The sequence below is a fragment of the Kitasatospora sp. NPDC056651 genome, from assembly GCF_042792155.1.
In the GTDB taxonomy this organism is placed as follows: Bacteria; Actinomycetota; Actinomycetes; order Streptomycetales; family Streptomycetaceae; genus Kitasatospora.
Genome location: NZ_JBHTWX010000054.1, coordinates 1 through 54,740, shown reverse-complemented (window position 1 = coordinate 54,740; position 54,740 = coordinate 1). Strand labels below are relative to the sequence as shown.

Sequence of the window (54,740 nt, the reverse complement as noted above, 5' to 3'; positions counted from 1 at the left end):
CGGCGCCCCGCCTCCTTCGCCCGCTGCCGGCCGTCTCCGGCCCATGCGTCGCCTGGGACGTGCCGGGGTGGTGCTCCTGGGGCGCGTGGGGGCCCCCGGCCGCCCGCAGCGGAGTGCGGGCGGCCGGGGAGGTTCGGGGGTGTCAGACGGACAGGCCGAACCGCGCCGGGTCGATCCCGGCGCCGGCCAGCTCCTCGGCGGTGAACAGCAGGGGCGCGCGGTCCGGACGCTTGCTGTCGCCGAGGGCGAACACGCCGGGCGCCTGCGGCACGGCGCCGAGGGTCACGCACGACTCGCCGTCGTCGCCCCCGCCCTGGTTGCCGCCGCACGCGCGGGTGAACTCGACCTGGGAGAGGTCGAGTTCGTACAGGTTGTGATCGGTCATCGCTGCACCTTCCGGTGTCGCTTCGGGGCGGCGAGGAGCGGCCCCGCTCCGCCCAGGACTTGGGCGGAAGAATGAGGGGAGGGGGGAAGGTCAGCGCCACAGATCGATACGGGTGGTGAGCTGGTCGGCCGGTACCTGGCGCGGGGGAGTGTCGGGCTCGAACAGCGGCCGGACCAGGGCTCGGCCGTTCTGGGCGCCGACGATTTCGACCAGGCGCCCGGTCGTCAGGTCCTTGCGGACCGGATTGTTGTTCACCAGCTCCATGAGTTCCGCGTGCGTCCGGCGGCGGCGCGGGGTCCTGGTCGGTTGCGCGGACTTCGCGGTGGACATCAAGGGGCTCCCCGGGCTCGTGGATCGATTCGGTGAGCCACCAAATTACAAGCGAGCCGGGCCTGTTCCGGCACGATTTCCTGTTGCCGAAAGAACTTGCCTCCGTGCACAGGAAGTCGGGCCGGCCGACTTCCTGTGCACGGAGGTCCAGCCGATGCGGGTGGCTGTTGGCCGGAAGTCCATTCATGTCGGGGCGCTATGAGGCGCCTTCCTGTTCTTCGAGAAATCCGTCTCGAATTCCTTCGATCAACCTCCGCATCGCAGTTCCGGAGACGGCGATGTCGGAGAACCCGTTGAACTTGCGGACGTACATCTCGACGTCACGAGGGTCGGTGACGGCCAGTTCGGCATGAACGGTCTCGACCGTGACCGTGCGGTCGTCGCGAATCACAAAGGAGTGCGCCGAGGTCTGGGTCTGCGGCGCAGTCAGCGGAACGATCCGGATATCGACATGTTCGAGGCGGGAAGCGGAGATGATGTGGTCCAGTTGCTCGGCCATCATGGCCGCTGGGACGAGGCGCCAGCGTAGAACGGGCTCTGTGATGAGGAACTGCAGCGTCTTGCCGACATCGTAGAGGGCCCGCTGCCTCGCAAGCCGACCTGAAACCGCTCCGGAGAGCTGCTTCTCGCTGAGGTCCTTCCTCTCGAATACGGCTCGCATGTATTCGGGAGTCTGAAGCAGGCCGGGCACCAAGGAGGGCTGAAAAACGCGAATGATTTCGGCCGATTCGTCCAGCGCTTTGATCTGCTGTTGCTTGCGGTGATAGCCCAGGCGTCGGACCAGGCGCCAGGCCGTTGCCTCCGTGGCCTCGGCCCTTGCGGCGGCCATGTACTCGACCTTGATTTCGCCGGGCACTCCCATGGCCGTGAGAATTCGTTCCACGTCCATGACGGTGGGTGAGATTTTTCCCGTTTCAATCTTGCTCAGCTTGCTCTGGGACATGACGGCGCCGCGAGCCACAGCTTTGGCTTCCATTCCGGAGGTCTTTCGGAGCTCCCGTAGCGCTGGCCCGAGTTGGGCCTTGTTCACTCGCGGGGATACTGGATGAATTGTCATGGACAGCCTTTCGAGCATGGTCTCAGCCCCCATGTCCTTTCCTCGCCCGGTCTACCGAATATGCTCCCGAGGGGGCTGGGTGCGGGCAAGAGGTTTGCGTTTCCGGTACTGGGAATCGGCCCGACGCCGGACATGTGTGCGGAGTTCGGGTTCCCGTGCTCTCCCGGCGGGCCCTTGCGGTGGCAAGGGCCCGCCGGAATGAATCGCCGCGTCAGGTCAGGGCTGCCGGGTGGTGATGGTGATGGTGATCGGGTGGGCGGTCCAGCCGGTCATCTCGCCGACGTAGAGGGTGGTGCTCCAGATGCCGCTGCTGGTGAGGCGGTTCGCGATGCTGTCGCCGCTGCCGGGGCCGATGAGGAGCCGGATGAAGTCGCGGTGGGCCTCGCGGACGGGGAGGTCGCGTACCCGCTCCCAGAGGACGGGGAGGGCATGGTCGACGCTCGGGAAGTCGGTGGGGTTCATGAGGCCGGCGATCCCGGCACGGACGGTGCTCACGCGGCGGCCGCCTCGGGGGAGATGTGGCACCAGACGAACTTGCCGAGGCCGCCCTCGCGCGGGCAGCAGCCCCACTGGGTCGCCAACTTCTGGACGAGGAACAGGCCTCGGCCGGTCTCGGAGGTGGGGGAGGCGTGGCCGGGCATGGGCTTCTCGCTGTCGGCGTCGTGGACTTCGATGCGGAGGGTGTTGTCCGGGGAGAGGTTGAAGCGGACGAGGATCAGGTGGTTGAGCGGGGAGCGGCAGTGCTCGACGGCGTTGGTGACGAGCTCGCTGACCAGCAACTCGCTGGTGAAGACGAGGAGTTCGCCGCAGGGATGCGGGCGGAGGAAGTCGTGGAGCGCCCAGCGGGCGGCGCGGGGGGAGTCGCGGCGCCGGGGCAACCAGCAGCTCCGCTCGGCGGGGGCGGGGGAGGGCGGAAGGTCTTCAGGCATGGCAGGGCCACCTCCGATTGTGCGGGGTGAAGACGGCTGAAGAAGGCAAGGGGATGCCCGGTGACTAGCCCGCCATGATCACGGTTTGTAGATCGGCGATCTACGGTGAGTAGCATGCTCCTGGGAACTTCCAAAGTGCAAGTCCCCACTTTGGAAGTGATCAAGAATTGTTGTCGTGGGCTGGGGGCGGCAGACTGGCAGCGCATAGACGCGGGGAGGTCACGCATGCCGGTGAACAGGAATCCGACGGTCCGACAGCGGCGGCTCGCTCGAACTCTCAAGGAGATGCGGCTTGCTGTGGGGTTGACGATCGCTCAATCAGCGAGGCAGCTGGTCTGCGCTGAAAGCAAGATCAGCCGGATCGAGGCCGCGCAGTCCGGGATCAGACTCGTAGATCTCAGGCTGCTGCTCGACCTCTACGGAGTGGCGGACCAAGCGACACGCAGCCAGTTGGAGGACTTGGCTCGGGATGGGCGTCTGCGCGGCTGGTGGGACAGGTATTCGGATACCTTGTCGCCGCTGTATGCGGACTACATCTCGTTGGAAGCCGATGCCTCGGACGCCTACAGCGTGGAGACCTTCCTGATCCCGGGCCTGTTGCAGACGGAGGACTACACCCGGGCTGTCGTGCGGGCGCAGATAGAGGACGCCAGTGTCGAACAGGTGGAGCAGCTGACGAAGGTCCGGCTGGAGCGCCGGTCGGTGCTGACGCGGGAATCCCCGCTACGGCTGTGGGTTGTGTTGTCGGAGTCGGCCTTGAAGCACCAGGTTGGTGGGAGGGCTGTGATGCAGGAGCAACTCGACTATCTGGTCGCCATGGCGGATCAGCCGAACATCAACATCCAGGTCTTGCCGGAGGAATCGGATGTTCACGCAGCGCTGTTCGGGCCACTGGTGATCCTCAGCTTCCCTGAGAGTACCGAGACGGATGTCGTGTACGTGGACAGCCTCCTCAGCACGCTCTACATCGAGGAGCCTGGCGAGGTCTTCAAGTACTCCAACCTGTTCCGCCGGGCGTTGGCCGAGTCTCTGCCGCGCAAGGAGTCGATCGCGCTCGTCGAGCGCATTGCGAAAGGAAAGTACAGCGATGAGTAGCGTCCCGCAGGGTGCGGCCGCTGCCGACCTCATCTGGCGAAAGTCGTCGTTCTCAGGCGCGCAAAGCAACTGTGTGGAGATCGCGACTGGCGTCACCGATGTAGTGCCGGTGCGTGACTCGAAGGACCCGGGTGGGCCGGCGTTGCTCTTCGCGGCTGATGCCTGGGTCTCGTTCCTCGCCGGGGTCAAGTCCGGGGAGTTTTCGGCCGACTGATCAGACAGAGGTGCCCCGCACGGGCTGTGGCCGTGCGGGGCACCTCTCAGTCTGTCCGTACGTCTTAGCCTAGAAGTCGTCGTCGAAGGACACCGAGCCCTCGACGGCCACCTGGTACGCCGACACGCGGCGCTCGAAGAAGTTGGTCAGCTCCTGGACGTTCTGGAGCTCCATGAACCCGAACGGGTTGGTGGACCCGTACCGGATCGGCAGGCCGAGCCGCGCGAGGCGCTGGTCGGCGACGGCCTCCAGGTACTGGCGCATCGACTCGGTGTTCATGCCGGCGAGACCGTCACCGCAGAGGTCCTTGGCGAACTGGAGCTCGGCCTCGACGGCCTCCTCCAGCATCTCGGTGACCTGCTTGGCCATCTCGTCGTCGAAGAGGTCGGGCTCCTCCTCGCGGACCGTGTCCACGACCGACATCGCGAAGTCCATGTGCATGGACTCGTCGCGGAACACCCAGTTGGTGCCGGTCGCGAGACCGTGCAGCAGGCCCCGGCTCCGGAACCAGTACACGTAGGCGAACGCGCCGTAGAAGAACAGGCCCTCGACGCACGCCGCGAAGCAGATCAGGTTGAGCAGGAACGCCCGCCTGTCCTCCTTCGTCTGGAGCGAGTCGATGTGGTCGACCGCGTTCATGTACTTGAAGCAGAACTGGGCCTTCTGGCGGATGGAGGGGATGTTCTCCACCGCGGCGAAGGCCGCGTTGCGGTCCTCCGGGTCGGGCAGGTAGGTGTCCAGCAGCGTCAGGTAGAACTGGACGTGCACGGCCTCCTCGAACAGCTGACGCGACAGGTACAGCCGCGCCTCCGGGGAGTTGATGTGCTTGTAGAGGCTCAGCACCACGTTGTTGGAGACGATCGAGTCACCCGTCGCGAAGAACGCGACCAGTCGCCCGATGAGGTGGCGCTCGCCCTCGCTGAGCTTCGCCAGGTCGGCGACGTCGGAGTGCAGGTCCACCTCCTCGACGGTCCAGGTGTTCTTGATGGCGTCCCGGTACCGGTCGTAGAACGACGGGTAGCGCATCGGGCGCAGGGTCAGCTCGAAGCCGGGGTCGAGCAGCATCTTCTGGCGGTCGTCGGACATTACTGGCAGGCCTCGCAGGACTCGGGGTTCTCCAGGGAGCAGGCGATGGCGGCTTCCTGCTCCGGGGTGAGGGAGGGGGTGTTCACCGGCACCGGGGCGGCGGCGCGGGCGGTGCCGGACGCGGCCTGGGCGATGCGGGTCGCCGGGCGCGAACGCAGGTAGTAGGTGGTCTTCAGACCGACCTTCCACGCGTAGGCGTACATCGAGCTGAGCTTGCCGATGGTCGGCGCCGCCATGAACAGGTTCAGGGACTGGCTCTGGTCCAGGTACGGCATGCGCGCCGCGGCCAGGTCGATCAGCGCGCGCTGCGGCAGCTCCCAGGCGGTGCGGTACAGCGAACGCACCCCTTCCGGCAGCCAGTTCAGGTCCTGGACGGAGCCGTTGGCGTCGCGCAGCGCGTCGCGGGTCTGCTGGTCCCAGACGCCGAGCTCCTTGAGCTCGCGCACCAGGTACGGGTTGACCTGGAGGAACTCGCCGGACAGCGTCTCGCGCTTGAACAGGTTGGACACCTGCGGCTCGATGCACTCGTACACGCCGGCGATGGACGCGATGGTCGCGGTCGGCGCGATGGCCAGCAGCAGCGAGTTGCGCAGGCCGGTGACGGCGATGCGGGCGCGCAGCGCGTCCCACTTCTCGCCCCACTGCGGCGCGGCCGTCGGGAAGTGGTCGATGTGCAGCTCGCCGCGGGCGGCGCGGGTCTCGCCGTACGCCTCGTGGCGGCCGAGCTGCTCGGCCAGGTCGGCGGAGCGCTCGTACGCGGTGAGCATGACGCGCTCGGCGATGAGCGTGGACAGTCGCGCGGCTTCGGCCGAGTCGAAGTCGATCCGCAGCTTGAAGAAGACGTCCTGGAGGCCCATCACGCCGAGGCCGACCGGCCGCCAGCGGGAGTTGGAGGTGCCGGCCTCGGTGGTCGGGTAGAAGTTGATGTCCACCACGCGGTCGAGGAAGGTGACGGCGGTGCGCACGGTGGCGTCCAGCCGCTCCCAGTCCATGGCGTTGACCAGGTCGTCGGCGGTGGCACCCGGGGCCACGTGGGCGCCGAGGTTGACCGAGCCCAGGTTGCAGACGGCGGTCTCGGAGTCGTCCGTGACCTCCAGGATCTCCGTGCACAGGTTGGAGGAGTGCACGGTGCGGCCCGGCAGCGCGGTCTGGTTGGCGGCGCGGTTGGAGGCGTCCTTGAAGGTCATCCAGCCGTTGCCGGTCTGTGCCAGGGTGCGCATCATGCGGGCGTACAGGGTCTGCGCCGGGATGGTGCGGACGGCCTTGCCGGCCAGCTCGGCCTTGCGGTAGGCCTCGTCGAAGTCGGCGCCCCACAGGTCGACCAGCTCGGGCACGTCGGCCGGGGAGAACAGCGACCAGTCCTCGTTGGCGTTGACCCGGCGCATGAACTCGTCCGGGATCCAGTGCGCCAGGTTGAGGTTGTGGGTGCGGCGGGCCTCTTCGCCGGTGTTGTCGCGGAGCTCCAGGAACTCCTCGATGTCGGCGTGCCAGGTCTCCAGGTAGACGCAGGCCGCGCCCTTGCGCCGGCCGCCCTGGTTGACGGCGGCGACCGAGGAGTCGAGGGTGCGCAGGAACGGCACGATGCCGTTGGACTTGCCGTTGGTGCCGCGGATCAGGCTGCCGCGCGAGCGGATGCGCGAGTAGGACAGGCCGATGCCGCCGGCGTGCTTGGAGAGGCGGGCGATCTGCGCGTAGCGGTTGTAGATCGAGTCCAGGTTGTCCAGCGGCGAGTCCAGCAGGTAGCAGCTGGACATCTGCGGGTGCCGGGTGCCGGAGTTGAAGAGCGTCGGCGAGGAGGTCAGGTACTCCAGGCGGCTCATCAGGCCGTACAGCTCGGCGACCTCGCGCACGGACTGCTCGGTGTCGCCGACCGCCAGGCCACAGGCGACGCGGAGCAGGAAGTGCTGCGGGGTCTCGATCACCTTGCGGGTGATCGGGTGGCGCAGCAGGTAGCGGGACTGCACGGTGCGCAGGCCGAAGTACTCGAAGCGGTCGTCGCCCGCGGTGTCGATCAGCGCGTCCAGGGCGGCGGCGTGCTTGGCGACGAAGTCCGCGGTGGTGTCGCCGATCAGGCCCTCGGCGTGGCCGACGGCGATCGAGGCGGAGAAGGAGACCGAGCCCTGGCTGTTCGCCTCGTCGACGATCTCCAGCGCGAGCAGGCGGGCGGCCAGCTTCGAGTACTGCGGGTCCTCGGCGATCATCGACGCGGCGGCGTCCACGGCCAGCCCGCGCAGCTCGGCGAAGTCCGAGCCGGCGTGGCGGCCGCGCAGCGCGGCGGCGGCGACGTGGCCGGGGTCGACCTCGGTGAGGTCGGTGCTGCGGTCGGTGAGCAGCCGCAGCAGGGCGCCGCCGGGGTCGGAGACCGTCGGGTCGGTGAAGGCGGTACCGGTGCCCTGGGCGGGCAGGGTGACTGAGGCGGCGGTGGTCAAGGCGCTCTCTCCTGGCGGCGATCGGCGGCGGTGATCGGGGGCCGCCGGGCCGATCGGGGCAGGGGAGCACGGCACGAACGCAAACGGCGTCGCGCGACGGTGACTCCCCGGCCCGCCCGCGAGGCCCGGAGGTGTACTGCTCGTGCTGGCGCGCGGCCTCTGCGGGAGGGCCGTGGCGCAGGCCGTCGGCAGGTACTCGGACTCGCGGTACGGCTGCTGGAGCCGTCCGCACACCGCTGCGGGGCAGTCCCGGATTCGCACCGGGTTCCCCTGCATCGACAGCAGAAGCGAGCATACATGTAGTGCCGCCAGCTTGCGGCGGCACCATATGTTGTGCCTGTCGTGTCGCGGGTGCGGATGGACCGGGTGGCCCGTCAGTGCTTGAGATAGACCTTGTACGTGCTCGAATCGCCGGTCGGGGAGGTGAACTGGGCCACCAGCCGGTAGTTGCCGGAGGCCGTCACGGCGTCGCTCAGGGCCCGGTCGGTGGCCTTCGGCGCGGTGCTGTCGAGGACGACCACGGTGAACCAGCCGTCCCGGATCGCGGCCACGCTGCCGTCGTCTCCGTGGTGCTGCACCCCGGCGGCGTCGCGGTACTCCGTGCCGGTGCGCGAGGAGATCCACTGCTCGGGCTTGGAGACGCCGCCGAGGTAGTACTCGGCGAGTCCGTCGACCTCGGTGAGGTAGCGGCCCTCGGGCTCGGTGTGGACCCGCAGGACGGCCAGCAGACGGCCGGAGTCGGGGCCGTTCTGGTAGCGCAGGGCGGACTGCTCCAGGCCGAGGGCGAGCAGCGCGACCCAGACCAGGATGCCCAGCTGGGGGTGGCGGAAGTGGGCGCCGACCAGTCGGGTCAGGCCGACCCCGGCGAGCGGGGCGGCCAGCAGCATGCCGTAGGCGAGGTGGCGGAACAGCGCGCCGGAGGTGCCGGTCCACACGTGGGCGGCGGGGACCAGCAGGGCGGTGACGGTCAGGACGGTGCCGAGCAGGGCGCGCTGGCCCCGGGTCGTGGGAACGGGGTCCTTCTCGGGCGCGTCGTGCTCGTTCATCTGCTCGCGGCGCGCGTAGGCGATGGTGCCGGCCACCGCGAGGACGGTGAACAGGCCGGCCCACTGGAGCGTGGAGAGCAGGATCGAGCCGGCCGAGCCGGCGGTGTTGCCCTGGGAGGGCGACCACCCGGCGAGCTTGCCGAGCGTGCCGCCCGGGAGCAGCAGGACGAGGGTGCCGGCGCCCGCCAGCAGCGCGCGCAGGGCGGCCGGGCCGGCCCGGTGGTACGGCCGGGCGCAGGCGAAGGCGAGGGCGACCAGGGCCGGGAGGGCGAAGGCCGCGGAGTAGGCGACGGCGCAGGCCAGGGCCGCGGGTGGGGCGGCGAGCAGGGCCAGGGCCGGATGGCGGCGGGCGGTGAACACCGTGGCCCAGGCCGCGAGCGCGACCAGGAGCACGGCGAGGGACTCGGGCGCGGCGTAGAAGCCGGTCACGACGGTGGACTGGAGGACGGCGTAGACGGCGATGGCGCAGATGGCCACCCGCTCGTTGAACAGGCGCCGGGTCAGCGAGTACAGCAGCACCGTGGTGATCAGCGCGAAGCCGAGGCTGAGCAGCCGGGTGCCCCAGATGCCGTTGGCGTCGGCGGCGGCGCCGGCCAGCGGCGGGTAGAGCCAGGGCGAGCCCTGCACTCGTTCGACCAGGTCGGTGGTGACCGTGGTGCCGTGCAGCAGGTGGTCGAGCTGTTGGCGGCCGGCGACCATGGTGGCGGCCTCGTCGGGGTGGGCGGCGGCCAGCAGGCGCAGTGAGAGCGCGGCCTGGACGGTCAGCACGGCGCCCAGCAGGCCGCGGGCGATCCAGCGCCGACGCGGGCTGGTGCCCGGGTCCCAGCCGATCGCCGGGACCTCCGGGATGGTGTACGGGGCCAGCGGTATGCCGTCGGGGTTGTCGACGGCGCCGGTCGTGCGGCGGGGCCCGGCCTCGTCCACGGCCTCGTCCACGGCGACGGCCGTGCGGCCCTGTCCGGCGAAGTCCTGCTCGGGCTCGGCCGACTGGGCCTGGGCGGCGCGGCGCCGGGCGGCCCGGCCCTGGGCGACGGGGCTCGGGGCGACGGGGTCCTGGGCGACGGGGCTCGGGGCGACCGGCTCCGGCTGGGGCTCGACGGGCTCCGGCCGGGCTTCGGCCATCGCGGCCTGGGCGGCACGGCGGCGGGCGGCCCGGCCCTGTTCGACGAAGTCCGGCCGGGGTGCGGTCGGCGGGTCGTACGCGGCGTGGCCCTGCTCGGCGAAGTCCGGCCGGGTTCCGGCCGCCGGCACGTGGGCGGCGCGGTCCTGCTCGGCGCGGCCCTGCCCGGCGAAGCCTTGTCCGGCGAAGTTCTGTCCGGTGAAGGCCTGCTCGGGCTCGACCTGCTCGGGCTCGGCCTGCTGGGCTTGGGCGGCGCGGCGGCGGGCCCGGCCCTGGGCGATGAGGTCCGGCTGCGGCTCGGCCACCGCGCCGTGGTCGGCGCGGCCGGGCGGGACGGGGGAGCCGGGCGGGACGGGGGAGAAGTCGGACTCAGTGCTCATCGGGGATTCCGGATGTCGAAGCCGTAACGGGGGTCGGACACGCGCTGCTTGAACGCCGCGAGGGTGTCCGGGACGGCCTCGACCCGCCAGTCCGCCCGCTTGACGATGTTGAACCAGACGAAGCCGACGATGTCGTCGTGCGCCTCCAGTCCGGAGAACAGCTGGTCGATGTCGGCGCGTTGGCGCTTGCCCTGCTCGGAGGCGGTCTCGCTGATGAAGAAGGGCTTCTTGCAGAAGGCGCGGATCTCGGTCATGGTCGGCCCGTACAGGGCCTCGAAGGTCTTCGGCCCGCTCTTGGTGAAGTAGCCGGTCATGCCGGCCCAGTCGACGTAGGTGTCGCCGGGGTAGTACGGCGCCAGGCGGGTGTTGGGCGCGGGGTCGGTGATGTTGGGGCTCCAGACCCAGATCACGTTGGTGGCGCCGGCCTGGTCGAAGATGTCGTGGACGTGGCGCCAGGCGGCCACGAAGTCCTCGGGGGTGGCGGCCTGACGGCCCCACGGGTACCAGTCGCCGTTCATCTCGTGGGCGATGCTGATGGCGATCGGCAGGTTGAACTTGGCGACGGACTTGGCGACGCCGCGCACGTAGTCGTCGGTGTCGCCGGCCGCGATCGAGGCGAGCGAGCGGTCGTGCGGCTCCCAGGCCATGAAGGGCAGCGCCCCGGCGTCGTGGATCCGGCGCGCGCCGGCGGTGTCGAAGCCGCCCTTCCAGTGGGAGTAGAACTCCAGGACGTTGGGCTGCTTGCCGATCGCGGAGCTGTAGGCGGGCAGCGCGTCCATCGTGGCGGGCACGTTGGGCAGCGCGGCGCCGAGGTACTTCTGACCGGGCTTGAGCAGCGGGGTGACGTCGTACGGGACGCCCTCCGGCAGGGCCTTGGGCGCGGCCGGCGCGGCGGGCGCGCCCGGTGCGGCGCCGGTGCCGGGGGCCGCGGCGGTGGTGGCGCCGGGTGCGGTGGCGGCCGGGGCGGCGAGCTCGTTCTGCATCGCGAAGCCGGGGTCCTCGGGGCCGCAGCCGGTGGCGAGCAGCAGGCCGGCGGCGGTCAGCAGCGGGAGCGCCAGCCGGGGACGGAGCCGGCCGGCCCGTCTGAGGGGGGCGGTCATGGCGATCACACTGCTTCCGTGGGGCGGGGCTGGACGAGGACCCGGCCGACGACGGTGGCGTAGAAGAGGCCGGAGGCGAGGACGAGGGCGAAGTTCAGCGGGCCCATGGTGAGCATCCGCCAGATGCTCAGCAGCACCCAGAGCAGGGCCGTTCCGCCGCCCCAGGCGATGACGCCGATCCAGAACCGGCGGGTCTTGTTCTTCTTGGCGCCGCTGGAGCCGGTCGGCTGCCAGGCCATCCGGCTGCCGCGCACGATGTCCCAGATGGCGAAGACGTGCGCCCAGCCGTACATCATGCGGGCGGCCCAGGCCTCCAGCCGGTAGGGGTTGCGGTGCCAGAGCGGGAAGATGACCGTCGCGTAGATCAGGCCGGGCAGCACCAGCGCGGTGTTCTCCCAGCGGATCAGGTCGGGGCGGGTGAGCAGCAGGACGATCGGGATCAGCGGCGAGACGATGGTGAACAGCGCGGTGTGGATGTAGTAGAAGAAGCCGGACATGTAGCAGGCGCGGGTGGCCGGCCGCAGCTTGGTCTGCCAGAACTTCTTGCTGCCGAGCAGGCTCATCGAGCCGGTGCACCAGCGGTACTGCTGGTTGAAGAAGCCGCCGACGTTGTCCGGGCAGACGCCGGTGGCCAGTGCCACGGGTATGTACTGGAGGTCCCAGCCGAGGCGGCGCAGGTCGAAGCCGGTGTGCACGTCCTCGGAGTGGCCGATCAGCGTGGTGCCGCCGTTCTGCTCCAGCGCCGCGCGCCGGTAGACCGCGCAGCTGCCGACGCAGATGGCGCCGTCGTTCTTCTGCCGGGAGACCTGGACGGTCCGGTAGAACAGCTCCTGGACGGCGCCGGCGCCGCGCTCGATCCAGTTCTGCGAGTCCAGGATGCGGAAGAACTGGGGGGACTGGACGATGCCGATGCTCGGGTCGGTCTCCATGTAGGGGAGCATCTCGTTCAGCAGGTCCGGCCGGGGCGCGAAGTCGGCGTCCAGGATGAGGATGTAGTCGCCGTCGGAGTTGCGGAAGCCGAACTGGAGGTTGCCGGCCTTCTTGAACCAGCCGAGCTTGTCGCGGGTGCCGTACACGAACCCGAAGTCGACGGCCATCTGGGCGAGTTGCGGGCTGTTGCTGTCGTCGAGGACGTACGGGGTGACGTCGCCCGGGTACTGGTCGCGCAGCCGGGCGACATGGGTCCAGGTGTTGTGCAGGACCTCGATCGGTTCGCCGGCGACCGGCAGGAAGACGTCGACGGTCGGATAGTGCTCGGGCTGCCAGGACTTGACCAGTGCCCGGTGGGCGGAGAGGTCGAAGGTCTCGTTGAACCCGTGCACCCAGCGGGAGATCAGGTAGTAGACGACGGTGAAGGCGAGCGGGGGTATGAAGAACAGGAACCAGGGCGTCGACTTCAGCAGGCCGATCTCACTGGTCACCATGCAGACGAAGCTGATGAGGGAGAAGCAGGTCAGCACCCACAGGTTGGTGCGGGCGTAGAGGTACTTCTCGGAGTTGTCCGGCGGTTGGGGGAGCAGGCCCCAGCGGGTGCGGGCGCCCGGGTCGCGCCGGTTCCGGCGCCGTGAGGCGGGTGGCCGGCCGCTACCCGCGAGGCGCGGGCCCTCGGTGACAGTCACGTGCTCTACTCCCCCGGAACCGTGTCGATTCTGAACCGTCCCCGTGCGGCGGCCGTTGTCGGCCGGGCAGAGGGGGGACGGCAGGATCGTACGGGACCGATCCCTTTCCGTTCGCTTTCCTCACCTGCGGTTCGCCGTTCGGAACCGATATCGAGTTCTGATCGTGATGTGAACGAGGTGTGGCAGAAGCGCTTGTGTACGGTAGTCCGCTCCACGGTCGAGGACGGTGCGGGGAAGAGTGATGATCATCGAGGACGGCACGGCCGGGCGCTTGGCGCGGGGGCTGAGGGCGGTCGCCGCGTTCGGCGCGGGCGCCGTACTGCTGGCCGGTTGCAGCGGCGACGTCCGGGCGGCGGACGAGCCGCCGGCCGCCACGGCGACGGCGCCCGCGCAGAGCCTCTGCTCGACCGCGCAGGAACCGTTCCCCAAGCTGGTGATGGACGGCGGCAGCAAGATCCTCGAACCGAACCCGTGGAACACCGCGGGCACGGTCTGCGTGGAGCCGGTCGGGTCGAGCGGGTTCACGTTCTCCCGGGCGGAGGACTTCGTCCCCAGGAACCCGCTGGCCCCGGGCGCCTACCCCAACGTCTCCACCGCCCCGGGCGCGAACGGACTGCCGGTGCCGGTGAGCGCGCTCGGCGACGCCACCGTCGACTGGGACGCCAACGGCAAGGTGAGCGGCTCCTTCAACCTCTCCTTCGACCTCTGGTACGGCTCCAGCCCGGGCAACTGCCTGCCGGGCGAGAGCGCCGAACTGATGATCTGGCTGGACGCCACCGACAACGTGAAGCCCGCCGGTGACAAGGTGGCGGACTCCCAGCCGTTCGGGGACGCGGCCTACCACGTGTACCAGGCGCCGATCACCAGCCCGCACAGCGTCATCAGCTACGTGCGCACGGCACCGACCCACACCACCCGCGGCCTCGACCTGCGGCTGTTCACCGCCGACGCGATGGCGCGCGGGTACGTCCCCAAGGGCTCCTACCTGTGCCGGGTGCAGGCCGGCTTCGAGGTCTGGAGCGGCGGCACCGGTCTGCGCAGCGAGTCCTTCGCCTTCCACAACCGGGTCGGCCTGCCGGCCGGCGAGGTCCCGGCGGGCGCGCCCGGGATCTGCCTGCGGCACGGCGGCGGCGGGGTGGCCGGCACCCCGGTGACCGTCGGGTCCTGCGGCGACCAGGCCGTCTCGACCGGCTGGACGGTGGGCAACGACGGGTCGCTGCGCGGGGGAGCGGCCTGCCTGGCGCCGGCCGCCGACCGCACCTCGGTGACGCTCGCCGACTGCACCGGCGGCCCGGCGCAGCGCTGGGTCACCGCCCCGGGGCAGCGGCTGAGGCACCCGGACACCGGGCTGTGCCTGGGCACCGCGGGCGGCGCGCTCGCGGACGGGACGGCGGTGCAGCTGCGGCCGTGCGCGGACACCGTCTCGCAGCGCTGGAAGCTGCCCTACAACGGGGCCGCGTGACCGGGGCCGGGTGAGCCGGCGTCGCACCCGGCGAAGGGCCGTCGTACTGACGATTCGTCCACGCACCCCCCATGGGCGTGTCGGGGCCGATGCCCTAGCATTCGGCCCATGAGCGATCGACCGGTACCGAGTGGCGAGCCGGGCCAGCCCGCCACGCCACCGCAGCAGGCACCGGCCGGGGGGGCCGCTCCGGCCACCGGTGTGCCACCGCAGTCCCCGAGCGGAGCCTTCGGGCCCGCGTCCGGCTACGGGCCGCCGCCCGCCGCAACCACGCAGCCCCCGCAGATGACGCCGCATCCGGTCCCGCAGCCGGTGCCGCCGGTGCCGCAGCCGGGCGGTGGGCCCGCCCCGGTGGTGCCGGGGCCGGTGCAGCCCGGCCCGGTGGCGCCGCAGCCCGGCCCGGTGGCGCCGCAGCAGCCGCAGCCGCCCGTCCAGCAGCCGCCCGGCCAACCGCTGCCGGGACAGCCGATGTCCGGTCAACCGCTGCCGGGACAGCCGTTGCCCGGCCGGCCGTTGATGCCGCATCCGGGACCGGCCGCCGGCCAGCAGCCGTTCCCGCCGGCCGGGCAGCAGCCCGTGGCGCACTGGCAGCAGCAGGGCGGCTTCCAGCCGCCGGCGCCCTCCGCCGGCCTGCCGGCGCCGACCTCCGCCACGCCCGACTGGGAGGCGCTGGCCGACCGGAACGAGCAGACCGCCAAGCGCGGCCGCCGGCGCAAGCTGATCGGCGGGGTGACCGCGGTCGTGGTGGTGGCCGCGGCCGGTGGCGGCGGGTTCTGGTACTACCAGCACTCCAAGAAGAAGGACGACGGCCCGACGACGCACGGCCCCGTCACGCCCGGGCCGCAGACCCCGGGCCCGACCAGCCCCGGTCCGTCCGGCCCGACGAGCCCGTCGGGCCAGGGGAGCACGCCGCCCGGCAAGGGCATCGACAGCCCGCCGACCGTCGGCTCGCTGCCCGCGAAGAAGGGCACGGCCGCGCTCAACCTGGGGGCCGACGCCAAGCAGGGGACGATGACCGGCTTCTCCGGGCAGGTCCTCAAACTGCCCAGCGGCCCCGACTCGTTCGCCTCGACGTCCGCCGCGGTCGTCGACGTCGGCAAGAGCTTCACCGTCTCCGCGCGGGTGCTGGTCGACGTGCCCAACGGCAACCGGAGCGCGATCAGCCAGGGCGACGGACAGTACTACTCGTACTCGATGGGCCGGGCGAGCAACAACGGGCACGACCAGTGGTACTTCAAGGTCCAGGTGCCGGGCGGCGGTTCGGCCATCGCCTGGTCCAAGGGCGACGCGACGGTCAACCAGTGGGTGCTGCTGACCGGGGTGTACGACGACCCGTCGGGCCAGCTCACCCTGTACGTCAACGGCGCCCCGCAGTCCTCGGCCAAGTCGGCCGGGGTGCAGCCGAGCGGCACCAACTCCCTCCAGGTGGGGCGGCTGAGCTCCAACTCGCAGTGGGCCGACCCCTGGCACGGCGCGGTCGCCGACATCCAGGTGTGGAGCCAGGTGCTGCCCGAGGCCGACATCGTCAAGATCGTGGCCGGCCCGAGCTCGCCGCCGTCCGTCGCCCCGACCGGAGCCTGGCTCGGCGGCTGACCCCCGCCGGGGCGGATCCCGCGGTCCGGTGCACACCGTCCGCGGGACCCGCCGCAGGGCCGACCGGCCCTGTCGAACGTCCGGCCGCCGCCCCCGGCAGTGTGGGGCGGCGGCCGTGGTGCACCCGGGACACACCCCCGCCAGGGGCGTGTCCGGGTGCGAAGTCCCCAGATGAGGAGCAGTACTGATGAGCGCGGACGGCCGCTGGATCCGGCCCGACTCCACCCGAAAGCCGGTCCTCGGCGGCGCCAGGCCGGGCGGGGTGGCCCTCGGCGAGCGTGACCGGACGGCCACCGGGCCGGGGCCGGGCCACACGGCCGCCGACCGGCGCCGCCGCAAGTCCGGCCCGCCCCCGGTGGAGCACCCGGCGCGGCCGGCGCTGCGGGCGGACTGGCTGCCGCTGCTGGCCGTCCTGCTGATCCAGGCGGCGCTGTCGTACCACCTGATCCTCAGCAACACCGCCTTCATCGACGAGGGCACCTACATCTACGCCGGGTACCAGGAGATCGCCCACCTGCGGCACGGCAACCCGGTGTCGGACTACGAGTCCTTCTTCTCCGGATCGCCGCTGATCTACCCGGTGGTGGTGGCCGTCGCGGACTTCCTCGGCGGGCTGAACGGCGCCCGGCTGCTGAGCCTGGCGTTCATGCTCTCCGCCACCGTGGCCGTGCACCTGGCCACCCGGCGGCTGCACGGCTCGCTCGCGGCGTTCTGCGCGGCGGCGGCCTTCGCCGCGCTCGGCCCCACCCAGTTCCTCGGCGGCCTGGCCACCTACGACGCGATGGCGCTGGCGATCCTCGCCTGGGCCGGGTACTGCGCGGTGCGGCTGACCACCGGCGGCGGGTACCCGAGCCTGGTCGCCTCCGGAATGCTGCTGGCCCTGGCCGGCGCCACCAAGTACGCCGCGCTGCTCTGGGTGCCGGTGGTGGCGGGCATCGCGGTGCTGGCCGGGCCGCGCGGGTCGCTGCGCACCTGGGAGGCCTGGCGGCGCGGGCTGCTGGTGCTGCTCGCCTTCGTGGTGACGATCGGCGCGGCGGCGCTGGCGGCCGGACAGAAGAGCATCGACGGCTTCAACCACACCACCCTGAAGCGCAACCCGGGCCACGACTCGTACTCCTACGTGGCCTCGGAGGCCGCCCGCTGGGTCGGCCCGTTGCTGCTGGTCGCGCTGGCCGGGGTGCTGGTGCAGCTGGTGCGGGCGCGGCGGCGCGGCGGCGCGGCCTGGCCCGAGTTCTGGCTGGCGCTGCTCCTGCTGCTCGCCGGGCTGATGGCGCCGGTGAACCAGATCCGCATCCACACCTGGCTGTCGCTGCAGAAGCACGTCGACTTCGGTGCCTGGTTCTCCTGCGTCGTGGTGGGCCTGGTGCTGGCCCGCGCGGTGCTGTGGCTGAGGGAGCGGCTGCACCTGGTGGCCGGCGTGGTGGCCGCGGCCCTGGTGGTCGGCCCGCTGGCCTGGGCGGGCACCGCCCAGGGCCGGGAGATGTACGGGGAGTGGTCGAACTCCAAGGAGTTCGTCGCCGCGCTGGAGCCGTACGTCGTCAAGGGCGAGGACCGCTACCTGGTCGAGAACTACAACGTCCCGGCGTACTACCTGCGCGAGCAGAGCAACTGGCAGCAGTGGCACGACCTGGTGGCCGTCTTCCGGCGCGATCCGGACACCGGCCAGATGCAGAGCGGGGTGCCCGCGATCCAGGCCGGCATCCAGGCCCACGAGTGGAAGGTCGTGGTCCTGGACTTCACCCAGACCGGGGCCATCGACAAGGAGATCCAGCCGACGCTGAAGGCCGCCGGGTACCGGGTGGTCACCGTCGTGACGAGCGGCAAGCACGGCCGGTACACCGTCTACGTGGCGCCGGGGTACGACAAGAAGCCCCGCTAGAACGCCATGGTGTAGACCATCAGGCGCATCCCCGGTATCGGCTCCCAGTCGCGCTCGGGGGTGCGCCGGAAACCCGTCCGCTCGTAGACGCGGTGGGCGGTGGTCATCGTCGGCTGGGTGGAGAACGCCATGCCGGCCAGTCCGAGTTCGCGGCTGCGGGCGACGGAGGCGCGCACCAGCGCCTCGCCGACGCCGCGGCCGCGGGAGGCGGCGGCGGTGGCGAGCATCCGGATCTCGCCCTCCCGGGGGTCGGCGATGTCGGCCCACTCGGTGCCGCCGACCGCGAAGGTCACGCAGCCGAGGACCCCGGCTCCGGCCGCGTCGACGGCGACCAGCAGTTCGGCCTCCCGGGCCCGTCGTTCGGCGTCGCGCAGCAGCTCGACGTAGCCGCTGTCGGGGGAGGTGAAGCCGTCGCCGACGAAGGCGTCGACGGTGATCCGGCCGGCGTCGGCGAGGTCCTCGGGGAGGGCCTTGCGGATGAGGAAGTCCATCGGGCCAGTGTGCCGGACCGGCCGGCGGGGCGGTCCTCCGGGGTCGAACGGACCGGCGGTCAGTCCGCCGCGGCCGTCAGGTGTCCGACGCCGTTCCAGCCGTCCGGCCGCAGCCGCCCGTCCTGGGCCCGCCAGAGGCTGGTGGAGCAGTTGTGCACCGGCCCGAGCGCGGTGAGCTGCTCCTCGCTGAGGCGGTCCAGCGCGTAGCGGAGCATCAGCACCGTGCAGTCGTGGGCGACCAGCAGGACGGGCCGGCCGGACTCCTCCTCGCACAGGTCCCGCAGCAGGCTGCGCACCCGCAGCGCGACGTCGGCCCAGGACTCGCCGCCGGGCGGGCGGTAGTACAGCTCGCCCATCTTGCGCCGCCGGGCCGCCTCCTCCGGGTGCTTGGCCTCGATCGCGGCCTTGGGCAGCATCTCCAGGACGCCGAGTTCGCGGTCGCGCAGCCGCTCGTCGTAGCGGACGGCCAGGGTGACCGGGACGGCGCCGAGCCCGGCGGCCTGGGCGAGCGCGATCCGGGCGGTCTCGACGGTGCGGACGTACGGCGAGCACCAGACGCTGCGCGGGCGGTCGGCGCTGGGCAGCGCGGCCCACCAGTGGCCGAGCGCCTGGGCCTGCCGCCGGCCCTGCAGCGACAGCGGGATGTCGGCGTCGCGGCAGCTGATCGGGACGCTCAGCGCGCCGGCGGCCTCGGCGAGCTGGAACTCGACGTTGGCGGTGGACTCGCCGTGCCGGGTGGCGATCAGCACCGACGGCAGCCGGCCGGACACCGCCTGGCGGTGTCCGCTGACGTGGTGCACGTGCGGGTTCTGGGCGGTGACGTGCTGCTGGTGCGGGCCCTGGGCGGGCTGGTGCTGGTGCTGGGTGGACTGGTGCTGGGTGGACTGGTGCTGGCCGTTGAGGGTGGTGCCGAGTTCTGCCATGGCCGCGAGCTCCCCGTGGTCGATCAGGTTCCGGCCGGATGCCGGTCCGGTCTGGTGGTGCCCGGCGTGCACGCCTGTTCATACATATGATCGCGCCGCCTTCTCCAGTGTTCACGGAGAAGGCGGCGCGATCACAGGGCGCGTACCGCGTGAATCAGTGCGCCGCTACAGGCTCCGGCGCGTTCTCCAGCTCTTCGTCGCCGGTCTCGGCGCTGTAGTCGGACGGCTTGGTCTCGTCCGGGCCGACCGGCGCCTTGACCGCCCGCAGCACCAGGGTGAGCGCCACCGCGACGACCAGGTTGAGCGCGAAGGCGGTCAGGCCGATGTAGCCGATCTCGCCGATGCCGGGGATCTCGGCCGCGTTGCCGCCGAAGTGCTTGGTGGCCGGGCTGGCGATCCCGTACGCCTTCCAGGTGCCGTAGGCCATGCCGGCCGCCCACCCGGCGAACAGCGCCCAGTGGTGGAACCAGCGGGTGAACAGGCCGCCGACGATCGCCACGAAGGTCTGCAGGATCCACAGGCCGCCCAGCAGCTGGAGGTTGATCGCGGCCTGCTTGTCCATGCCGAGAACGAAGACCAGCGCGCCGACCTTCACCAGCAGCGAGACCAGCTTGGCGATCCGGGTCTCGTCGGCGGGGGTGGCGGCGGGCCTGAGCCAGTCCTTGTAGACGTTGCGGGTGAACAGGTTGGCCGCCGCGATGGACATGATGGCGGCCGGCACCAGGGCGCCGATGCCGATCGCGGCGAAGGCCACGCCGGTGAACCAGTCCGGGAACATGTCCGCGAACAGCTGGGGCACCGACAGCTGGGCGTTGAAGCCCTTGACGCCCTTGCCGACGCCCGCCGCGATCGCCATGAAGCCGAGCAGCGCCAGCAGGCCCAGCATCAGCGAGTAGGCGGGCATGATCGCCATGTTGCGGCGCACGGTGTTGCGGGACTTGGAGGCCAGCACACCGGTCACCGAGTGCGGGTACATGAACAGCGCCATCGCCGAGCCGAGGCCGAGCGTGGCGTACGTCCACTGCTTGTTCTCCGGGAGGGTCAGCGAGCCGGCCTTGGCCTCCTTGAAGTGCTGCGCGGCCGAGTCGAAGATGTGCCCGTAGCCGCCCAGCCGGATCGGGATGTAGATCACCGCGACGATGATCACGATGTAGACCAGGGCGTCCTTGACGAAGGCGATCAGCGCCGGGGCGCGCAGGCCCGAGGAGTAGGTGTAGGCGGCCAGCACGCCGAAGGCGATGAACAGCGGCAGGTCCTTGACGAACCAGTTGGCGTTCTCCCCGCCGCCGACGCCCAGCACGTCCAGCACGGCCTGGATGCCGACCAGCTGCAGGGCGATGTACGGCATGGTGGCCAGGATGCCGGTGAGCGCGACCACCAGCGACAGCGGCCGCGAGCCGTACCGGCCGCGCACGAAGTCGGCCGGGGTCACGTAGCCGTGCACCCGGGAGACCGACCAGAGCCGGGGCAGGAAGAGGAAGACCAGCGGGTAGGCGATGATCGTGTACGGCACCGCGAAGAAGCCCGCCGCGCCGGTCGCGTACACGGCCGCGGGGACGGCGACGAAGGTGTACGCGGTGTAGAGGTCGCCGCCGAGCAGGAACCAGGTCACCCAGGTCCCGAAGCTGCGGCCGCCCAGGCCCCACTCGTCCAGGTGCGCGGCGTCGCCCGCGCGGCGCCAGCGCGAGGCGAGGAAGCCCATCACGGTGACCAGGCCGAAGAACAGCACGAAGACCACGAGGGCCGGCACGTTGACGTCCTTCATCGCGCACCGCCCTTCCGGGCCGCCTTGCGGGCCTTCTCGTCCCGGTTGATCAGCAGGTAGGCGGCGACCGTGAAGACGGCCGACACCGGCACCCAGAGCAGCTGGTACCAGTAGAAGAAGGGCGTCCCGGCCGCTTCGGGTTCGGTCTTGTCGTACGAGGACACCCAGAGCATCGCGACGATCGGCACGAGCAGGGCGAGGCCGGCCAGCACCCGCTCGGGCGTGACGGCCGGGACGGCGGCGCCGGCCGGTTCGGGCCCGGCGGCGTCGACGGTGGGGGGATCAGAGGGCATCTTCGGCTCCGCTCCGGAGGGGTTCCCCGTCGGCGCCGCAGCCCGTCCGGCGCCGGGGCGCCGGACGGACCCGCCGAGCAGCACCATCGGTGATCGGCAGTCAGGTCATTACGGCTGCGCAATCTAGGGCATGGGGTGATCCATGTCACCGGAATTGACGGAACTTCCCATCACTCGGACGCAACCGGCCGATGTCCGCCGTCGCGGGGCGGAAATGCGGTGCCGCGACGGCCGGAATGGACGCCGTCGTCGCAGGGTGTGAGAGCGGCGTCGCGGAATGCGAAAAGGCACCGGAGCGCGGGTCGCGCGCGCCGGTGCCCGAAGTGCGGTGGGGGAGTGCGGCTACTCCGGACGCTTCAAGCGGGTGATGAACTTGTAGCGGTCGCCGCGGTAGATCGAGCGGACCCACTCGACCGGATCGCCCTCGGCGTCGAAGGAGTGCCGGGAGAGCTGGAGCATCGGCAGGCCGAGGTCGGAGCCGAGCAGGCCGGCCTCGCGCGGGTTGGCCAGGGTGGTCTCGATGGTCTCCTCGGCCTCGGCCACGGTGACCCCGTACACCTCGCGCAGCGCGGCGTACAGCGAGGTGTGCTTGGCGAGGTTGCGGCGCAGGGCGGGGAAGCGCTTGGCGGAGAGGTGGGCGACCTCGATGGCCATCGGGTCGCCGTTGGCCAGCCGCAGCCGCTCGATCCGCAGCACCCGGCCGCCGGGCTTGATGTCCAGCAGCGGGGCGAGCCGCTCGTCGGCGGTGATGTAGCCGATCTCGACGAGCCGGGAGGCGGGCTCCAGGCCCTGGGCCCGCATGTCCTCGGTGTAGGAGGTCAGCTGGAGGGCCTGGGCGACCTTGGGCTTGGCGACGAAGGTGCCCTTGCCCTGGATGCGCTCCAGCCGGCCCTCGACCACCAGCTCCTGGAGGGCCTGGCGGACGGTGGTGCGCGAGGTGTCGAACTGGGCGGCCAGCGCGCGCTCGGGCGGCACCGGGGTGCCGGCGGGCTGGGTCTCGGTGAGCTGCAGCAGGTGCCGCTTCAGGCCGTAGTACTTGGGGACGCGCGCGGTCGGATCGGTGCCGGCCTGCGTCGGGAGGTTGTTCACCTCGGGGTCGTTGACCTGGGCGGTGGATCCCCCGTCGCTGCTCATCGGACCTGTTCTCCCGCTTCTCGCGGGGCCTTCACCGGCCCCGCCACATCGTTAACGGCTCACATCGTTGCATGTATGGCTACGGAACGAATACCTCATCACGCGATGAACGATGTGCGGTGTCGTCTTGATAACGGGTGGTGGAGATCGGCCGAACAGCCGTTGACAGGCCCATTGGTCTAGGCCAAGCTCCAGGCATCTGGTCTACACCACTAGACCGGTAACTATGAATCCCCCCACCCGTTCGATGGGGTCCGCGGCACCTTATCCCCCGCTTTGTGAGGGTCTGCCGCTGCCGCCCGACGGGGGCAACCCAGGCATCCCTCAGGAGGATGGCGTGAAGCGTCAGCTCATCGCGGCGGTCGGCGTCGCAGCAATGGTCGTCGGCCTGGCGGCCTGCAGCTCGGACGGCAAGAAGAGCGAGGACAAGTCGGGCTCGACCTCCGCCTCGGCTGCCGACAAGTACAAGGGCAAGACGCTGAAGGTCTGGACCATGACCGGCTCGGCCCCGAAGGGCTGGACCGACGCGGTCAAGACCGAGTTCGAGACCACCTACCCGGGCTCGAAGGTCGAGTTCACCGCCCAGGAGTGGGGCGGCATCGGTGCCAAGGTCACCACCGCCCTGTCCGAGGGCTCGGTCGACGTCCTGGAGGTCGGCAACACCCAGACCGCCGGCTACGCCGCCTCGGGTGGCCTGCTGGACATCACCAAGGACAAGGCCGCCTTCGGTGGCGACGCCTGGCCGGCCAACCAGAACGAGTCCGCCGTTCTGGACGGCAAGCAGTACGCCGCCCCGTGGTACGTCACCAACCGCGTGGTCGCCTACAACAAGGACCTGTGGGCCAAGGCCGGCCTGACCGGCGCGCCGAAGACCCTGGAGGACTTCTACGGCGACCTGGAGAAGCTGAAGACCACCGAGGGCGTCGCCGACCCGATCTACATGCCGGGTCAGGAGTGGTACGTCTACTTCGGTCTGCTCAGCAGCGAGGGTGGCAAGATCGCCAAGAAGGACGGCGACAAGTGGGTCGGCGGCCTGGGCTCGCCGGAGAGCCAGAAGGCCTTCGAGACCTACAAGAAGCTCCAGAGCTACTCGGTGACCGGTCCGAAGGACAAGGACGAGGCCACCCCGCAGCAGAAGGACGTCTTCGGCAAGGGCAACGTCGGCGCCATGATCGGCCTCGGCTGGGAGCTCCCGGACGAGAAGGCGGCCCTGGCCAAGGACAAGATCGGCTTCTTCCCGCTCCCGGGCAAGACCGCCGACAAGCCCTCCGGCGTGTTCCTCGGTGGTTCCAACCTCGCGATCGCCTCGCAGAGCAAGAACACCGACATGGCCAAGGACTTCCTGAAGGTCGCCCTCAACGACAAGAACGAGGGTCTGTTCGCCGCCGCCGGCATCACCACCAACAAGCCGGCCCTGGACGCCGCGATCACCGGTGACTTCGCCCTGGCCGCCAAGGCCGCCGCGGCCGCCGGCTCGATCACCCCGAACACCCCGAACTGGGCCAGCGTCGAGGACAACCCGAACCCGGTCAAGGAGTTCCTGACCGCTGTCCTCCAGGGCGGCGACTTCGCCTCCACGGCCGCGAAGTACGACGACATCATCGCGAAGAAGCTCAACCAGAAGCAGTAACAGCACTGAGCGGCGTCGCTCACCGGCCCCCGGCGGGGGGTCGGTGGGCGGCGCCTGTCCGTCGTGGCCGGTTGTGAGGAAGTGAGAACGATGGCTGTGCATTCGCAGCGGGTGCAGACGCAGTCCCCGGAGCCAGGGAAGGCTGCTGTGGCTTTTGAGAAGGGCGGCGGCTCGAAGGACGGCTCGAAGGGCACCGCGCCGAAGGGCTCCAGATCCGGGGGCGGCCCCAGCCTGGGCACACGCCTCGCACCGTACCTGCTGCTGCTGCCGGCCACCCTGGCGACCCTGGCCCTGCTGGGCTGGCCGCTGATCAAGACGGTTCTGCTGTCGTTCCAGAACCTCAACCGGCGCCAGCTCGTGATGCACCTGACCGAGTGGAACGGCTTCGACAACTACAAGGAGCAGCTGACCGACCCGGAGTTCTGGGCGGTCACCGGCCGTAGCGTCGTCTTCACCCTGATCAACGTGGTGCTGATCATGGTCAGCGGAACCCTGGTCGGCCTGCTGCTGAACCAGCTCGGCAAGAAGATGCGGCTGGTGCTCCAGATCGCGCTGCTGCTGGCCTGGGCCATGCCGGTGGTCGCCGCGACCACCGTCTACACCTGGCTGTTCGACTCCCAGTGGGGCGTCGTCAACTGGATCCTGGACCAGCTGGGCTGGCACTCGATGCACGGCTACAACTGGCTCAGCAACGAGTACTCGACGTTCTTCATCGTCATCCTGCTGATCGTCTGGATGTCGATCCCGTTCGTGGCGTTCAACATGTACGCCGGTCTGACGACCATCCCCAAGGAGCTCTACGAGGCCGCCCGGATGGACGGGGCCGGCGCGCTCAAGATCTTCACCGCGGTGATCTTCCCCAACCTGAAGCCCTTCTTCCTGGCCACGACCTTCCTCCAGATCATCTGGGTGTTCAAGTCCTTCACCCAGGTCTACGCGATCAACGCGGGTGGCCCCGAGAGCCTGACCAGGACCCTGCCGGTGCACGCCTTCCTGGAGGGCTCCTCCGGTCAGCACTACGGCATCGGCGCCGCGATCGCGGTGCTCACCATCCTGATGCTGGGCGCGCTGATGGCGTTCTACTTCCGCATCATGATCAAGCAGGAGGACGAGCTGTGAGGCGCTCTCTCTTCGGACGTACCTGGCTGAACGTGACCGCGGCCGTCCTCGTCGTCTTCTTCGTCTTCCCCGTCTACTGGATGTTCGCGACGTCGTTCAAGCAGAACACCGACATCCTCAGTTCGACGCCGGTGTTCGTCCCGCTCAACCCGACCTTCGAGCACTTCACCACCGCGGTCAACGCCCCCAACTTCTGGACGTACGCCGTCAACAGCATCGCCGTCACGGTCGGCGCGGTGCTGTGCTCGCTGGTGATCGCGACCCTGGCGGCCTTCGCCATCGCCCGGATGAAGTTCCGCGGCCGCAAGTCCTTCGTGCTGGTCGTGATGGTGTCCCAGATGGCGCCGTGGGAGGTCATGACCATCGCGGTCTACATCATCTCCCGCGACAACGACATGCTGAACAGCCTGGTGCCGCTGACCTTCTTCTACATGATGATGGTCCTCCCCTTCACCATCTGGACGCTGCGCAGCTTCATCGCCGCGGTGCCGAAGGAGCTGGAGGAGTCGGCCATGGTGGACGGCTGCACCCGCACCCAGGCCTTCGTGAAGGTGATCTTCCCGCTGCTGGCCCCGGGTCTGATGTCGACCTCGCTGTTCGGCTTCATCACCGCGTGGAACGAGTTCCCGCTCGTCCTGATCCTCAACAAGGAGGAGGGCAAGACCCTGCCGCTGTGGCTGTCGTCCTTCAGGACGGCCTTCGGCGACGACTGGGGCGCCACCATGGCCGCCTCCACGCTGTTCGCCATCCCCGTGCTGATCCTTTTCGTCTTCCTCCAGCGCAAGGCGGTCGGCGGTCTGACCGACGGCGCCGTGAAGGGCTGAGCCACCGTGAGCATTCTCGTTCCCACCGTCGCGGACAGCGACCAGCTGCACCGTGACGCGCTGACCGTCCTCCAGCCCGGCTTCGTCGGCACCGAGCCGCCGGAGTGGCTGCGCCGCCACCTCGCCGCGGGCCTCGGCTCGGTCGCGCTGTTCGACCGCAACGTGGTCGACCTCGACCAGCTCTCGGCGCTCACCGGGGCGCTGCGGGCGGAGAACCCCGACCTGCTGATCGCCATCGACGAGGAGAGCGGCGACGTCACCCGGCTGGAGGCGGGCTCCGGCTCGTCCTGGCCGGGCAACCTCGCGCTCGGCGCGATCGACGACCCGGCACTGACCCGGGACGTCGCCCGCGAGCTGGGCCGGGCGCTGGCCGCGGCCGGCGTCAACTACAACTGGGCGCCCACCGCGGACGTCAACTCCAACCCGCGCAACCCGGTCATCGGCGTCCGCTCCTTCGGCGCCGACCCCGAGCTGTGCGCCCGGCACACCGCCGCCTGGGTCGAGGGCCTCCAGTCGGCCGGCGTGGCCGCCTGCTCCAAGCACTTCCCCGGCCACGGCGACACCGCGGTGGACTCGCACCACGGCCTGCCGGTCATCGACGTCGACCTGGACGTGCTGCGGTCCCGCGACCTGATCCCGTTCCAGGCCGCGATCGCGGCCGGCACCAAGGCCGTGATGACCGCCCACATCATGGTCCCGGCGCTGGACCCGAAGCTGCCGGCCACCCTGAGCCCGGCGGTGCTGCGCGACCTGCTGCGCGCCGCCCCGGCCGACGGCGGCCTGGGCTACCAGGGCCTGATCGTCAGCGACGCGATCGAGATGGGGGCCATCGCCGACACCTTCGGGATGGGCGAGGGCACCGTGCTGGCCCTGGCGGCCGGCGCGGACGCGATCTGCGTCGGCGGCGGGCTCGCCGACGAGGAGACCGTGCTGATGCTGCGCGACGCCATCGTGGCGGGCGTGCGCTCCGGCCGGCTCGCCGAGGAGCGGCTGGCGGACGCCGCCGACCGGGTCCGGGCGCTGGGCAGCTGGGGCCGGATCGCGGCCCAGGGCGAGCGGATCGAGCCGGACCTGGCGGTCGGCCTGCGGGCCGCGCGCCGGGCGCTCAAGGTGGTCCGGGCGCCGGGTCTGGCGGTGCCGCCGGTGAGCGAGCGCCCGTTCGTGGCCTCGTTCTCGGACGAGCCGAACATCGCCGTCGGCGACGTCACCCCGTGGGGCGTGGCCGGCATGCTGGCCGACCGCTTCCCCGGCACCCGCACCCGTGAGGTGTCGGCGGCCGAGGCCGCGCCGGAGCTGCTGGACGCCCTGGTCGGCGAGCTGCTGGCCGGCGCCGAGGGCCGCCGTCTGGTCCTGGTGGTCCGGGACGCGCACCGGCACCCGTGGATGTCCGCCGCGCTGGGCCGCCTGGTGGCCGCCCGGCCGGACGCCGCCGTGGTCGAGATGGGCCTGCCCCAGTCCGAGCCGGCCGGCGCGCTGTACATCGCCACCCACGGCGCCGCCCGGGTCTGCGGACTGGCGGCCGTGGAGGTCCTCACCGGACAGCCGGGAGCGGTCGGCTGAACCGAAGAACGAGACGTCGCCGGCCCGCTCCGGAGGACGTCGGCCGACGGGCCCGTCATGCGCATGTCGCATGGCGGGCCCGTTCTGTTTCCCCCGTGTTCGGCCGGTGGATTCCCCGGGTGACCGTGCTCTCTCAAGTGGGCCTTAAATCCACCTTAAGATCTACTTACGGTGACGGAACGGCGACTGGCGGCCACGCGGTACAACAGCTCTGCAACGGCACCCGTAACTAAGGCTTTTGGCCGTTGACACCACCTATGGTCTAGGCCAGAGTCCAGTCATCCGGTCCGAGATCAAACCTCCCCGGATGTGGTATCGGCCCCACCCGAAGCTCTTCGCCGCCCCCAGTCCGGACTTTCCTGCCGCGGGCGCCAATCACGCTGCCGGCGGGCAACACGGCTCTACACCCTCGGAGGACGGCGTGAAGAAGCGTCAGCTCATCCCCACGCTCGGGACCCTGGCACTGGCGGTCGCCCTGACGGCCTGTTCCTCGTCCGCGAAGCCCGCGGCCGACAGCGGCGGCGGTGCCGCCGACTCGAAGGCCGCCGGTGGCACCGTCACCGTCTGGCTGATGGACGACGCGCAGAAGAACTGGCCCGACCTGGTCCAGCGGGTCAACGACGAGTTCGCGGCGAAGTACCCGAACGTCACCCTCAAGCTGGTGTACCAGGGTTGGGCCGACAAGGTGGGCAAGCTCGACAAGGCCATCGCCGACGGCAACGCCCCCGACGTGGTCGAACTGGGCAACACCGAGACCATGAAGTACGTGCTCTCCGGTGCGCTGGCCCCGGTGGACCGCACCACCTTCGACAACTCCGACAGCTGGATCAGGGCGCTCGCCAACACCTGTACGTACCAGGACAAGCTGTGGTGCGTGCCCTACTACGCCGGCTCCCGGGTCGCCATCTACAACTCGACGGCCTTCCAGCAGGCCACCGGCAGCGCCGACTTCCCGAAGACCGAGGCGGACCTGCTGGCCGCGCTGGACAAGATCGCGGACCGGAACAAGGCCGACCGGACCTACTCCCCGCTCTACCTGCCCGGCCCGTACTGGTACGCCGCGATGAGCTACGTGGCCGCGTACGGCGGCAGCATCGCCAAGTTCGACAGCGCCGGCAACTGGCACGGCACCCTGCACGACGCCAAGTCGCAGCAGGGCATCAGCCACTTCGTCGACCTCGTGCGCAAGTACAACAAGGGCGATCTGGCGGTCAACGAGCAGAACCAGTTCGAGTCGATGGCCCGCGGGCACGCCGCGTCCTTCTACGGCAACGGCTACGAGGCGGCCAGCGTCACCGCGCCGGTCACCGGCGACCCGAGCATCAAGGACGCCGTCAAGGTGGCCACCATGCCCGGCCCGGACGGCAAGCCGCTGCCGACCTTCATCGGCGGCTCCGACCTCGCCGTCACCGCCAAGTCCCAGCAGGTGGCGCTGGCCACCGACTGGATCCGGATGTTCACCAGCACCAAGTCCGAGCAGGCGCTGGCCGACAAGGACATCCTGCCGAACAACCTCACCCAGCTGAACCCGCTGAAGAACAAGCCGACCACGGCCGCCGCGGCCAACGCCGTCCCGGACGCCTGGTTCACCCCGCTGGCCCCCGGCTGGAACGCGGTCGAGAAGCAGAAGATCCTCCCGGACATGCTGACCTCGATCCTCAAGGGCAAGTCGGTGGACCAGGCCACCAAGGAGGCCGACGCCGCGATCGACCAGCTGATCAACAAGGCGGCCTGACCGTCCGTCGCGGCACGCCCCTCCCGCTTCCGCAGGGGCGTGCCGCAGGGCTGTGGTGCGGGGGCGTGCCAGGGGCGTGTGAGGGTCCGGACGGGCGTGCGGACGGAGGTGCCCGCCGGCTGGTGCGCCCGTAGGATTGCGGGACGAAGGACCGCAGCGAGTGTGCGGACTCGCCGCCGTGGAGGTCCCCGCCGGGCAGCCGCCCGTGCGGGGTCGAATCCGTCCCACCGGAGGCAGACCCTGATGTCCGACCCGCAGACCGTTCCCGTCCCCGGCCGGATCATGGCGGCGGAGATGGCCGAGCAGCCGGCCGTCCTCCAGCGCATCCTCGACGAGGGTGCCCCGAAGATCCGCGAGGTCGCCGCGCAGATCGCCGCCCGCGGCCCGCGCTTCGTCCTGCTCACCGCGCGCGGCACGTCCGACAACGCCGCGCTGTACGCCAAGTACCTGATCGAGATCCTGCTCGGCAAGCCGGCCGGCCTGACCTCGATGTCCACCACCACCGCGTACGGTGCCAAGCCGGACCTCACCGACGTCCTGGTGATCACCGTCAGCCAGTCCGGAGGCTCGCCCGACCTGGTGGCCTCCACCAAGGCCGCCCGCGAGGCCGGGGCCATCACCCTCGCGGTGACCAACAACGCCGCCTCGCCGCTGGCCGAGGTGTCCGAGTTCCACATCGACGTGCTGGCCGGCCCGGAGAAGGCGCTGCCGGCCACCAAGACCTACACCGCCGAGTTGCTGGCGCTCTACCTGCTGGTCGAGGGCCTGCGCGGGGGCGACGGCGAGGCCGCCAAGGAGCTGCCGGGCCTGGCCGCCGGGGTGCTGGCCCGCAAGGCCGAGGTGAAGGCGCTGGCCGAGCGCTACCGCTTCGCCCAGCGCCTGGTGATCACCTCGCGCGGCTACGGGTACCCGACCGCCCGCGAGGCGGCGCTCAAGCTGATGGAGACCACCTACATCCCGGCCACCCCGTTCTCCGGCGCCGACCTGCTGCACGGCCCGCTGGCGATGGTGGACAACGTCTCGCCGGTCATCGCGATCGTCCCGGACGGCAAGGGCGGCGAGGCCCTCCAGCCGGTGCTGGACCGGCTGCGCGGGCGCGGCGCGGACCTGGTGGTGGTCGGGCAGCAGGCGCAGGTGGACGACGCCTCGGCGGGCTTCGCGCTGCCCGCCGGGGTGCCCGAGGAGGTGCAGCCGATCCTGGAGATCCTGCCGCTGCAACTGCTGGCCCACGAGGTGACCATCGCCCGCGGCCAGGACCCGGACGCCCCGCGCGCCCTGGCCAAGGTCACCGAGACGCGCTAGGTCCTGTCCCGGGAAACGAGCCGGCCCCCGGTCCACAGCTTGTGGACCGGGGGCCGGTCCCTGAGCGGCTGATCATGGATCGGGGGCCGAAAACACTACGGGCCACGGCGCCGACACGGGACCCTCAACCCATGCGGCACCGTAGCCCGAAGCTGTCGTCGGGCACCGGGTTCGACCGAGAACTGTGCGGGGTCCTCGCTCGGCGGCGTCCGACCGAGGAGGGGCCGCGCGCGGTCAGGGCAGTTGCGCGGGGGGCCTCTCCTTGGTGCCCTTTCATTGTGGACTAGACCAATCTCGGTTGTCCAGGCCTCTCCGAAAATTGGTCTAAACAACTCAGGCGGGAGCCGGAGGGCCCGCCCGGCCCTCCGGCCAGGCCCCGCGCGGTCCGCCCGCCGGTCCGCCGTGCCCCGCCCGGACCGGCGGCGCTACCCTCGCCATGTGCCCTCGCTGAACGAACTCGTCCGCCGCCACACCACCCTGACCGGGGCCGACGTGGAATGGCTCCACATGCTGGTCTCGGAGTGGCAGCTGCTCTCCGACCTCTCCTTCGCCGACCTGGTGCTGTGGATCCCGACCTGGGACGGCATCCGCTACGTCTCGGTGGCGCAGATGCGACCCAACACCGGGCCCACCTCCTACCAGGACGACATGGTCGGCCACCTCGTCCCGCGCGGCCGCCGCCCGCTGCTGGACGCCGCCTTCGACGAGGGCCGGATCGTGCGCGAGGGCGATCCGGAGTGGCGCGAGGAGGTCCCGGTCCGGGTCGAGTCGATCCCGGTCCGGCGCGAGGGCAAGGTGCTCGGGGTGATCGCCCGCAACACCAACCTGCTGACCGTCCGCACCCCCAGCCGGCTGGAGCTCACCTACCTCCAGAGCGCCTCCGACCTGGCCCAGATGATCGCGGCCGGCTCCTTCCCCTTCCCCGGCGCCGAGCAGGCCGACATGGACGCCGCGCCCCGGGTCGGCGACGGCCTGATCCGGCTGGACGCGGACGGCGTCGTCACCTACGCCAGCCCCAACGCCCTCTCCGCCTACCACCGCCTCGGCCTCACCACCGACCTGGTCGGCAGCCACCTCGGCCGCGCCACCGCCGACCTCGCCCCACCGTCCCGCTCGGCCGTCCACGAGGCACTGGTGAAGGTGGCGAGCGGCTGGGCGCCCCGGCAGACCGAGGTGGAGGCCCAGGGGGGAGTGGTGACCCTGCGGGCGATCCCGCTCAAGCCCAAGGGCACCCTGACCGGTTCGCTGGTGCTCTGCCGGGACGTGACCGAGCTGCGGCGCCGCGATCGCGAGCTGATGACCAAGGACGCCACCATCCGGGAGATCCACCACCGGGTGAAGAACAACCTCCAGACCGTCGCGGCGCTGCTTCGGCTGCAGTCCCGCCGGATGGACTCGGAGTCCGGCCGGGCCGCGCTGGACGAGGCGGTGCGCCGGGTCGGCTCGATCGCGATCGTGCACGAGACGCTCTCCCAGGCCCTGGACGAGCAGGTGGCCTTCGACGAGATCGCCGACCGGGTGCTGACGATGGTCATGGAGCTGTCCCAGGACGGCCGGGTGGCCACCCGGCGCAGCGGCAGCTTCGGCATCCTGTCCGCCGAGGTGGCCACCCCGCTGTCGATGGTGCTGACCGAGCTGCTCCAGAACGCCCTGGAACACGCTTTCGGCCCGACGGCCTCGGGGAACCTGGAGGTGAGCGCGCTGCGCGGCCGGGCCCCGGCGACCGGGATGGGCTGGTCGGACAGCTGGAACGGCGGCGCCCGGCCGGAGGAGTACCTGCTGATCACGGTGCAGGACGACGGCCGCGGCATGCCGGAGGGGTTCGACCCGAAGACGGCGGGCAACCTCGGACTCCAGATCGTCCGGACGCTGGCCACCGGCGAACTGGGCGGCACCTTCGACATGGTGGCCGGCCCGAACGGCGGGACCAAGGTGATCCTGGAGATCCCGGTCCGCTGAGGCGTGGGTTGCGCGAAGGTGCGCGAAGGTGTGCGACGGGGGCGTGAGCCCGGCGAGAGCGCCGGGTGCACGCTCCGCGCGCCGGAGCGCGGAAACAGAAACGAGGCCCTGTCGACCGGGGGGGGGTGGGTCGACAGGGCCTCTCAACCCGTTCCGGCCGTCGGGGGGAGTCGGCCGGAACGGGGGCTCTGGGTGGTGCGACACTTCGCCGGTGCGTTGCACACGGTGAGCGCCACAGCTCCACAATATTGCTCTAAGTGAACAGTATCAAGTGGCTGGGCTGTCCGGTGTCGCAGAGCCTCGCGGGGCGGGGCCCTTTGTGCGGAAGGCTTCACCAGGAGGTGCAGGGAAGCCTTTGATCATGTGTCGATCGGTACGGCGGTTACTGCGGGTACTACGGCGTGTGATCGCTGCGCGATCAGGCGGTGCGGGCGCGGTTGCGGGCGGCGCGGCGCTTCATGGCGCGACGCTCGTCCTCGCTCATGCCGCCCCAGACGCCGGCGTCCTGGCCGGTCTCGAGAGCCCACTGGAGGCACTGCTCCATCACCGGACAGCGGCGGCACACGGCCTTGGCTTCCTCGATCTGCAGCAGAGCAGGACCGGTGTTCCCGATCGGGAAGAACAGCTCCGGGTCCTCTTCGCGGCAGACAGCGCGGTGGCGCCAGTCCATGGTCGTCCAACTCCTCCTGCCGCGGGGGGTGGCCCGATCGGCATAATCGAATGGCTTGTGAATGTGAACGCTTTCACGAATCCCGCAACAGCAAAAGAGACCAAAGGCCCACCGGGCCCGGGTGGTCTGTGCTGGGGGGGATTCGGCGATTCGAGGGACACCCCGCGGTCGGCGCTCCTGTGGTTCCGGAGTTGCCGTCGCTGCGATGTGTCCCGATCGCCATGTAGAGGTTCGCAAACCTCGGGCTCGGATACAACCCCCTTCGGGGAGGAATTTTGGATTCTTCGGTGTCGCCTAGCTCACAGCCAGTACTTCTATGGAGTGAAGGGGGCTTGTGCGTTCGAGAAGAAGGAGGAACCCCCCTTCCAGTCACACAATCACACGCAGTGCCCGCCGAACGCCTGTGAAACTGACGCGACTCCTGTCTCCAAGATGGTCGCCGTCGACCTGGAACGGGCTGGGTTCCTCCGAAACCAAGGTGAAGTGTCTGACGTCGTGATAGGAGACGACGTGCTTCCCGCCGGGACCGGCCGGAGGGGCGCTGTCGCTCGAAGACGCGTACGACCGCAGGATCTGACGGACCGTTCGAGCCGTGCCGAACGCCGTCATCCGGGTGATGCCGAAGACGTCCAGATCAGTGTCGAAGGAGGCGAGCGGTGAGGGGTAGACCGGACGGTTGCCGAGGAAGGTCCACGGCGAGGTGTTGCTGACTATCGACAGCACCAGGCCCGCAACCGGCGCCCGCCCCGGCAGGAGCAGGGAGACCGGGCCGGAACGGCGCTGCTCACGCTGGGTGAAGTAGTGCTTCAGGGCCTGGCCGACGTACAGGGCGTGGGTGGACTTGCGCCCGGCCCGGCGCTGCTCCTCGACCCGGCCCACCACCCCGGCGTCGAAGCCGAGGCCGGCGGTGAAGGTGAACCAGCGGTCCGGCAGGCCGTCGGTCATCGCCTTGCCGAGCCCGATCGGCCGCTCGCGGCCGTGCTCCAGCGCGTCCAGCAGCGCCCCGGTGGCCTCCACCGGATCGTTGGGCAGGCCCAGCGCGCGGGCGAACACATTGGTCGAACCGCCCGGCACCACGGCCAGTCGCGGGACCTTCTCGCCCGGGCCGTGCGCGAGCAGCCCGTTCACCACCTCGTTGACGGTGCCGTCGCCACCCAGCGCCACCACCAGGTCGACCGTGCCGTCCTCCGCCGCCTCGCGGGCCAGGTCGCGCGCGTGGCCCCGGTACTGGGTCTCGGCGACCTCCAGCTTCAGATCGCTGCGCAGCGCGTGGATCAGGACGTCCCTGGTCCGGCCACTGGTGGTGGTGGCCTTGTGGTTCACGACCAGGAGAGCGCGCATGGGGAAAGCCTACGGGTCGGTACGGACCGACCGGCGGCTACCCTGCTGGAGTGACCGCAGAAACCTCCGCTCCCGCCCCCTCGGCAGGCTCCGGCCGTCCGGCCTCCCTGACCCTGGGCGCCGCCCTCACCGCCCTGGAGGGCGCCGCGCTGGCCGTCGTCGGCGTCATGGACATGGTGTCCGCGCTCTCCGGCGAGGCCAAGCAGCTGGCCCTGAACGAGTTCGGCGGCGCGGTCATCGTGCTGCTCGGCGTGTTGCCGATCCTGGCCGCCCGCGCGCTGCTCAAGGAGCGCCGCTGGGGCCGCAGTCCGGCGGTGCTGACCAACTCGATCTGCCTGCCGGTCGCCTACTACATGTGCCAGATCGGCGGCGGGATGGTCGCGGTCGGCGTGCTGGTCGGCCTGCTCGGCCTGGTGGGCATCGGCTGCCTGCTGAACCCGAAGTCGACGGCGGCCCTGTACGCCCAGCCGGAGGGCTGAGCACACAGGGCCGCCGGACCTGAGCCACCGTCAGTCCTACTCCTCCACCAGGAGCTTCTCCCGCAGCTGCGCCAACGTCCGGGCGAGCAGTCGGGACACGTGCATCTGGGAGATCCCCACCTCGGCGGCGATCTGCGACTGGGTCATGTTCCGGAAGAACCGCAGCACCAGGATCTTCTGCTCCCGGGGCGGCAGTTGGGCCAGCAGCGGCTTGAGCGACTCGCGGTACTCGACGCCCTCCAGCGCCTCGTCGGTCGCGCCCAGGGTGTCCGCGACGGCCGGCGACTCGTCGTCGCTGTCCGGGACGTCCAGGGACAGCGTGGAGTACGCGTTGGCGGACTCCAGGCCCTCCAGGACGTCCTCCTCGGAGATCCCCAGGTGCTCGGCCAGTTCGTGCACCGTGGGGGAGCGGCCGTGCCGCTGGGAGAGTTCGCTGGTCGCCGTGGTGAGCGAGAGCCGCAGCTCCTGGAGCCGGCGCGGAACGCGCACCGCCCAGCCCTTGTCGCGGAAGTGCCGCTTGATCTCCCCGACGATGGTCGGCGTCGCGTAGGTGGAGAACTCGACCCCGCGCTCGTGGTCGAAGCGGTCCACCGACTTGATCAGCCCGATGGTGGCGACCTGGGTCAGGTCGTCCAGCGGCTCACCGCGGTTGCGGAAGCGCCGGGCCAGGTGCTCGACCAGCGGGATGTGCATCCGCACCAGCTGGTTGCGCAGCTCGACCCGCTCCGGGGAGCCCTCGGGCAGTGCGGACAGCCGGACGAACAGCGCGCGGGCGGCCTCCCGGTCCGGGGCGCCGGTGCGGTGCGAGCCCTGGGCGGGCACCGCGCCGTGCAGTTCGGCCTCGGGTGCCGGGTCCGCCTCGGCCGCCGGGTCCGCTGCGTTCGCTGCCTTCGTCTCGTCCGCGGGGTCCACCGGGCCCGCCGGGCTCACCGGGCCCGGCGGGGACGCGGAGGCGGGCGTCGGATCGGACGTCGGCTCGGTGGGGTGGCTCATCCGGTGGGCGTCCTTCGGGTGCGCTTCGTCGTTGGCGGCGAGGCCGGGAACGCTCGCCTGGGTCGGTACGGCAGGTCCCGCCGTCGCGAGGCCGGTACGGTCCAGATCACTCACGGCCATTCCCCCGTTCCGTTCCGGGAGCACCGGGGCCGGCGGCCCCGGAATCGTCTCGTTGGTCGTACCGCCCCGGGGGCGGTACCGGGAGCCGCCCGCCGGGCCCCGGAGCGGGGATCGGCGGACGGCCCTTGCGCGGGTGGTGCTGGGTGCTGCTCGCTGCCGGCCGGCCCGACTAGTGGGCCGGGGTCCCGCCGCGCTTCTTGTGCAGGCTGATCGACACGGTGTTGTCCTCGGCGACCGAGGAGTCGACCTCGCCGGCCAGCGCGGAGAGCACCGTCCAGGCGAAGGTGTCCCGTTCGGGAGCCTTGCCGTCGGTGGTCGGTGCGGCGACGGTCACCTTCAGCGAGTCGCCGACCAGCCGGAACTCGCAGGACAGTACGGAGCCGGGCACCGCCTGCTGGAGCAGGATGGCGCAGGCCTCGTCGACCGCGATCCGCAGGTCCTCGATCTCGTCGAGGGTGAAATCCAGCCGGGCCGCCAACCCGGCCGTCGCTGTTCGCAGCACGGAGAGGTAGGCGCCCGCTGCGGGCAGCCGGACCTCCACGAAGTCCTGAACACCGAGATCGCCGTCGATCTGGGACACCCTTGCCTCCTGGGTGGCGCGCTGTGCTTTCTTGGTACCCCGCTTGTTACCGCTTGCTACCCCCGGAGGGGCCCCGGTGCCGCGGATCCGCCATCGCTCTGCCTTCCGCACCCCGGTTCGGGAGTTACTCATGGTAAGGCATTGCGACGCAGGGTGGCAGACCCTTTCCCCGGCCCGTACGGGACCGTTCAGCGCTGTCCGGCGGCGGCCAGCGCCCCGTCGGTGAGACGGTAGACCGTCCACTCGTCCATCGACACCGCGCCGATCGACTTGTAGAAGTCGATCGAGGGCTGGTTCCAGTCCAGGACCGACCACTCGACCCGGGAGTAGCCGCGCTCGACGGCGATCCGGGCGAGCTCCAGCAGCAGCGCCTTGCCGTGGCCGCCGCCGCGGGCCTCCGGGCGGACGTACAGGTCCTCCAGGTAGATCCCGTGGGTGCCGCGCCAGGTCGAGAAGTTGCGGAACCAGAGCGCGAAGCCGACCGGCTCGCCGGTGGTCCCGTCCTCGGCGATCAGGCCGAACAGCGCCGGGCTCTCGCCGAACAGGGCGTCGTGCAGCTGGGCCTCGGTGGCCTTCGCCTCGTGCAGGGCCTTCTCGTAGTCCGCGAGTTCACGGATCATGGCGTGGATGACGGGGACGTCGCTGGCGACGGCGGTGCGGATCATGACTGTGAGCCTACTGCTCGGGACCGGTCTCGTCCCAGGCCTGGACGGAGGTCTGGTCGACGATCCGTCCGTCCCGCAGGTCGGCCATCGAGGACATCAACACCCGGACGCCGTCCGGGTAGCGACAGGATTCCAGGAAGGCGACGTGGTCGCCCTGGACCACCACCTGTTCCAGCTTGTGGGTCATCTCGCGGCCGTAGACGTCGTCCAGCATGGCGCCGATCTCCGCCCGCCCGTGCATCACCAGGGGGTGGCTGGGCTGGGTCTTGCGATCGACCATGCGCAGTTCGGCGTCCTCGGCGTAGAGCGCCAGGAGGGTTTCGGCGTCGCCGTGTTCGATGCCCTCGCGCAGTGCGCGGGCGTCGAAGGCGGCGGGGCCCGCCACGGTGGTCATGATCTCGCTCCTCCGGTCGGGTTCCGTCGGTCCGTACCTTGAGCGTACGCCCGGCCGTCCGGTCGGAGGAGCGCGGTCGGCGGTCGGTCAGCGGGCCGGCACGGTGCGCAGGTACTCGGCCAGCGCGCCGATCGCGGCCGGGTTGCGCGGGCTCTCCACCAGGTCGACGTAGTCCATGACGAAGATCCGGTCGTTCCTGACCGCGGCGACGTCGGCCAGCGGCGGGAAGGACTTGAGGAACCGGCGCTTCTCCTCGGCGCGGGGGGTCGCGTAGTCGTTGATCACGATCACCTCCGGATCGAGCCGCACCACGCTCTCCCAGCCGGCCGTGAACCAGGTGTCGGCCCGGTCGCCCATGATGTTGCCGCCGCCGGCCCGGGTGATGATCTCGTTCGCGGCGGCGAACTTCCCGGCGGTGTACGGCTTGTCCTGCCCGCTGTCGTACAGGAAGACGGACGGGTGGCGCTCGGGCCGCGGGACGGCGGCGATCCGCGCCTTGAAGTCGGCGATCAGCTTGTCGGAGCGGTCCTTGACGTCGAAGATCTCGCCGAGGTTGGCCAGGTCGGTGTAGAGCGCCTCCAGCGGGTCCATCACGCCGCGCTCGGCGCCCTTGCCGCTGCGGCAGGACTCGCTGAGCACGTACGAGTCGACCCCGAGCGCCTTGAACGCCTGCGGGGTGACGCCGGTGCCCTCGACGAAGCCGTAGTGCCAGCCGGCGAAGACCAGGTCGGCCTTGGCGTCCAGCGCGATCTCCTTGGTGAGCACCTTCTTGGAGAGCCAGGTGGTCTGCTGGTAGCCGTCCTTCCAGGCCACCGCGTCGATCTTCCCCTTGTCGTCGGGCATCACGTAGCCGGCCATCCGGTCGGCGAGGCCGAGCGAGAGCATCAGCTCGGTGATGTTGACGTCGTTGGTGACCACCCGGGCGGGCTTGTGGTCGAAGGTGAGCTTCTCGCCGCAGTTCTCCACCGTCACCGGGTAGTGGGCGGAGCCGGCGGCGGCCTCCTCGGGGGCGATCTCGGCGCCGCAGGCGGTGAGTCCGAGGGTGAGCAGGGCGGTGGCGGCAACGGCCTTGGTGCGCACGGTGGTTCCTTCGGGGGGCTGGTCAGGCGGAGGGGGCGAGGCGGTCGAACAGCAGCTGGAGGGCGCCGGTCTCCGGGTGCCGCACCGGGGTGGCGCGGACGCCGAACACCTCGGCCAGCAGGGCGGGCCGGAGCACCTCGTGGGGCGGGCCGGAGGCGACGATCCGGCCGGCCCGCAGCACGTACAGGAGGTCGCAGTGGCTCGCCGCCAGGTTGAGGTCGTGCAGCGCGGTGACCACCGTCGGTCCGGCCTCGCGGGCGAGGGCCAGCACCTCCAGCTGGTGCGCGATGTCGAGGTGGTTGGTGGGTTCGTCCAGCACCAGCAGCCGTGGCTCCTGGACCAGCGCGCGGGCGAACAGCACCCGCTGCTTCTCGCCGCCGGACAGGCTCAGGAAGCCCCGTTCGGCGAGGTGCCCGGCGCGGACCTTGCGCAGGGCCTCGGCGCAGCGCTCCTCGTCGCCGTCGGCCGGGGCGCCGAAGCCGCGGCGGTGCGGCAGCCGGCCCATGGCGACCACTTCGGCGACCGTGAAGTCGAACTCGGCGGAGTGCTCCTGGGTCAGCGCGGCCACCCGCCGGGCCGTCTCGCGGGCGGTGAGCGCGTGCAGGTCGTCGCCGGCCAGCCGGACCGCGCCGCCGGCCGGCTTGAGCACCCGGTAGACGCAGCGCAGCAGGGTCGACTTGCCGCTGCCGTTCGGTCCGACCAGTCCGACCACCCGGCCGGCGGCGGCGTCCAGGCTCACCTCGTGGACCAGCCGGGTGCCGGCCAGCTCCACCGAGACGGCGTCGACGGCGAGGTCCTCGCCCGGGCCCCGGGCCCCGGTCGGGTCGGTCATCCGGTTCATCCCGTTCAGCCGGTTCATCGGGCGGCTCCGAAGGCCTGGCCGCGGCGGCGCATCATCAGCAGGAAGGCGGGCACGCCGAGCACCGCGGTGAACACCCCGACGGGCAGTTCGGCGGGCGCCAGCAGGGTGCGCGAGGCGATGTCCACCCAGACCAGCAGCAGGGCCCCGGCGAGCGGTGCGATCACCAGCACCCGGCGGTGCCCGGCGCCGACCAGCATCCGCGCCAGGTGCGGCATCAGCAGCCCGACGAAGCCGATCGCCCCGCTGACCGCGACCACGGTGCCGGTCACGGCGGCGGTCACCACGAACAGCTCGCGGCGCAGCCGGTCCGGGTCCACGCCGAGCGAGGCGGAGGTCTCGTCGCCCATGGCGAGCGCGTCCAGCCGGCCGGCGGCGCAGCCCAGGTAGGCGAGGCCGGCCAGCACGGTGGCGGCGGCGATCGGCACCGAGCCCCAGGTGGCGCCGCCGAGGCTGCCGAGCAGCCACATCATGGCGTCCCGGGCGGCCTCGCCGCGGTCGGCGGCGAAGACCATCAGGGTGGTGGCGGCGGAGAAGCCGTAGGACAGGGCGGTGCCGGTGAGCACCAGGCGCAGCGGGGTGAGCCCGTACGCGGTGCGGGCGGCGAGGTAGACCAGGGTCATGGCGACGAGCGCGGAGCCGAAGGCGGAGGCGGAGATCGCCCAGACCCCGAGCGAGGCGAAGGCGCCGAACAGCAGGACGGCGTTGGCGCCGACGGCCGCGCCGGAGGAGATGCCGAGCACGAAGGGGTCGGCCAGGGAGTTGCGCACCAGGGCCTGGACGGCGGTCCCGCAGGCGGCCAGCCCGGCGCCGACCACCGCGGCCAGGACGGTGCGCGGCAGCCGGATCTCCCAGACGATCGCGTAGGCGGCGGCCTCGTCCGCGTCCAGCCGGCCGCCGGTGAGCCCGGCGCCGAGCAGCCGCAGGACGCGGGACAGGCCGATCCCGGAGGAGCCGAGGGCGACCCCGCAGACCAGCGAGAGCAGCAGCGCGGCGGCGAGGCCGGCGGCGAGCGGGGCGACGGGTATTCGACGGGTGGGCGGGCCGGCTGCACGGTTCACGGGTGCGCGGTTCACGGGTGGCGCCTTGCCTCGGGCCGTGGGTGCGCCGGGGCGGGCGCGGACCGCGGGGGTGCCGGGGCGCCGTTCCCCTCGCAGTCCGCGGCGAGTTGTCGGGAGGTCGAGCGGCCGGGGGCGATCGGGCTGGCACGGCCGTCCGGGCTGGTACGGGCCGTGCTCACCGTTGCGGGTCAGCGCCGGATTCACACCGGACTTCCCCCTCGGACGCCTTGGCAGCATAACAGCCGCTCAGGCCAAGCGACCCTTACCGAGGGCGGGTCGGACGTGAACGCACGACCGCCCCCGTCCGACGGTGCGGACGGGGGCGGCCGGGTGGCGACGCGTCAGGCTCAGGCCTGCTTGGTCTCCCAGAAGATCTTGTCGACCTCGGCGATCAGGTCCAGCAGGGCCTGGCCGGTGGCCGGGTCGGTGGACGCCTTGGCGGCCGAGGCGGCCTTCAGGGTGTCGTTGATCAGCTGGTGCAGCTGCGGGTACTTCTCGAAGTGCGGGGCCTTGAAGTAGTCGCTCCACAGCACCGAGATGTGGTGCTTGACGGCCTCGGCGCGCTGCTCCTTGATGATGATGGCGCGGGCGCGGAAGTGCGGGTCCTCGTTGGCCTGGTACTTCTCCTGGGTGGCCTTGACGGACTCGGCCTCCAGCTTGGCCTGCGCCGGGTCGTACACGCCGCAGGGCAGGTCGCAGTGGGCGTGGGCGGTGGCGCGCGGTGCAAACAGACGAGAGAACATGGGAGTCCTTCCTTAGATCGTCTTCCCGCGCCTGAGATTACCCTTCCGCCCTCCCGGTTTCGCGATCGGGCGGTGGGCCCAGGGCCAAAGGCGGACCCGGAACCGTGCCAATTCGGGCATCGAACAGATGACGGTCCGTACGGCAGACTGGGGGCGGGCCGATCGGAGGAGGAGTCGTGGCGCGGAGCACGCGACCGGAGGACGGTGAACCGGGTGGCGTGCTGCCGTTCGGGCTGGTCGACGTGGCGGGGCCGTCGATGGTGCCGACCCTGCGCGAGGGCGACCAGCTGCTGGTCCGCTACGGCGCACCGATCCGGCCGGGCGCGGTGGTGGTCTTCCGGCACCCCTTCCAGCAGGACCTGCTGGTGGTGAAGCGGGCCGCGGAGCGCCGGGCCAGGGGTTGGTGGCTGCTCTCCGACAACCGTCCGGTGGACAGCGACAGCCGCAGCTACGGTGCGGTCCCGGACGAGCTGGTGCTCGGCCGGGCGCTGCTGCGGCTGCGTCCGAGCCCGGCCTGGCTGGCGCCGGGCCGCCGGCTGGAACGGCTGCTGCTCACCCCGCGACTGGCCCGGGTGCCGGGCCTGGCCCGCCGGCTGGGCGCCTGGGTCGACGCGGCCGACACGCCGTAGGGCATCTCGACCCGGACAGGACCTGGGCGCGGGCTAGGCGCGGGCCGCGGCCTCCGCCTCCTGGCGCTTGCGGGCCCGGTAGGCGGCGACGTTGGCGCGGGTCGCGCAGCGGTCCGAGCAGTAGCGGCGGGAGCGGTTGGTCGAGGTGTCCAGGTAGGCGTTGCGGCAGGGCGCGGCCTGGCAGATGCCGAGCCGGTCGGCGCCGAGTTCGGTCAGGTGGACGGCCAGGCCCATGCAGGCGACCGCACTGAAGTGCGCGGTGGCGGTGGCGGAGTTGTCGGCCAGGTGCAGGTGCCAGCGGGGCCGTCCGGCGTCGTCCAGGTAGTCGTGCCCGGAGATCAGCGGGCTGACCGGGTACTCCATCAGCAGGCTGTTCAGCAGGTCGACGCCGCGGATCTCGTCCCCCTCGGCGGCGGCCTCGAAGACCCCGCGCAGCCTGGTGCGCACCGCCCGCAGCCGGGGCAGGTCGGACTCGTCGGCGAGCGCGGCGGCCCGCGAGGAGTCGGAGAACAGTCCGCGCACCGCCTCGACCGAGGTCAGCGTGTCGGTGCCGCGCTCGGGCTCCTCGGTGTTCACCAGCCGAACGGCGAGATCGGCGTACGCGGCGAGCTCCACAGGGGTCCTTCCAGGTTCGGTAACAGGCTGACAGCCTCCAGCCTATTACCTGGGCGGAGAAAACGTCGGGCCCGGCAGGTCAGGCCTGCCGGGCGCCGACGGTGGGGCTCTCAGAGCACCTTGGACAGGAAGGCCCTGGTGCGCTCGTGCTGGGGGTTGGTGAGCACCTCGCGGGGGGTGCCGGACTCGACCACCACGCCGCCGTCCATGAACACCAGCGCGTCGCCGACCTCGCGGGCGAAGCCCATCTCGTGGGTGACGACCACCATGGTCATGCCCTCCTCGGCGAGGCCGCGCATGACGTCGAGGACGTCGCCGACCAGCTCCGGGTCCAGCGCGGAGGTCGGCTCGTCGAAGAGCATCAGCTTGGGCTTCATGGCCAGCGCGCGGGCGATCGCCACGCGCTGCTGCTGGCCGCCGGAGAGCTGCGAGGGGTAGTTCTTCGCCTTGTCGGCGAGGCCCACCCGCTGGAGCAGGGCCATGCCGTGCTCGCGGGCCTCGGCCCTGCTCTCGCCCTTGACCTGGACCGGGGCCTCCATCACGTTCTCGATGGCGGTCATGTGCGGGAACAGGTTGAAGCGTTGGAAGACCATGCCGATGTCGCGCCGCTTGACGGCGACCTCGCGGTCCCTGAGCTCGTACAGCCGGTCGCCCCGCTGCTGGTAGCCGACCAGCTCGCCGTCCACCCAGAGGCGGCCGGCGTTGATCTTCTCCAGGTGGTTGATGCACCGCAGGAAGGTCGACTTGCCGGAGCCGGACGGGCCGATCAGGCAGAACACCTCGCGCTGCCTGACCTCCAGGTCGATGCCCTTGAGCACCTCGGTCAGCCCGTAGGACTTGTGCACGTTCTCGGCGCGGACCATGGGCTCGGCGGACGCGGCGGCGTCGGCGGGGGGCTTGGTCGGATCGGTCATGCGGGACCACCTCCGTCGTGCCCCGGGGCGGTGCGGGGGGACGTCCCGGGGGCGGCGGGCTTCCCGGCGAACAGGCCCCGGAGCCGCTGCAGCGGGGTGGGCGGGAGGGTGCGGTTGGAACCCCGGGCGTAGTAGCGCTCCAGGTAGTACTGGCCGATGGTCAGCACGGAGGTGAAGAAGAGGTACCAGAGGCTGACCACGATCAGCAGCGGGATGTTCTGGTAGTTGCGGGAGTAGATCACCTGGCCGGCCCGGAAGATCTCCTCCAGGGAGATCACCGAGACCAGCGAGGTGGTCTTGAGCATCGAGATGGTCTCGTTGCCGGTCGGCGGGATGATCACCCGCATGGCCTGCGGCAGGACGATCCGGCGCATCGCCTGGAACCGGCTCATGCCGAGCGCGTGCGCGGCCTCGGCCTGGCCCTCGTCCACCGACTGGATGCCGCCGCGGACGATCTCCGCCATGTAGGCGGCCTCGTTGAGGCCGAGGCCCAGCAGCGCGGCGACGAAGGTCGGGATCAGCACGTTGGTCTGCTGGGACCAGAACTCCGGTCCCCACGGGACACCGATCGACAGCTTGGCCCAGATCAGGCCGAGGAAGTTCCAGAACACCAGCTGCACCAGCACCGGGGTGCCGCGGAAGACCCAGATGTAGACCCAGGCGACGCCGGCCAGCAGCGGGTTGGGGGACAGGCGCATCACCGCGAGGACGATGCCGCCGACCACGCCCATGAGCATGGCGAGCACGGTCAGCTCCAGTGTGACCAGCAGGCCGTGCATGATGCTGGCGTGGAACAGGTACTGACCGACGATGTCCCACTTGAAAGCGGGGTTGGTGAAGAGGGCGCTCAGCAGCATCGCCGCGAGCAGGGCGATGACGACGGCGCCCGCCCAGCGTCCGGGGTGGCGGACGGGGACGGCCCGGATGGTGTCGGGCCGTCCCTTCTCCGCCGTCCCCTTGTCCAAAGAGTTCACGGTGTGGCCTCGGGGGAGAAGATGGAGCGTACGAGGGTCAGTGGCCGGCGGCGACGCTGTTGATCACCGACTTGTCGATGGCGCCGGCCTCGACGCCCCACTTGGTGAGGATCTGCTTGTAGGTGCCGTCGTCGATCAGCGACTGGACGGCGCCCTGGATGGCGGGGGTGAGCTTGGAGCCCTTGGCCAGGGCGACGCCGTAGGGGGCCACGCCGTAGGTCTCGCCGACCTTCTCCAGCTGGCCGCCGGACTGCTTGACCGCGTAGTCGACGACCTGGGAGTCGGCCATCATCGCCTGGTCGCGGCCGGAGACCACGGCGTTGGTGACGTCCGTCTGGAGGTCGAACTTGTCGCCCCCGTTCTGGATGCCCGGCTTGCCGGCCTTGACGCAGTCCGGGTCGCGGGTGTCGTTGATCTCGTCGGCCTGGGTGGTGCCGGTCTGGACGGCGACCTTCTTGCCGCAGAGGTCCTTCGGGTCGATCTTCTCCGGGTTGCCCTTCTTCACCGCGACGGCGCTGCCGGAGTTGAAGTAGGTGACCATGTCGACGACTTCCTCGCGCTCCTTCTTGTCCGTGAAGGAGGACATGCCGAGCTGGAACTTGTTCGACTGGATGCCGGGGAGGATCGCGGTGAAGCCGGAGTCCTGGACCTCGGCCTTCAGGCCGAGCTTGGCGGCGATGGCGTTGGCCAGGTCGACGTCCATGCCGATGACCTTGCCGCTGTCGTCCTTGAACTCGTCCGGCGCGTACGAGGCGTCCGCGCCGATCAGGAGCTTGCCGGCCGCCTTGACGTCGTCCGGGACGAGCGAGGCGAGCTTGGGGTCGGCCTTGACCTCGTTGACGGTCGCGGAGGCGTTGGGGGCGCCACTGCCTTCGTCCTTGCTGCTGCTGCTGCAAGCGGTCAGCGCGAGGGAGAACGAGGCGGCGACCAGGCCGGCCGCGAGGAGTCGGTTGCGCTGGGTACGGGCGCTCATGAGGGGGATCTCCATCCTGGGGGAGAGAGGTCGGGCGGAGCGCGCCGCGGGAGCGGCGCACCGGAAACGGCGAACCGGACGGTTCGGTACGTTCGTGTCGTCGTACGTCGTCGTACGTGCAGGCCGGGTCGTGCAGTTGCCCGGGCGCGTGGGACGCCGTCCGGGGTTTTACGAGGTACTGCTTCCGCCACCCTCCGCCGAGGTGGACGTCGACCGAACCGCCTCGACCATGGGCCGACTCGATCGGAGATGGGGGGAATCCTGCCATCTGATGACACCCAGGTGGCCCTCATCCAGATCAAAATCGGATAACGAGGGGTCGCGCTGTCCGCTATTCGGACCCATCCCGTGGCCCTGTCACTGTGCGCATAGGTATGCGGACCGGACTGTTCCGTCCCGCCCTGCCGGGCCCGGCCGCCGGTGTGTCAGAATCGTCACCGGGTGACCCCCGAACGCTCGAACCAGACCGACGAGCCCCGACAGGCTCGGGGTGTCCAGGAACGGAAGTCTCACGCGGCTCCGTATCCGGAACGCCCGACTCCCCTTCGGATCTGCGTTCACCCCCGCGGGTGCGCGTGCGCTCATGCCGTCGCCGCCGCCGGGGTCCGGTGCTTCCGACGCCGGACCTCCGTGACGCGACAGCGCGGCGATGAACCGTACGTGACGAGGACGAAAAGGCATAGGTGCGATGCCGTCGTCCGACCTACGCTCGGGCGGGAAGCACAACACGGACAACACCAGACCCCATAACACCCTCATTCGAGGGCGCCGCCCGACGGCTGCGCCCCGACCCTCGTCCCGGGTCCGCTTCGGCGTACCCGGTTTCCGGTTTCCGGACGGGGTCGCCCGTCCGTCGGTCGCGTGCCCTCGCCAGATCACTGACGAAGAGGTCATCGTGGCAGCGGAGATCATCAGCAGCATCCAGGACACCGACGATCCGGTCGACGCGGTTTTCGCGCTCCACCGCGGCGGCAAGATGGAGATCCGGGCGACCGTCCCGGTGCGCGACGCGGACGACCTGTCCCTCGCCTACACCCCCGGTGTCGCCCGGGTCTGCACGGCCATCGCCGAGCAGCCGGAGCTGGTCAACGACTACACCTGGAAGTCCAACACCGTCGCGGTGGTCACCGACGGCACCGCGGTGCTGGGTCTCGGTGACATCGGCCCGCAGGCCTCGCTGCCGGTGATGGAGGGCAAGGCCATCCTGTTCAAGCAGTTCGGCGGCGTGGACGCGGTGCCGATCGCGCTCGACTGCACCGGGGTCGACGAGATCGTCGAGACCGTGGTCCGGCTGGCGCCCTCCTTCGGCGGCGTCAACCTGGAGGACATCTCCGCCCCCCGCTGCTTCGAGATCGAGCGCCGGCTCCAGGAGGCCCTGGACATCCCGGTGTTCCACGACGACCAGCACGGCACCGCGATCGTCAGCACCGCCGCCCTGTGGAACGCGGCGAAGGTGACCGGCCGTGAGATCGGCTCGCTGCGGGCCGTCATCTCCGGCGCCGGCGCGGCCGGCATCGCGATCGCCAAGATGCTGGTCGCGGCCGGCATCGGCGACGTGGCCGTCTGCGACCGCAAGGGCGTGGTGTACGAGGGCCGCGGCGACCTGACCGACGTCAAGGCCGAGATCGCCGCGCGGACCAACCGCACCGGCCTCAAGGGCTCGCTGGCCGACGCGCTGGCCGGCGCCGACGTGTTCATCGGCGTCTCCGGCGGCACCGTGCCGGAGGAGGTCGTCGCGACCATGGCCGAGGGCGCGTTCATCTTCGCGATGGCCAACCCCACCCCGGAGATCCACCCCGAGGTCGCGCACAAGTACGCCGCCGTGGTCGCCACCGGCCGCAGCGACTTCCCGAACCAGATCAACAACGTGCTGGCCTTCCCGGGCATCTTCGCGGGCGCCCTCCAGGTCCGCGCCTCCCGGATCACCGAGGGCATGAAGCTGGCCGCCGCCAAGGCCCTGGCCGGCGTGGTGGCCGACGAGCTGACGCCGCAGAAGGTCATCCCCTCGCCGTTCGACGAGCGGGTCGCGCCGGCGGTCACCAAGGCCGTCGCCGAGGCCGCCCGGGCGGAGGGCGTGGCGCGGATCTGACGATCCGACCGCACAGTCGGCAAACGGCCCGGGGCCGGGACACGCGTCACACCGCCGCGTGGTTCCCGGCCCCGGGCCGTCGCGGCTATCGTCCGGTGGCATGTTCGCTGCCTACGCCGCACGTATCGACGCCGCCGACCCGCTGAGCGGGCTGGAGCTGGGCGACCTCCCCGAGCCGCAGGCCCGTCCCGGCTGGAGCGTGGTCACGGTCCGGGCCGCCAGCCTCAACCACCACGACCTGTGGTCGCTGCGCGGGGTCGGCCTGCCCGCCGAGAAGCTGCCGATGATCCTCGGGTGCGACGCCGCCGGCGTCGACGAGCACGGCAACGAGGTGGTCCTCCACTCGGTGATCGGCCAGAGCGGCCACGGCGTCGGCCCCGACGAGCCGCGCTCCATCCTGACCGAGCGCTACCAGGGCACCTTCGCCCAGCGGGTCGCGGTGCCCACCTGGAACCTGCTGCCCAAGCCCGCCGGGCTGAGCTTCGAGCAGGCCGCCTGCCTGCCCACCGCCTGGCTGACGGCCTACCGGATGCTGTTCACCAACGCCGGGGTCAAGCCCGGCGACACCGTCCTGGTGCAGGGCGCGGGCGGAGGGGTGGCGACCGCGCTGATCGTCCTCGGCAAGGCGGCCGGCCTGCGGGTCTGGGTCACCGGACGGGACGAGGCCAAGCGAGCCCGGGCGGTGGAGCTCGGCGCCGACGCGGCCTTCGAGAGCGGCGCCCGGCTGCCCGAGCGGGTGGACGCGGTGCTGGAGACGGTCGGCGCGGCGACCTGGTCGCACTCGGTGAAGTCGCTGCGCCCGGGCGGCACCATCGTCATCTCCGGGGCCACCTCCGGCCCCAACCCCGGCTCCGTCGAGCTGAACCGGATCTTCTTCCTGGAGCTCAAGGTGGTCGGCTCGACCATGGGCACCAAGGAGGAACTGGCCGGGCTGCTCGCGTTCTGCGCCAACACCGGCGTCCGGCCGGTGATCGACTCGGTGCTGCCGCTGGCCGAGGCCCGGGAGGGCTTCGCCCGACTCGCCAAGGGCGACGTCTTCGGCAAGATCGTCCTCACGCCCTGAACGGCGACGGCCCGGTGCCCACCGCGAGGGGGGGCACCGGGCCGTCGCCGGACCGCCGGCTCAGCCGAGCAGCCGCTTGAGACGCTCGCCCGCGGCGCCCAGCACCGCGCCGGCCTCGGCCAGCCCGGCCGGGCTCACCCCGCCGTCCCGGGCCGCGTCGCGGACCTGGTCGCGGAAGCGGTCGAGCAACCGCTCCAGCTCGCGGGCCGGGTCCCCGGCCGGGTCGGTGCGGGCCCACGACGGCAGGTCGGCCGGGGCGCCGGGCCCGTCCTCGTCCAGGTCGATCCGGGTCACGGTGACCCGCTCGGCCGGCTCGGCGGGCTCGGCGGGCTCGGCGGGCTCCTCCGCGCCGTGGCCCCAGCGGGCCGCGTCGGCCAGCCCGGCCAGGCCCTTGGTCAGCTCGGACAGGCCCTCGGCCAGTCCGGTCGGCCAGTCACCCTTGGCGGCGTGCTCGCGCACCTGCTGTTCGACCCGGCGCTTGATCCGCAGCGCCTCCTGCTGGGCCGCGGTGCGCGAGGCCTTGGCCTGCTCGCGCAGCCGGCGGGCCTCCTCCTCGGCGGCCTTCGCCTTGGCCTTGGCGGCCTTCTCCTGCTCCCGGGCGCGCTTGGCCTGCTCCTTGGCCTGCTGCTTGAACTGGGCGAACTCCTCCTTGGCGCGCTGCCAGGACTCGTTGTCGCCCCACGGCCCGGCCCACGGGTCACCGGCCCGCTCGGCGCGCTCCGGCCCCGGCGCCTGCTTGGCGGCGCTCCACAGCTCCTCGCGCAGGTCCTTGGCACCCTCCCGGACGTCCTCCCGGATCGCCCCGGCGAGCTGCGCCACGGAGTCGTGGATCTCCAGCTCCAGCTCGTTCAACTCGCTCTGCCGGGCTTCGAGTTCGGCGCGGCCCGGGTCGGTCAGCCGGTACACCTTGCGACCGCCCTCGGTGGTGTGGGTGACCAGGCCCTCCTGCTCCAGCTTGGCCAGCCGCGGGTAGACCGTCCCGGCCGAGGGGGCGTACAGGCCCTGGAAGCGCTCCTCCAGCAGCCGGATCACCTCGTAGCCGTGTCGCGGGGCCTCGTCCAGCAGCTTCAGCAGGTAGAGCCGCAGCCGGCCGTGGCCGAACACCGGGGTCATCTCAGGCCTCCTTGGTGAGGTTCGGGGTGCCCGGACCGGCCGGGAGCTCTTTGACCACGACCGGGCCCTCGTCCTCCGCGTCGGGGCGGCGCAGCACGGTGACCGCGCCGGAGACGGTGGTGACGTTGAGGCTGCCGCGGCCCTCGCCGAGCCGGCCGGAGATCTTCTTGGCGCCCCAGGTGCTGCTCATCTGGAGCTGCTCGAAGGTGCTGGAGACGTCGCCGCTGGTGGAGCCGGCCTCGACGGTGGCGTCGGCGAGCGAGGGGATGCGGACCACGACCGGGCCGCTGACGGTGTTGACCTTGACGTCGGTCTCGCCGGCCACGTCGAGGTCCAGGGTGACGGCGCCGGTGACGGTGTTGGCCTGGACCCGGTCGGCCGTGCCGGCGATGACGGTGAGCTGCCCGGAGACGGTGTTGACCTTGAGCACGCCGCCCACCGCCTGGGCGTCCACGTCACCGGTGACGGTGGAGGCGTCGATCCGGCCGGTCACCCCGGCGAGGGTGGTGTCGCCGTTGGCGCTCTGCACCGAGACGTGCCCGGAGACCCCGGTGACGGTGGCGTCGGCCGACACGGTGCCGACCTTGACCTCGACGTCGGTGGGGACGGTCACCGTCACGCCGGCGATCCGCTTGCGCTTGAAGCTGCCGAAGAAGTTCTTCACCGAACCGACCGACTTGAGCCAGTCGCCGAACTCGCCCCAGCTGTTGATGTCCTTGTAGGTGACCGTCAGGACGCCGTCCACCAGGGTCACGTGCAGGGGGTCGCCGACCAGCTCGGTGACCTCCAGGCGGGTCGGGCCGTCGGCCGCCACCACGTTCACCGTGCCCTCGATGGTCCGCACGTGGAGCGCGCGCACCGGCTCGTCGAAGGTGATCCTCTCGGTGCCCTCGACCGTCCACTGGCTCATCTCTGCCGCCTCCCGTTGTCGATCGCGATGTATCGCGTTCTCTTTTAAAGACGATATATCGCGTGCGGGCGGAGTCAAGCGTGCCCGCCCCCGATCCCGACCCCGAACCGACCCCGATCCCGCCCCTACGGGTGGCCGGTCCCGGACATGCGTGAGGCCCGGGAGGCGGTTGCCTCCCGGGCCTCACGGCGGCGTTCACCGGGTCACTCGTCGTCCTCGTCGTCGAGCCGCGCCAGCCAGGTGGCCAGCCGCTCGACCGGGACCTCGAAGTCCGGGTTGAGGTCCACGAAGGTGCGCAGCTGCTCGGCCAGCCACCCGAGGGTGACCTCCTCCTCGCCGCGCCGGTTCTCCAGCTCCTCGATGCCTCGGTCGGTGAAGTACACGGTTCGCTCCGGTCGGATGGGGATTGACCTGGTCAGGATAGACGGGTCGGCTCGCCCGCCAGGTGCCGACGGCGACCTTGACGGCCCCGCCCTCCCGGTGGGGAGAGCGGGGCCGCGGGCGTTCGAACAGCGGGGCCTCGCGCGTCAGAGCGCGAAGACCTCCTCGACCAGCGCCTGCTGCTCGGCGGCGTGGCGCTTGGCCGAGCCGACCGCGGGCGACGAGGCCGCCGGGCGGGCGACACGGCGCAGGCGGGCGTCGCCGCCGCTGCGGCCGATGACGACCTGGAGGTGGTCGACCAGGTTCATCGCGATGAACGGCCAGGCACCCTGGTTGGCCGGCTCCTCCTGGGCCCAGACGAACTGGACGTCGTCGCCGTAGCGGGCCAGCTCCTCCTGGAGCTCGGCCACCGGCAGCGGGTAGAGCCGCTCGACCCGGACGATCGCGGTGTCGGTGACGCCGCGCTCGGTGCGGGCCGCCGCCAGGTCGTAGTAGAACTTGCCGGCGGTGATGACCACCTTGCGGACCTGCGCCGGGTCGACGGTGGAGTCGCCGATGACCGGGCGGAACGAGCCGGACAGGAACTCCTCGGCCGCACTCGCCGCGGCCTTCAGACGCAGCATCGACTTCGGGGTGAAGACGACCAGCGGCTTGTGGTGCGGGTTGTGCGCCTGCCAGCGCAGCAGGTGGAAGTAGTTCGACGGCAGGGTCGGCATCGCGACCGTCATGTTGTCCTGCGCGCACATCTGCAGGAAGCGCTCCGGGCGGGCGGACGAGTGGTCCGGGCCCTGGCCCTCGTAGCCGTGCGGCAGCAGCAGGGTGACGCCCGAGTGCTGGCCCCACTTCTGCTCGGCGGAGGCGATGTACTCGTCCACCATGGTCTGCGCGCCGTTGACGAAGTCGCCGAACTGCGCCTCCCACATGACCAGCGCGTTCGGGCGGGTCAGCGAGTAGCCGTACTCGAAGCCCATGGCCGCGTACTCCGACAGCAGGCTGTCGTAGACGGTGTAGCGGGCCTGGTCCTCGGTGAGGTACTGCAGCGGGGTGTAGTCCTCGCCGGTCTTGCGGTCGATCAGGACGGCGTGCCGCTGGCCGAAGGTGCCGCGGCGGCTGTCCTGGCCGGCCAGGCGGACCGGGTGGCCCTCCATGAGCAGCGAGCCGATGGCGAGGGTCTCGCCCATCGCCCAGTCGATGGTGTTGTCCTCGACCGAGGCGGCGCGGCGCTGGAGCTGCGGCAGCAGGCGCGGGTGGACGGTCAGCCAGTCCGGGTGGTTGACCTGCGAGGCGGCGATCCGCTTGACCATCTCCTGGGAGATGCCGGTCCGGATGGTGACCGGGAAGTCGGCGACCGGCTTGCCGGCGGTGGCGTCGGCCGGCGTCTGGGCCGCGTCGCGGACCTCGGCGAAGACCTTCTCCAGCTGGCCCTGGAAGTCCTGGAGCGCCTGCTCCGCCTCTTCCATGGTGATGTCGCCGCGACCGATCAGGCCCTCGGTGTACAGCTTGCGCACCGAGCGCTTCTTGTCGATCAGGTCGTACATCAGCGGCTGGGTGAACGACGGGTTGTCGGCCTCGTTGTGACCGCGGCGGCGGTAGCAGATGAGGTCGATCACGACGTCCTTGTGGAACGCCTGGCGGAACTCGAAGGCGAGCCGCGCGATGCGGACCACGGCCTCCGGGTCGTCGCCGTTCACGTGGAAGATCGGGGCCTCGATCATGCGGGCCACGTCGGTGCAGTACATCGAGGAGCGGCTGCTGGCCGGGGCGGCGGTGAAGCCGACCTGGTTGTTGACCACGACGTGCACGGTGCCGCCGGTGCGGTAGCCGCGCAGCTGCGACATGTTCAGGGTCTCCGCGACGACGCCCTGGCCGGCGAAGGCCGCGTCGCCGTGGACCTGGATCGGCAGCACCGGGAAGGTCGTGCCGCCCTGGTCCAGGATGTCCTGCTTGGCGCGGGCGATGCCCTCGACGACCGGGTCGACCGTCTCCAGGTGGGAGGGGTTCGCGGCCAGCGAGACCTTGATGGTCTCGCCGTCCAGGCCGGTGAAGGTGCCCTCGGAGCCCAGGTGGTACTTGACGTCGCCGGAGCCGTGCATCGACTTCGGGTCGAGGTTGCCCTCGAACTCGCCGAAGATCTTGCCGTACGGCTTGCCGACGATGTTGGCCAGCACGTTCAGGCGGCCGCGGTGGGCCATGCCGATGACGGCCTCGTCCAGGCGGTGCTCGGCGGCGGCGTCGATGGTCGCGTCCAGCAGGGCGATCAGCGACTCACCGCCCTCCAGCGAGAAGCGCTTCTGGCCGACGTACTTGGTCTGCAGGAAGGTCTCGAAGGCCTCGGCCGAGTTCAGGCGGCGGAGGATCCGCAGCTGCTCCTCGCGCTCCGGCTTCGCGTACGGCTTCTCCAGGCGCTCCTGCAGCCACTTGCGCTGCTTCGGGTCCTGGATGTGCATGTACTCGATGCCGACGGTGCGGCAGTAGGTGTTGCGCAGCAGGCCGAGGATGTCGCGGAGCTTCATCATCTTCTGGCCGCCGAAGCCGCCGACCGCGAACTCGCGCTCCAGGTCCCACAGGGTGAGGCCGTGGGTGGTGACGTCCAGGTCGGGGTGCTTGCGCTGCTTGTACTCCAGCGGGTCGGTGTCGGCCATCAGGTGGCCGCGGACCCGGTAGGAGTGGATCAGCTCGATGACGCGGGCGGTCTTGTTGACCTCGTCGTCGTGGGTGGTGGCGACGTCGGTGGCCCAGCGGACCGGCTCGTACGGGATCCGCAGCGACTCGAAGATCTCGTCGTAGAAACCGTTCTCGCCGAGCAGCAGGCGGTGGATCTCGCGCAGGAACTCGCCGGACGCCGCGCCCTGGATGACGCGGTGGTCGTAGGTCGAGGTCAGCGTCATGATCTTGGAGACGCCCAGGCGGGACAGGGTCTCCGGGGCGGAGCCCTGGAACTCGGCCGGGTACTCCATGGCGCCGACGCCGACGATGGTGCCCTGGTTCTGCATCAGGCGCGGCACGGAGTGCACGGTGCCGATGCCGCCGGGGTTGGTCAGCGAGACCGTGACGCCGGTGAAGTCGTCCATGGTCAGCTTGTTGGCGCGGGCCCGGCGGACGATGTCCTCGTAGGCCTGCCAGAAGCCGAAGAAGTCGAGGGTCTCGGCCTTCTTGATGGCCGCGACGACCAGCTGGCGGTCACCGTTCGGCTTGACCAGGTCGATGGCCAGGCCCAGGTTGACGTGCTCCGGCTTGACCAGGAAGGCCTTGCCGTTCTCCACCTTGTAGCTGTAGTTCATGCCCGGCGCGGCCTTGACGGCCTGGACCAGGGCGTAGCCGATCAGGTGGGTGAAGGAGACCTTGCCGCCACGGGCGCGCTGCAGGTGGTTGTTGATGACGATGCGGTTGTCGATCAACAGCTTCGCCGGCACGGCGCGGACCGAGGTCGCGGTCGGCACCTCCAGCGAGGCGTCCATGTTGGTGGCGACGGCCTTCGCCGGGCCGCGCAGCTGGACCAGCTCGGGGCCGGCGGCGGCGTCGGTGGCGGGCGCGACCGGAGCCGGGGCGGCCTTGGGGGCCGGCGGCGCGGCGGGCGCGGCGGCGAGCGGCGCGGGAGCGGCGGCCGGAGCCGGGGCAGCGGCCGGAGCCGGGGC

General features: G+C 71.0%; 49 protein-coding genes and 2 riboswitches. Of the genes, 16 read left to right on the top strand and 33 right to left on the bottom strand.

Annotation, left to right across the window (positions count from 1 at the left end):
• Positions 1-142: 142 nt before the first annotated feature.
• From ACFRAR_RS21580 to ACFRAR_RS21560, 5 genes are all read right to left on the bottom strand, one after another.
• On the bottom strand, positions 143-385 hold the full coding sequence (locus ACFRAR_RS21580; protein WP_380699736.1) for a DUF397 domain-containing protein: 243 nt from the start codon (positions 383-385) through the stop codon (positions 143-145).
• 90 nt (positions 386-475) lie between these two features.
• A complete protein-coding gene (locus tag ACFRAR_RS21575; protein WP_380699735.1) occupies positions 476-715 on the bottom strand; it encodes a hypothetical protein in 240 nt (79 codons plus the stop codon).
• A gap of 196 nt (positions 716-911) precedes the next feature.
• Positions 912-1,745: a helix-turn-helix domain-containing protein gene (locus ACFRAR_RS21570; RefSeq protein ID WP_380699740.1), complete on the bottom strand. Its 834-nt coding sequence runs from the start codon at positions 1,743-1,745 to the stop codon at positions 912-914.
• Between the two features lie 243 nt (positions 1,746-1,988).
• Positions 1,989-2,267, bottom strand: a complete 279-nt coding sequence (locus ACFRAR_RS21565) for a hypothetical protein (protein ID WP_380699734.1) — start codon at positions 2,265-2,267, stop codon at positions 1,989-1,991.
• Entirely contained in the window at positions 2,264-2,701 is a 438-nt protein-coding gene (locus ACFRAR_RS21560; RefSeq protein ID WP_380699733.1) for an ATP-binding protein, read from the bottom strand. Before ACFRAR_RS21560 ends, ACFRAR_RS21565 begins: the two co-directional genes overlap by 4 nt.
• Positions 2,702-2,926: 225 nt before the next feature.
• Between ACFRAR_RS21560 and ACFRAR_RS21555 the strand changes: the two genes are divergently transcribed.
• Together ACFRAR_RS21555 and ACFRAR_RS21550 are read left to right on the top strand one after the other, a co-directional pair.
• Positions 2,927-3,796: a helix-turn-helix domain-containing protein gene (locus ACFRAR_RS21555; protein WP_380699732.1), complete on the top strand. Its 870-nt coding sequence runs from the start codon at positions 2,927-2,929 to the stop codon at positions 3,794-3,796.
• Complete coding sequence (locus ACFRAR_RS21550; protein WP_380699731.1) at positions 3,789-4,010, top strand: DUF397 domain-containing protein; 222 nt, start codon at positions 3,789-3,791, stop codon at positions 4,008-4,010. The genes ACFRAR_RS21555 and ACFRAR_RS21550 overlap by 8 nt, the downstream gene beginning before the upstream one ends.
• Positions 4,011-4,079: 69 nt before the next feature.
• Here ACFRAR_RS21550 and ACFRAR_RS21545 read toward each other — a convergent pair whose 3' ends face one another.
• From ACFRAR_RS21545 to ACFRAR_RS21525, 5 genes are all read right to left on the bottom strand, one after another.
• Positions 4,080-5,096: a ribonucleotide-diphosphate reductase subunit beta gene (locus ACFRAR_RS21545; protein WP_380699730.1), complete on the bottom strand. Its 1,017-nt coding sequence runs from the start codon at positions 5,094-5,096 to the stop codon at positions 4,080-4,082.
• Positions 5,096-7,501 (bottom strand): ribonucleoside-diphosphate reductase subunit alpha, encoded by a 2,406-nt coding sequence (locus tag ACFRAR_RS21540; protein ID WP_380699739.1) that lies wholly within the window; start codon positions 7,499-7,501, stop codon positions 5,096-5,098. The genes ACFRAR_RS21545 and ACFRAR_RS21540 overlap by 1 nt, the downstream gene beginning before the upstream one ends.
• 193 nt (positions 7,502-7,694) lie before the next feature.
• Positions 7,695-7,837, bottom strand: a riboswitch (cobalamin riboswitch).
• Positions 7,838-7,899: 62 nt separating this feature from the next.
• Complete coding sequence (locus ACFRAR_RS21535; protein ID WP_380699729.1) at positions 7,900-10,071, bottom strand: glycosyltransferase family 39 protein; 2,172 nt, start codon at positions 10,069-10,071, stop codon at positions 7,900-7,902.
• On the bottom strand, positions 10,068-11,171 hold the full coding sequence (locus ACFRAR_RS21530; RefSeq protein WP_380699728.1) for a glycoside hydrolase family 26 protein: 1,104 nt from the start codon (positions 11,169-11,171) through the stop codon (positions 10,068-10,070). The genes ACFRAR_RS21535 and ACFRAR_RS21530 overlap by 4 nt, the downstream gene beginning before the upstream one ends.
• 5 nt (positions 11,172-11,176) lie before the next feature.
• Entirely contained in the window at positions 11,177-12,595 is a 1,419-nt protein-coding gene (locus ACFRAR_RS21525; RefSeq protein ID WP_380699738.1) for a glycosyltransferase family 2 protein, read from the bottom strand.
• A 436-nt stretch (positions 12,596-13,031) separates the two neighbouring features.
• Between ACFRAR_RS21525 and ACFRAR_RS21520 the strand changes: the two genes are divergently transcribed.
• The 3 genes from ACFRAR_RS21520 (at position 13,032) to ACFRAR_RS21510 (ending at position 17,724) form a co-directional block, all read left to right on the top strand.
• On the top strand, positions 13,032-14,252 hold the full coding sequence (locus ACFRAR_RS21520) for a ricin-type beta-trefoil lectin domain protein (protein WP_380699727.1): 1,221 nt from the start codon (positions 13,032-13,034) through the stop codon (positions 14,250-14,252).
• Positions 14,253-14,360: 108 nt separating this feature from the next.
• Positions 14,361-15,845, top strand: a complete 1,485-nt coding sequence (locus tag ACFRAR_RS21515) for a LamG-like jellyroll fold domain-containing protein (protein WP_380699725.1) — start codon at positions 14,361-14,363, stop codon at positions 15,843-15,845.
• Positions 15,846-16,032: 187 nt separating this feature from the next.
• Entirely contained in the window at positions 16,033-17,724 is a 1,692-nt protein-coding gene (locus tag ACFRAR_RS21510; RefSeq protein ID WP_380699724.1) for an ArnT family glycosyltransferase, read from the top strand.
• Here ACFRAR_RS21510 and ACFRAR_RS21505 read toward each other — a convergent pair.
• The 5 genes from ACFRAR_RS21505 to ACFRAR_RS21485 all read right to left on the bottom strand — a co-directional run bounded on the left by ACFRAR_RS21505 (position 17,721) and on the right by ACFRAR_RS21485 (position 22,330).
• Positions 17,721-18,215, bottom strand: coding sequence for a GNAT family N-acetyltransferase (locus tag ACFRAR_RS21505; protein WP_380699723.1), 495 nt, complete (start codon positions 18,213-18,215; stop codon positions 17,721-17,723). The genes ACFRAR_RS21510 and ACFRAR_RS21505 overlap by 4 nt on opposite strands.
• Before the next feature lie 59 nt (positions 18,216-18,274).
• Complete coding sequence (locus ACFRAR_RS21500) at positions 18,275-19,138, bottom strand: histidine phosphatase family protein (RefSeq protein ID WP_380699722.1); 864 nt, start codon at positions 19,136-19,138, stop codon at positions 18,275-18,277.
• Positions 19,139-19,292: 154 nt separating this feature from the next.
• Entirely contained in the window at positions 19,293-20,903 is a 1,611-nt protein-coding gene (gene mctP, locus ACFRAR_RS21495; protein ID WP_380699721.1) for a monocarboxylate uptake permease MctP, read from the bottom strand.
• Complete coding sequence (locus tag ACFRAR_RS21490) at positions 20,900-21,196, bottom strand: DUF3311 domain-containing protein (RefSeq protein ID WP_380699720.1); 297 nt, start codon at positions 21,194-21,196, stop codon at positions 20,900-20,902. Before ACFRAR_RS21490 ends, mctP begins: the two co-directional genes overlap by 4 nt.
• A 342-nt stretch (positions 21,197-21,538) precedes the next feature.
• A complete protein-coding gene (locus ACFRAR_RS21485; protein WP_380699719.1) occupies positions 21,539-22,330 on the bottom strand; it encodes a GntR family transcriptional regulator in 792 nt (263 codons plus the stop codon).
• A 337-nt stretch (positions 22,331-22,667) separates the two neighbouring features.
• Here ACFRAR_RS21485 and ACFRAR_RS21480 point away from each other — a divergent pair, with 337 nt between their 5' ends.
• The 7 genes from ACFRAR_RS21480 (at position 22,668) to ACFRAR_RS21450 (ending at position 32,459) form a co-directional block, all read left to right on the top strand.
• Positions 22,668-23,960, top strand: a complete 1,293-nt coding sequence (locus ACFRAR_RS21480) for an extracellular solute-binding protein (protein WP_380699718.1) — start codon at positions 22,668-22,670, stop codon at positions 23,958-23,960.
• 90 nt (positions 23,961-24,050) lie between these two features.
• Complete coding sequence (locus tag ACFRAR_RS21475; RefSeq protein WP_380699717.1) at positions 24,051-25,079, top strand: carbohydrate ABC transporter permease; 1,029 nt, start codon at positions 24,051-24,053, stop codon at positions 25,077-25,079.
• Positions 25,076-25,903: a carbohydrate ABC transporter permease gene (locus tag ACFRAR_RS21470; RefSeq protein WP_380699716.1), complete on the top strand. Its 828-nt coding sequence runs from the start codon at positions 25,076-25,078 to the stop codon at positions 25,901-25,903. Before ACFRAR_RS21475 ends, ACFRAR_RS21470 begins: the two co-directional genes overlap by 4 nt.
• A 6-nt stretch (positions 25,904-25,909) precedes the next feature.
• Complete coding sequence (locus ACFRAR_RS21465) at positions 25,910-27,463, top strand: glycoside hydrolase family 3 protein (RefSeq protein WP_380699715.1); 1,554 nt, start codon at positions 25,910-25,912, stop codon at positions 27,461-27,463.
• Between the two features lie 421 nt (positions 27,464-27,884).
• Positions 27,885-29,198, top strand: a complete 1,314-nt coding sequence (locus ACFRAR_RS21460; RefSeq protein WP_380699714.1) for an extracellular solute-binding protein — start codon at positions 27,885-27,887, stop codon at positions 29,196-29,198.
• 243 nt (positions 29,199-29,441) lie between these two features.
• Positions 29,442-30,500: an SIS domain-containing protein gene (locus ACFRAR_RS21455; protein WP_380699713.1), complete on the top strand. Its 1,059-nt coding sequence runs from the start codon at positions 29,442-29,444 to the stop codon at positions 30,498-30,500.
• Positions 30,501-30,938: 438 nt separating this feature from the next.
• Entirely contained in the window at positions 30,939-32,459 is a 1,521-nt protein-coding gene (locus tag ACFRAR_RS21450) for a sensor histidine kinase (RefSeq protein ID WP_380699712.1), read from the top strand.
• A gap of 418 nt (positions 32,460-32,877) precedes the next feature.
• On the opposite strand, the gene ACFRAR_RS21445 is transcribed toward ACFRAR_RS21450, so the two are convergent.
• Positions 32,878-33,129, bottom strand: coding sequence for a WhiB family transcriptional regulator (locus ACFRAR_RS21445; protein ID WP_014138019.1), 252 nt, complete (start codon positions 33,127-33,129; stop codon positions 32,878-32,880).
• 369 nt (positions 33,130-33,498) lie between these two features.
• Positions 33,499-34,470, bottom strand: coding sequence for a diacylglycerol/lipid kinase family protein (locus ACFRAR_RS21440; protein ID WP_380699711.1), 972 nt, complete (start codon positions 34,468-34,470; stop codon positions 33,499-33,501).
• A gap of 50 nt (positions 34,471-34,520) precedes the next feature.
• Between ACFRAR_RS21440 and ACFRAR_RS21435 the strand changes: the two genes are divergently transcribed.
• Positions 34,521-34,949 (top strand): hypothetical protein, encoded by a 429-nt coding sequence (locus ACFRAR_RS21435; protein ID WP_380699710.1) that lies wholly within the window; start codon positions 34,521-34,523, stop codon positions 34,947-34,949.
• Between the two features lie 36 nt (positions 34,950-34,985).
• Here ACFRAR_RS21435 and ACFRAR_RS21430 read toward each other — a convergent pair whose 3' ends face one another.
• From ACFRAR_RS21430 to sodN, 8 genes are all read right to left on the bottom strand, one after another.
• Positions 34,986-36,056, bottom strand: coding sequence for an RNA polymerase sigma factor SigF (locus ACFRAR_RS21430; protein WP_380699709.1), 1,071 nt, complete (start codon positions 36,054-36,056; stop codon positions 34,986-34,988).
• Between the two features lie 175 nt (positions 36,057-36,231).
• Positions 36,232-36,642, bottom strand: coding sequence for an anti-sigma regulatory factor (locus tag ACFRAR_RS21425; protein WP_316526340.1), 411 nt, complete (start codon positions 36,640-36,642; stop codon positions 36,232-36,234).
• A gap of 188 nt (positions 36,643-36,830) precedes the next feature.
• The gene (locus ACFRAR_RS21420) at positions 36,831-37,307 is read right to left on the bottom strand and encodes a GNAT family N-acetyltransferase (RefSeq protein WP_380699708.1); all 477 of its coding nucleotides are present in this window, start codon (positions 37,305-37,307) and stop codon (positions 36,831-36,833) included.
• Positions 37,308-37,317: 10 nt separating this feature from the next.
• The gene (locus ACFRAR_RS21415; protein WP_380699707.1) at positions 37,318-37,701 is read right to left on the bottom strand and encodes a nuclear transport factor 2 family protein; all 384 of its coding nucleotides are present in this window, start codon (positions 37,699-37,701) and stop codon (positions 37,318-37,320) included.
• A gap of 87 nt (positions 37,702-37,788) precedes the next feature.
• Positions 37,789-38,781 carry an ABC transporter substrate-binding protein gene (locus ACFRAR_RS21410; RefSeq protein WP_380699706.1) on the bottom strand — a complete coding sequence of 331 codons (993 nt, stop codon included), beginning with the start codon at positions 38,779-38,781 and terminating at the stop codon, positions 37,789-37,791.
• A gap of 22 nt (positions 38,782-38,803) precedes the next feature.
• On the bottom strand, positions 38,804-39,613 hold the full coding sequence (locus tag ACFRAR_RS21405) for an ABC transporter ATP-binding protein (protein ID WP_380699737.1): 810 nt from the start codon (positions 39,611-39,613) through the stop codon (positions 38,804-38,806).
• A 23-nt stretch (positions 39,614-39,636) separates the two neighbouring features.
• On the bottom strand, positions 39,637-40,701 hold the full coding sequence (locus ACFRAR_RS21400; protein ID WP_380699705.1) for a FecCD family ABC transporter permease: 1,065 nt from the start codon (positions 40,699-40,701) through the stop codon (positions 39,637-39,639).
• Between the two features lie 109 nt (positions 40,702-40,810).
• Positions 40,811-40,960: riboswitch (cobalamin riboswitch) on the bottom strand.
• 88 nt (positions 40,961-41,048) lie between these two features.
• Positions 41,049-41,444 carry a superoxide dismutase, Ni gene (gene sodN, locus ACFRAR_RS21395; protein ID WP_045699892.1) on the bottom strand — a complete coding sequence of 132 codons (396 nt, stop codon included), beginning with the start codon at positions 41,442-41,444 and terminating at the stop codon, positions 41,049-41,051.
• Between the two features lie 176 nt (positions 41,445-41,620).
• Between sodN and sodX the strand changes: the two genes are divergently transcribed.
• Positions 41,621-42,073: a nickel-type superoxide dismutase maturation protease gene (gene sodX, locus ACFRAR_RS21390; protein WP_380699704.1), complete on the top strand. Its 453-nt coding sequence runs from the start codon at positions 41,621-41,623 to the stop codon at positions 42,071-42,073.
• Between the two features lie 33 nt (positions 42,074-42,106).
• Here sodX and ACFRAR_RS21385 read toward each other — a convergent pair whose 3' ends face one another.
• The 4 genes from ACFRAR_RS21385 to ACFRAR_RS21370 all read right to left on the bottom strand — a co-directional run bounded on the left by ACFRAR_RS21385 (position 42,107) and on the right by ACFRAR_RS21370 (position 45,549).
• A complete protein-coding gene (locus tag ACFRAR_RS21385) occupies positions 42,107-42,688 on the bottom strand; it encodes a CGNR zinc finger domain-containing protein (protein WP_380699703.1) in 582 nt (193 codons plus the stop codon).
• Between the two features lie 110 nt (positions 42,689-42,798).
• Complete coding sequence (locus ACFRAR_RS21380) at positions 42,799-43,602, bottom strand: amino acid ABC transporter ATP-binding protein (protein WP_380699702.1); 804 nt, start codon at positions 43,600-43,602, stop codon at positions 42,799-42,801.
• Complete coding sequence (locus tag ACFRAR_RS21375; RefSeq protein ID WP_380699701.1) at positions 43,599-44,576, bottom strand: amino acid ABC transporter permease; 978 nt, start codon at positions 44,574-44,576, stop codon at positions 43,599-43,601. The genes ACFRAR_RS21380 and ACFRAR_RS21375 overlap by 4 nt, the downstream gene beginning before the upstream one ends.
• 37 nt (positions 44,577-44,613) lie before the next feature.
• Positions 44,614-45,549 (bottom strand): ABC transporter substrate-binding protein, encoded by a 936-nt coding sequence (locus ACFRAR_RS21370; RefSeq protein WP_380699700.1) that lies wholly within the window; start codon positions 45,547-45,549, stop codon positions 44,614-44,616.
• 895 nt (positions 45,550-46,444) lie between these two features.
• On the opposite strand from ACFRAR_RS21370, the gene ACFRAR_RS21365 reads away from it, so the two are divergent.
• Together ACFRAR_RS21365 and ACFRAR_RS21360 are read left to right on the top strand one after the other, a co-directional pair.
• The gene (locus ACFRAR_RS21365) at positions 46,445-47,638 is read left to right on the top strand and encodes an NADP-dependent malic enzyme (protein WP_380699699.1); all 1,194 of its coding nucleotides are present in this window, start codon (positions 46,445-46,447) and stop codon (positions 47,636-47,638) included.
• A 100-nt stretch (positions 47,639-47,738) separates the two neighbouring features.
• Positions 47,739-48,701: a zinc-binding dehydrogenase gene (locus ACFRAR_RS21360; RefSeq protein WP_380699698.1), complete on the top strand. Its 963-nt coding sequence runs from the start codon at positions 47,739-47,741 to the stop codon at positions 48,699-48,701.
• 60 nt (positions 48,702-48,761) lie between these two features.
• On the opposite strand, the gene ACFRAR_RS21355 is transcribed toward ACFRAR_RS21360, so the two are convergent.
• The 4 genes from ACFRAR_RS21355 to ACFRAR_RS21340 all read right to left on the bottom strand — a co-directional run.
• Positions 48,762-49,814 (bottom strand): PadR family transcriptional regulator, encoded by a 1,053-nt coding sequence (locus tag ACFRAR_RS21355; RefSeq protein ID WP_380699697.1) that lies wholly within the window; start codon positions 49,812-49,814, stop codon positions 48,762-48,764.
• A gap of 1 nt (position 49,815) precedes the next feature.
• On the bottom strand, positions 49,816-50,724 hold the full coding sequence (locus tag ACFRAR_RS21350; RefSeq protein WP_380699696.1) for a DUF4097 domain-containing protein: 909 nt from the start codon (positions 50,722-50,724) through the stop codon (positions 49,816-49,818).
• 203 nt (positions 50,725-50,927) lie between these two features.
• On the bottom strand, positions 50,928-51,107 hold the full coding sequence (locus ACFRAR_RS21345; protein WP_049649445.1) for a DUF6104 family protein: 180 nt from the start codon (positions 51,105-51,107) through the stop codon (positions 50,928-50,930).
• Positions 51,108-51,251: 144 nt separating this feature from the next.
• Positions 51,252-54,740 (bottom strand): multifunctional oxoglutarate decarboxylase/oxoglutarate dehydrogenase thiamine pyrophosphate-binding subunit/dihydrolipoyllysine-residue succinyltransferase subunit (locus ACFRAR_RS21340; protein WP_380699695.1); only part of this gene is annotated, 3,489 nt, incomplete at its 5' end.

Coding starts and splice junctions, on each gene's coding strand:
- ACFRAR_RS21455 (WP_380699713.1), top strand. CDS start 29,442: ATGTCCGACCCGCAGACCGTTCCCGTCCCCGGCCGGATCATGGCGGCG.
- ACFRAR_RS21475 (WP_380699717.1), top strand. CDS start 24,051: ATGGCTGTGCATTCGCAGCGGGTGCAGACGCAGTCCCCGGAGCCAGGG.
- ACFRAR_RS21535 (WP_380699729.1), bottom strand. CDS start 10,071: ATGAGCACTGAGTCCGACTTCTCCCCCGTCCCGCCCGGCTCCCCCGTC.
- ACFRAR_RS21370 (WP_380699700.1), bottom strand. CDS start 45,549: ATGAGCGCCCGTACCCAGCGCAACCGACTCCTCGCGGCCGGCCTGGTC.
- ACFRAR_RS21525 (WP_380699738.1), bottom strand. CDS start 12,595: ATGGTGACCAGTGAGATCGGCCTGCTGAAGTCGACGCCCTGGTTCCTG.
- ACFRAR_RS21505 (WP_380699723.1), bottom strand. CDS start 18,215: ATGGACTTCCTCATCCGCAAGGCCCTCCCCGAGGACCTCGCCGACGCC.
- sodN (WP_045699892.1), bottom strand. CDS start 41,444: ATGTTCTCTCGTCTGTTTGCACCGCGCGCCACCGCCCACGCCCACTGC.
- ACFRAR_RS21580 (WP_380699736.1), bottom strand. CDS start 385: ATGACCGATCACAACCTGTACGAACTCGACCTCTCCCAGGTCGAGTTC.
- ACFRAR_RS21420 (WP_380699708.1), bottom strand. CDS start 37,307: ATGATCCGCACCGCCGTCGCCAGCGACGTCCCCGTCATCCACGCCATG.
- ACFRAR_RS21500 (WP_380699722.1), bottom strand. CDS start 19,138: ATGGCAGAACTCGGCACCACCCTCAACGGCCAGCACCAGTCCACCCAG.
- ACFRAR_RS21405 (WP_380699737.1), bottom strand. CDS start 39,613: ATGACCGACCCGACCGGGGCCCGGGGCCCGGGCGAGGACCTCGCCGTC.
- ACFRAR_RS21360 (WP_380699698.1), top strand. CDS start 47,739: ATGTTCGCTGCCTACGCCGCACGTATCGACGCCGCCGACCCGCTGAGC.
- ACFRAR_RS21550 (WP_380699731.1), top strand. CDS start 3,789: ATGAGTAGCGTCCCGCAGGGTGCGGCCGCTGCCGACCTCATCTGGCGA.
- mctP (WP_380699721.1), bottom strand. CDS start 20,903: ATGAAGGACGTCAACGTGCCGGCCCTCGTGGTCTTCGTGCTGTTCTTC.
- ACFRAR_RS21530 (WP_380699728.1), bottom strand. CDS start 11,171: ATGACCGCCCCCCTCAGACGGGCCGGCCGGCTCCGTCCCCGGCTGGCG.
- ACFRAR_RS21560 (WP_380699733.1), bottom strand. CDS start 2,701: ATGCCTGAAGACCTTCCGCCCTCCCCCGCCCCCGCCGAGCGGAGCTGC.
- ACFRAR_RS21510 (WP_380699724.1), top strand. CDS start 16,033: ATGAGCGCGGACGGCCGCTGGATCCGGCCCGACTCCACCCGAAAGCCG.
- ACFRAR_RS21415 (WP_380699707.1), bottom strand. CDS start 37,701: ATGACCACCGTGGCGGGCCCCGCCGCCTTCGACGCCCGCGCACTGCGC.
- ACFRAR_RS21575 (WP_380699735.1), bottom strand. CDS start 715: ATGTCCACCGCGAAGTCCGCGCAACCGACCAGGACCCCGCGCCGCCGC.
- ACFRAR_RS21440 (WP_380699711.1), bottom strand. CDS start 34,470: ATGCGCGCTCTCCTGGTCGTGAACCACAAGGCCACCACCACCAGTGGC.
- ACFRAR_RS21485 (WP_380699719.1), bottom strand. CDS start 22,330: ATGAGCAGCGACGGGGGATCCACCGCCCAGGTCAACGACCCCGAGGTG.
- ACFRAR_RS21490 (WP_380699720.1), bottom strand. CDS start 21,196: ATGCCCTCTGATCCCCCCACCGTCGACGCCGCCGGGCCCGAACCGGCC.
- ACFRAR_RS21520 (WP_380699727.1), top strand. CDS start 13,032: ATGATCATCGAGGACGGCACGGCCGGGCGCTTGGCGCGGGGGCTGAGG.
- ACFRAR_RS21380 (WP_380699702.1), bottom strand. CDS start 43,602: ATGACCGATCCGACCAAGCCCCCCGCCGACGCCGCCGCGTCCGCCGAG.
- ACFRAR_RS21355 (WP_380699697.1), bottom strand. CDS start 49,814: ATGACCCCGGTGTTCGGCCACGGCCGGCTGCGGCTCTACCTGCTGAAG.
- ACFRAR_RS21350 (WP_380699696.1), bottom strand. CDS start 50,724: ATGAGCCAGTGGACGGTCGAGGGCACCGAGAGGATCACCTTCGACGAG.
- ACFRAR_RS21515 (WP_380699725.1), top strand. CDS start 14,361: ATGAGCGATCGACCGGTACCGAGTGGCGAGCCGGGCCAGCCCGCCACG.
- ACFRAR_RS21445 (WP_014138019.1), bottom strand. CDS start 33,129: ATGGACTGGCGCCACCGCGCTGTCTGCCGCGAAGAGGACCCGGAGCTG.
- ACFRAR_RS21545 (WP_380699730.1), bottom strand. CDS start 5,096: ATGTCCGACGACCGCCAGAAGATGCTGCTCGACCCCGGCTTCGAGCTG.
- ACFRAR_RS21555 (WP_380699732.1), top strand. CDS start 2,927: ATGCCGGTGAACAGGAATCCGACGGTCCGACAGCGGCGGCTCGCTCGA.